The sequence below is a fragment of the Micromonospora sp. WMMD737 genome (genome assembly GCF_049179055.1).
GTDB lineage: Bacteria > Actinomycetota > Actinomycetes > Mycobacteriales > Micromonosporaceae > Micromonospora > Micromonospora reichwaldensis.
Genome location: NZ_JBMHMH010000001.1, coordinates 3317501 through 3375171, shown reverse-complemented (window position 1 = coordinate 3375171; position 57671 = coordinate 3317501). Strand labels below are relative to the sequence as shown.

44 protein-coding genes and 2 tRNA genes (1 of these 46 cut by a window edge) are annotated in these 57671 nt (G+C 73.6%); 32 read left to right on the top strand and 14 right to left on the bottom strand.

Translation table 11 applies throughout. The annotated features are described in order from the left end of the window. A protein-coding gene (locus ACN27A_RS14390) for an amidohydrolase family protein (protein WP_421453484.1) crosses the window boundary here: on the top strand, window positions 1-643 show its 3' portion. 386 nt of this gene lie to the left of the window's left edge; the window shows 643 of its 1029 coding nt (coding positions 387-1029); its start codon lies beyond the left edge, outside the window; the stop codon is at window positions 641-643. 106 nt (window positions 644-749) lie between these two features. On the opposite strand, the gene ACN27A_RS14385 is transcribed toward ACN27A_RS14390, so the two are convergent. Then, window positions 750-1688, bottom strand: coding sequence for an alpha/beta hydrolase (locus ACN27A_RS14385; protein ID WP_421453481.1), 939 nt, complete (start codon window positions 1686-1688; stop codon window positions 750-752). Between the two features lie 214 nt (window positions 1689-1902). On the opposite strand from ACN27A_RS14385, the gene ACN27A_RS14380 reads away from it, so the two are divergent. The 3 genes from ACN27A_RS14380 (at window position 1903) to ACN27A_RS14370 (ending at window position 4121) form a co-directional block, all read left to right on the top strand. Further along, a complete protein-coding gene (locus ACN27A_RS14380) occupies window positions 1903-3366 on the top strand; it encodes an amidase (protein ID WP_421453479.1) in 1464 nt (487 codons plus the stop codon). A 73-nt stretch (window positions 3367-3439) separates the two neighbouring features. After that, window positions 3440-3727, top strand: coding sequence for a hypothetical protein (locus ACN27A_RS14375; RefSeq protein WP_132239469.1), 288 nt, complete (start codon window positions 3440-3442; stop codon window positions 3725-3727). After that, window positions 3714-4121, top strand: coding sequence for a DUF5130 family protein (locus ACN27A_RS14370; RefSeq protein ID WP_132239293.1), 408 nt, complete (start codon window positions 3714-3716; stop codon window positions 4119-4121). The genes ACN27A_RS14375 and ACN27A_RS14370 overlap by 14 nt, the downstream gene beginning before the upstream one ends. Before the next feature lie 78 nt (window positions 4122-4199). Here ACN27A_RS14370 and pepN read toward each other — a convergent pair whose 3' ends face one another. Next, a complete protein-coding gene (pepN, locus tag ACN27A_RS14365) occupies window positions 4200-6752 on the bottom strand; it encodes an aminopeptidase N (protein WP_421453476.1) in 2553 nt (850 codons plus the stop codon). A 212-nt stretch (window positions 6753-6964) separates the two neighbouring features. Between pepN and ACN27A_RS14360 the strand changes: the two genes are divergently transcribed. The 4 genes from ACN27A_RS14360 (at window position 6965) to ACN27A_RS14345 (ending at window position 9976) form a co-directional block, all read left to right on the top strand. Next, on the top strand, window positions 6965-7588 hold the full coding sequence (locus ACN27A_RS14360) for a disulfide bond formation protein DsbA (protein WP_421453474.1): 624 nt from the start codon (window positions 6965-6967) through the stop codon (window positions 7586-7588). Between the two features lie 200 nt (window positions 7589-7788). After that, complete coding sequence (locus ACN27A_RS14355) at window positions 7789-8142, top strand: hypothetical protein (protein ID WP_421453471.1); 354 nt, start codon at window positions 7789-7791, stop codon at window positions 8140-8142. Window positions 8143-8235: 93 nt separating this feature from the next. Further along, complete coding sequence (locus ACN27A_RS14350; protein ID WP_421453469.1) at window positions 8236-9435, top strand: DUF1015 family protein; 1200 nt, start codon at window positions 8236-8238, stop codon at window positions 9433-9435. Between the two features lie 73 nt (window positions 9436-9508). Continuing rightward, window positions 9509-9976: a ribose-5-phosphate isomerase gene (locus ACN27A_RS14345; RefSeq protein ID WP_151457188.1), complete on the top strand. Its 468-nt coding sequence runs from the start codon at window positions 9509-9511 to the stop codon at window positions 9974-9976. Window positions 9977-10030: 54 nt separating this feature from the next. Here the strand turns inward: ACN27A_RS14345 and ACN27A_RS14340 are convergent, their stop codons facing one another. Continuing rightward, window positions 10031-10351: a hypothetical protein gene (locus tag ACN27A_RS14340; protein ID WP_393172066.1), complete on the bottom strand. Its 321-nt coding sequence runs from the start codon at window positions 10349-10351 to the stop codon at window positions 10031-10033. A 373-nt stretch (window positions 10352-10724) separates the two neighbouring features. On the opposite strand from ACN27A_RS14340, the gene ACN27A_RS14335 reads away from it, so the two are divergent. Further along, window positions 10725-11270 carry a hypothetical protein gene (locus tag ACN27A_RS14335; RefSeq protein ID WP_151457190.1) on the top strand — a complete coding sequence of 182 codons (546 nt, stop codon included), beginning with the start codon at window positions 10725-10727 and terminating at the stop codon, window positions 11268-11270. A gap of 145 nt (window positions 11271-11415) precedes the next feature. Here the strand turns inward: ACN27A_RS14335 and ACN27A_RS14330 are convergent, their stop codons facing one another. Beyond that, entirely contained in the window at window positions 11416-11682 is a 267-nt protein-coding gene (locus ACN27A_RS14330) for a hypothetical protein (RefSeq protein WP_421453465.1), read from the bottom strand. A 194-nt stretch (window positions 11683-11876) separates the two neighbouring features. On the opposite strand from ACN27A_RS14330, the gene ACN27A_RS14325 reads away from it, so the two are divergent. Beyond that, on the top strand, window positions 11877-12674 hold the full coding sequence (locus ACN27A_RS14325) for a S1 family peptidase (RefSeq protein ID WP_421453462.1): 798 nt from the start codon (window positions 11877-11879) through the stop codon (window positions 12672-12674). Between the two features lie 116 nt (window positions 12675-12790). On the opposite strand, the gene ACN27A_RS14320 is transcribed toward ACN27A_RS14325, so the two are convergent. Beyond that, complete coding sequence (locus tag ACN27A_RS14320; RefSeq protein ID WP_421458465.1) at window positions 12791-13231, bottom strand: winged helix-turn-helix transcriptional regulator; 441 nt, start codon at window positions 13229-13231, stop codon at window positions 12791-12793. A gap of 135 nt (window positions 13232-13366) precedes the next feature. On the opposite strand from ACN27A_RS14320, the gene ACN27A_RS14315 reads away from it, so the two are divergent. Continuing rightward, on the top strand, window positions 13367-14239 hold the full coding sequence (locus ACN27A_RS14315) for an aldo/keto reductase family oxidoreductase (protein ID WP_421453459.1): 873 nt from the start codon (window positions 13367-13369) through the stop codon (window positions 14237-14239). Window positions 14240-14505: 266 nt separating this feature from the next. Next, complete coding sequence (locus ACN27A_RS14310) at window positions 14506-15381, top strand: FG-GAP repeat domain-containing protein (RefSeq protein ID WP_421458463.1); 876 nt, start codon at window positions 14506-14508, stop codon at window positions 15379-15381. A gap of 268 nt (window positions 15382-15649) precedes the next feature. Here ACN27A_RS14310 and ACN27A_RS14305 read toward each other — a convergent pair whose 3' ends face one another. Further along, window positions 15650-28636: an SDR family NAD(P)-dependent oxidoreductase gene (locus tag ACN27A_RS14305; protein ID WP_421453457.1), complete on the bottom strand. Its 12987-nt coding sequence runs from the start codon at window positions 28634-28636 to the stop codon at window positions 15650-15652. Window positions 28637-29175: 539 nt separating this feature from the next. Between ACN27A_RS14305 and ACN27A_RS14300 the strand changes: the two genes are divergently transcribed. The 7 genes from ACN27A_RS14300 to ACN27A_RS14270 all read left to right on the top strand — a co-directional run bounded on the left by ACN27A_RS14300 (window position 29176) and on the right by ACN27A_RS14270 (window position 38709). Then, window positions 29176-29358 carry a hypothetical protein gene (locus ACN27A_RS14300; protein WP_421453454.1) on the top strand — a complete coding sequence of 61 codons (183 nt, stop codon included), beginning with the start codon at window positions 29176-29178 and terminating at the stop codon, window positions 29356-29358. A 37-nt stretch (window positions 29359-29395) separates the two neighbouring features. Beyond that, window positions 29396-30964: a fatty acid--CoA ligase gene (locus tag ACN27A_RS14295; protein ID WP_421453451.1), complete on the top strand. Its 1569-nt coding sequence runs from the start codon at window positions 29396-29398 to the stop codon at window positions 30962-30964. A gap of 448 nt (window positions 30965-31412) precedes the next feature. After that, window positions 31413-34538 (top strand): non-ribosomal peptide synthetase, encoded by a 3126-nt coding sequence (locus ACN27A_RS14290; RefSeq protein WP_421453448.1) that lies wholly within the window; start codon window positions 31413-31415, stop codon window positions 34536-34538. 44 nt (window positions 34539-34582) lie between these two features. After that, window positions 34583-35566, top strand: coding sequence for an aldo/keto reductase (locus ACN27A_RS14285; RefSeq protein ID WP_132239265.1), 984 nt, complete (start codon window positions 34583-34585; stop codon window positions 35564-35566). A gap of 58 nt (window positions 35567-35624) precedes the next feature. After that, window positions 35625-36362, top strand: a complete 738-nt coding sequence (locus ACN27A_RS14280; RefSeq protein ID WP_421453445.1) for a hypothetical protein — start codon at window positions 35625-35627, stop codon at window positions 36360-36362. Beyond that, complete coding sequence (locus tag ACN27A_RS14275) at window positions 36359-37216, top strand: family 3 encapsulin nanocompartment shell protein (protein WP_421453442.1); 858 nt, start codon at window positions 36359-36361, stop codon at window positions 37214-37216. The genes ACN27A_RS14280 and ACN27A_RS14275 overlap by 4 nt, the downstream gene beginning before the upstream one ends. A gap of 323 nt (window positions 37217-37539) precedes the next feature. Then, window positions 37540-38709, top strand: coding sequence for an MFS transporter (locus ACN27A_RS14270; RefSeq protein ID WP_357578326.1), 1170 nt, complete (start codon window positions 37540-37542; stop codon window positions 38707-38709). Between the two features lie 145 nt (window positions 38710-38854). Here the strand turns inward: ACN27A_RS14270 and ACN27A_RS14265 are convergent, their stop codons facing one another. The 4 genes from ACN27A_RS14265 to ACN27A_RS14250 all read right to left on the bottom strand — a co-directional run bounded on the left by ACN27A_RS14265 (window position 38855) and on the right by ACN27A_RS14250 (window position 45361). Then, window positions 38855-39952, bottom strand: a complete 1098-nt coding sequence (locus ACN27A_RS14265; RefSeq protein ID WP_421453439.1) for an NAD(P)/FAD-dependent oxidoreductase — start codon at window positions 39950-39952, stop codon at window positions 38855-38857. Window positions 39953-40115: 163 nt separating this feature from the next. Further along, window positions 40116-41339, bottom strand: a complete 1224-nt coding sequence (locus ACN27A_RS14260; RefSeq protein ID WP_421453436.1) for a S8 family peptidase — start codon at window positions 41337-41339, stop codon at window positions 40116-40118. Between the two features lie 118 nt (window positions 41340-41457). Next, window positions 41458-44388 (bottom strand): Hsp70 family protein, encoded by a 2931-nt coding sequence (locus ACN27A_RS14255; RefSeq protein WP_421453434.1) that lies wholly within the window; start codon window positions 44386-44388, stop codon window positions 41458-41460. Window positions 44389-44494: 106 nt separating this feature from the next. Further along, complete coding sequence (locus tag ACN27A_RS14250) at window positions 44495-45361, bottom strand: sigma-70 family RNA polymerase sigma factor (protein WP_421453431.1); 867 nt, start codon at window positions 45359-45361, stop codon at window positions 44495-44497. A 146-nt stretch (window positions 45362-45507) separates the two neighbouring features. On the opposite strand from ACN27A_RS14250, the gene ACN27A_RS14245 reads away from it, so the two are divergent. Continuing rightward, entirely contained in the window at window positions 45508-45972 is a 465-nt protein-coding gene (locus ACN27A_RS14245) for a carboxymuconolactone decarboxylase family protein (protein WP_393172040.1), read from the top strand. Between the two features lie 51 nt (window positions 45973-46023). Here ACN27A_RS14245 and ACN27A_RS14240 read toward each other — a convergent pair whose 3' ends face one another. Further along, window positions 46024-46443 carry an ASCH domain-containing protein gene (locus ACN27A_RS14240; protein WP_421453429.1) on the bottom strand — a complete coding sequence of 140 codons (420 nt, stop codon included), beginning with the start codon at window positions 46441-46443 and terminating at the stop codon, window positions 46024-46026. Window positions 46444-46542: 99 nt separating this feature from the next. On the opposite strand from ACN27A_RS14240, the gene ACN27A_RS14235 reads away from it, so the two are divergent. From ACN27A_RS14235 to ACN27A_RS14210, 6 genes are all read left to right on the top strand, one after another. Then, entirely contained in the window at window positions 46543-47778 is a 1236-nt protein-coding gene (locus tag ACN27A_RS14235; protein WP_421453427.1) for a hypothetical protein, read from the top strand. 56 nt (window positions 47779-47834) lie between these two features. After that, window positions 47835-48155: a hypothetical protein gene (locus ACN27A_RS14230; RefSeq protein WP_421453424.1), complete on the top strand. Its 321-nt coding sequence runs from the start codon at window positions 47835-47837 to the stop codon at window positions 48153-48155. Between the two features lie 30 nt (window positions 48156-48185). After that, entirely contained in the window at window positions 48186-48317 is a 132-nt protein-coding gene (locus tag ACN27A_RS14225; protein ID WP_421453422.1) for a hypothetical protein, read from the top strand. A gap of 65 nt (window positions 48318-48382) precedes the next feature. Continuing rightward, entirely contained in the window at window positions 48383-48898 is a 516-nt protein-coding gene (locus tag ACN27A_RS14220) for an LD-carboxypeptidase (RefSeq protein WP_421453420.1), read from the top strand. After that, entirely contained in the window at window positions 48892-49404 is a 513-nt protein-coding gene (locus ACN27A_RS14215; RefSeq protein WP_421453417.1) for a hypothetical protein, read from the top strand. The genes ACN27A_RS14220 and ACN27A_RS14215 overlap by 7 nt, the downstream gene beginning before the upstream one ends. A 1293-nt stretch (window positions 49405-50697) precedes the next feature. Next, a complete protein-coding gene (locus ACN27A_RS14210) occupies window positions 50698-50829 on the top strand; it encodes a hypothetical protein (protein ID WP_421453414.1) in 132 nt (43 codons plus the stop codon). Here ACN27A_RS14210 and ACN27A_RS14205 read toward each other — a convergent pair. Next, entirely contained in the window at window positions 50826-51527 is a 702-nt protein-coding gene (locus ACN27A_RS14205; RefSeq protein ID WP_421453411.1) for a hypothetical protein, read from the bottom strand. The two genes, ACN27A_RS14210 and ACN27A_RS14205, sit on opposite strands and share 4 nt — an antisense overlap. Before the next feature lie 115 nt (window positions 51528-51642). Further along, a tRNA-Gly gene (locus ACN27A_RS14200) sits at window positions 51643-51716 on the bottom strand. A 180-nt stretch (window positions 51717-51896) separates the two neighbouring features. Between ACN27A_RS14200 and ACN27A_RS14195 the strand changes: the two genes are divergently transcribed. The 6 genes from ACN27A_RS14195 (at window position 51897) to ACN27A_RS14170 (ending at window position 57398) form a co-directional block, all read left to right on the top strand. After that, window positions 51897-51970 (top strand) — tRNA-Pro (locus ACN27A_RS14195). A 136-nt stretch (window positions 51971-52106) separates the two neighbouring features. Continuing rightward, window positions 52107-53453, top strand: coding sequence for a trigger factor (gene tig, locus ACN27A_RS14190; RefSeq protein WP_132239241.1), 1347 nt, complete (start codon window positions 52107-52109; stop codon window positions 53451-53453). 169 nt (window positions 53454-53622) lie between these two features. Further along, the gene (locus ACN27A_RS14185; protein WP_421453408.1) at window positions 53623-54264 is read left to right on the top strand and encodes an ATP-dependent Clp protease proteolytic subunit; all 642 of its coding nucleotides are present in this window, start codon (window positions 53623-53625) and stop codon (window positions 54262-54264) included. A 10-nt stretch (window positions 54265-54274) separates the two neighbouring features. Continuing rightward, window positions 54275-54937 (top strand): ATP-dependent Clp protease proteolytic subunit, encoded by a 663-nt coding sequence (locus tag ACN27A_RS14180; protein WP_132239239.1) that lies wholly within the window; start codon window positions 54275-54277, stop codon window positions 54935-54937. Window positions 54938-55155: 218 nt separating this feature from the next. Further along, window positions 55156-56451, top strand: coding sequence for an ATP-dependent Clp protease ATP-binding subunit ClpX (gene clpX, locus ACN27A_RS14175; RefSeq protein ID WP_132239237.1), 1296 nt, complete (start codon window positions 55156-55158; stop codon window positions 56449-56451). A gap of 149 nt (window positions 56452-56600) precedes the next feature. Beyond that, a complete protein-coding gene (locus tag ACN27A_RS14170; protein WP_421453406.1) occupies window positions 56601-57398 on the top strand; it encodes a carbon-nitrogen hydrolase family protein in 798 nt (265 codons plus the stop codon). A 3-nt stretch (window positions 57399-57401) separates the two neighbouring features. Here ACN27A_RS14170 and ACN27A_RS14165 read toward each other — a convergent pair whose 3' ends face one another. Further along, entirely contained in the window at window positions 57402-57629 is a 228-nt protein-coding gene (locus tag ACN27A_RS14165; RefSeq protein ID WP_421453404.1) for a hypothetical protein, read from the bottom strand. Window positions 57630-57671: the final 42 nt, after the last annotated feature.

Genomic DNA, 57671 nt, shown 5'->3' with positions numbered 1-57671 from the left:
GCAGGATCCGGAGGCGGCCTGCGCCGAGTTGGACCGCTGCCTCGCGGCCGGGCACGCCGGGGTGGAGATCGGCAACCACGTCGGCGACCGCGACCTGGACGACGCCGGGATCGTGGAGTTCCTGACGCACTGCGCCGAGGTGGGCGCGCCGGTCTTCGTGCACCCGTGGGACATGCCGGGCGGCCCCCGGCTGGACCGGTGGATGGCCCGCTGGCTCGCCGGGATGCCCGCCGAGACGCACCTGTCGGTGCTGGCGCTGATCCTCGGCGGCGTCTTCGACCGGGTGCCCGACACGCTGCGGATCTGCTTCGCGCACGGCGGCGGCAGCTTCCCGTTCTGGCTGGGCCGCGCCGACAACGCCTGGCACCGCCGGGGCGACCTGGTACGCGGCGCCTCCACCGCCCCGCCCAGCTCGTACGTCGACCGGTTCTGCGTCGACTCGGTGGTCTTCTCCGCGCCCGCGCTGCGGCTGCTGGTCGACACGATGGGCGCCGAGCGGGTGCTCGTCGGCAGCGACTACCCGTACCCGCTGGGGGAGCGGCCGGTCGGCCGGGTGGTGCGCGAGGCGGACTTCCTCACCGGCGAGCAGCGCGACCTGCTGCTCGGCGGCAACGCGCTGCGCTTCCTCGGCACCCGCCCCTGAGCCGCGCCCGGGCGGCGCGGTCCCCGAGGGGCCCCGCGCCGCCCGGCGGGTGGAATCCGGAGCCGTCGCGGCCCCCAGTGCGCGCGACGGCTCCGGAGCATGGGGTTCAGGAGTGCGGGCAGGTGTCCCGGTACTCCTCGATCGCCGAGCCCCGCGGGGCCGGGCAGAGGAACTGCTCGTAGCGGGTGTCGTCGTCCACGAACCGCTTGAGCCAGGAGATGCTGTACTTCGCCACCGTCACGTTCGACGACGTGGGCGCGGAGTGGCTCGCCGCGTTCAGCTCCAGGTACGCCTTGTCCAGAGTGGCCGGCAGGCTGGTGTAGAACGGCTCCGAGTGCGACGAGACCGGGGCCACTGTGTCGTTCTCTGCCCCGATGACCAGGGTCGGTACGCGCACCGTGGACCAGCTCTTCTGGGTGTGCCAGCCGGTCAGCGGGATCGCCGCCTGCAACGCGGGCCGGGTGTTGGCCGCCGACAGGCTGCCTCCGCCGCCCATCGAGTGACCCATCACGGCGAGCCGGTTCCGGTCGATCCGGGTGCGGACGGTGCTGGTGTTGGTCAGGTAGTCCAGGGCGGCCAGCAACTGGGTGCCGCGGCTGGCCGGCTGGTCGTACACGGACCGGGTGTCGATGGTGATGACGACGAAGCCCTGCGAGGCCAGGCGGGGGCCGAGCCACGCGACCGACGTCTGGCGCGCGGTGAAGCCGGGGGAGATGGCGACCGCGCCGAAGGTGCCCTCGGCGGTGCTCGTCGGGTAGTAGATCGTCCCGCCGCCGAAGCCGCTGACGCTGCTGGCGCCCACAGTGGTCTGTGCGGTGGCGAACGGGCCCCGGGTGGCCTCGATGCTGGCCACGGTGGGCGCGGGGCCGCGCTCGTAGGGGTTGGCGGCGAGTGGCGCGGCCGTAGGCAGGTCCCGGGCGCTGGCGGGTGCGGCGGGTGCGGCGGCCAGGCTCGCGCCGACCAGGGCGAGGGCCAGCAGCGGACGGGTGGCGCGCGAGGACCAGCGGCGGCGGGGGACCGGGTGCAGAGCGGGTAGAGGTTGCACGGCGACGCTCCCTGCGGGGGTGGGGGTCGGTGGCGGCGTTGCGGGGGGACCACCGGGTGGACTGTGATCGCCATCGATCGGGTCCATCCTGCGTGCCGGGTGCCGGGGGCCGGTCATCCCGATGTGGTCATGTCCGGGGGGATATGGCGCTCGTCGCACCGGCGGCCGGCCGTGTCGTACGGCACAGTGGCGGCCGGGCGGGCAGGATGAGGGGATGGCCGAGCCGCACGACCTGACCGCGCTGGAGCAGGCCGCCGCGATCGCCGGCGGCGAGCTGTCCAGCGTCGAACTGGTCGAGCACCACCTGACCCGGGTCGACGCGCTCGGCGACACCGTCGGCGCGTTCGTCACGGTCACCGGCGAGCGGGCCCGCGCGGCGGCCCGCGCCGCCGACGCCGTCCCCGCCGACGAGCGCGGCCCGTTGCACGGCGTACCGACCGCGATCAAGGACCTGACCCTCACCGCCGGGGTGCGCACCACCTTCGGCTCGGCGGCGTTCGCCGACTTCGTGCCGCCCGTGGACGCCGACGTGGTCCGGTTCATGGCGGCGGCGGGGCTGGTGAGCCTGGGCAAGACCACCACCTCCGAGCTGGGCTGTTCGCTCTACTCGGAGGGGCTGGTCGCGCCGCCGGCCCGTAACCCGTGGGACCTGGCGTACACCGCCGGCGGCTCCAGCGGAGGGGCGGCGGCGGCCGTCGCGGCCGGGCTGGTGCCGGTCGCCCAGGGCTCCGACGGCGGCGGCTCGCTGCGCATCCCGGCGTCGCTGTGCGGCCTGGTCGGCTACAAGCCGAGCCGAGGGCTGGTCTCCGGGGGACCGGTCGGCTCCGGCGCCTTCGGCCTGCCCACCAACGGCCCGATCGGGCGTACGGTCGCCGACGTGGCGGCGCTGCTCGACGTGCTGGCCCGGCCGATGCCCGGCGAGCCCTACCTGGCGCCCGCCCCGCCCCCGGGCGGCTGGCTCGGCGCGGCCCGCGCGGCCGACCCGGGGCGGCTGCGCGTCGGGCGGTTCACCGCCCCGATGCTCGCCGACGAGCCGGTGCACCCCGACTGCCTCGCCGCCGTGGACCGGGCGGCGGCGCTGCTCACCGCCGCCGGCCACGAGGTGGTCGACGTCCCCGCGCCCCTCGGTCCCGCCGTGTGGCCGCTGTTCGAGATCGTCTGGTACGTGCTGGCGCTCGCGCCCGTGCCGCGCGGGCGGGAGAGCGCGCTGCTGCCGCTGACCCGCCACCTGCGGGCCCGGGGCGCGGAGATCTCCGCCGGCACCCTCACCGCCACGCTCGGCGAACTCCAGGCGCAGGTACGCCTCGGGGTGCGCCGCACCGCCGGCTGCGACCTGCTGCTCTGCCCGACCCTCGCCGCGCCGCAGGCGCCGCTGGGCTGGTTCGCCGAGGGGGGCGACCCGGCCGAGGACTTCGACCGGCAGCGCCGGTTCTCGCCGTACTGCGCCGTGTTCAACGTCACGGGTGATCCGTCCGTGTCCCTGCCGGTGGGCGTCACCGCCGAGGGGCTGCCCGTGGGGGTCCTGCTGACCGGCCGGTACGGCGACGACGCGAGGTTGATCGCCACGGCTGCGCAACTGGAGCACTCCAGTGGCGGATGGGATCGCCACCCCGCAATCTGGCGGGCCGTGGGCTCCGCTAACGTGAATGGCAGCGGTGTCGGGAGGTCGGCGCCATGATCGTCCACCCGACCCGGATCCTTGAGGTCTCTTCTTCCGCCTGGGGGCGTTGGGATTGTCTGTAACCGAGACGTTGCTGGTCTTCGTCGGCATCCCGGCGGCCGCGGTGCTGGTGATCGCCGGTCTGGCGTACGCCGGTAGCCGTGGCGGCGGCGGTGGCGGCGCCAAGCGCTACCGGCCGGGCCGGTCCTTCGACTTCACTCCGGTCTGGTTCCTGGGCCGGCCGGAGCAGCTGGCCGACTCGGCCGGCACCGCCCTGGCAGCGGGCGCGCAGGCGCCGGCGCTGACCAGCCGCAAGCAGGAGCAGGCCGGCATCGAGGCGCCGGCCGGTGGAACCGGAGGCGCAAGTGACCGTTGGTGAGAAGCAGGCCGGGACGGGGAATCCGCCCGAGGTGCTGGACGGGCCGTTCTCGACCCGCCAGCTGCTGCGCATCGACGAGGCCCTGCGCCTGGCGGACCAGGGCACCGGCCTGGTCTTCTCGGTCTTCGTCGGCGGCCTCGACGAGCCGATCCGGGAGCACGCGGAGCGGCTGCACCGCCAGCTCGCCGAGCCCGACCGGTCGGTCCTGATCGCGGTGTCGCCCAACCAGCGGCAGCTGGAGATCGTCACCGGCCGGCACGCCCGCAAGCGCATCCCCGACACCTACGCCCGGCTCGCCGCGCTGTCGATGGTGGCGGCGTTCGGCGGCGGCGACCTGGCCGGCGGCATCATCAACGGCCTCGACCAGCTCGCCAGCCACGCCGGCAAGGGCTGACCGACCCGAGCCCACCCGACGTCCAACGGTGAAGCCCGGTCCGCGCCGCGGACCGGGCTTCACCGTGTCGGGCGTACGTCAGGCGCTGCGGGCGTCCCGCTCGCGGGCCCGCAGGGCGCGGACGACGCCGTCGCGGCCCTCGCCCACCAGCCGGCGCAGCGGGGCCGAGTGGCCGTCGCCGGCCAGCCACGCGTCGGTGGCCGCCACGGTCTCGTCGTCCACCAGGTACGCCGGGTACGCGAGCTGCGCGAACTCCTGCGCCGGCTCGCTGTCCCGGCTGCCCCAGACCTGGTCCACCGTGGCGAAGTACGCGTCGCGGTAGGGCACCGTCAGCTCGACCTGCGCCGGGTGGATGAGGCCCTGCAACAGCGCCCGGTTGCGCCAGTTCGGCAGCGACTCCGGGCCGGTCAGCTCGGCCCACACGGCGGCCTTGTTCTCCGCCGTCGGCACCAGCGCGTGCGCGTACGCGGCCTCGCGCTCGCCACTGGCCGTGCGGTCCCCGGCCAGCTCGGCCTCGATCTCGGCGGGACCGGCTGCGCCGTTGGCGACCAGCGCCCCCAGCACGGCCCAGCGCAGCTCGGTGTCGATGGACAGGCCCGCCGGCACGTCGGTGCCGGCCAGCCAGCCCCGCAGGGTGGCCAGGTCCTCGGCCGAGCGGGCCGCCGTGGCGTACGCGCGGGCCCAGGTCAGCTGGAAGCCGCTGCCCGGTTCCGCCGCCGCCAGCGTCGTCCGCGCGGTGCGGGCCAGCTCCGCCCAGCCGGTCGGCGCCCAGGCCGGGTCGGCGTAGAACGTCAGCGCCGTCTTGGCCTGGCGCAGGGCGGCGTTGACCAGGTTGATGTCGGTCTCGGCGGGCAGCCCCGCCAGCACCAGCGCCACGTAGTCGCGGGCGGCCAACTCGGCGTCGCGGGTCATGTCCCAGGCGGCGGTCCAGCACAGCGCGCGGGCCAGCGACGACTCGAAGCCGGCGATGTGCTGCACCACGGTGGCCATCGACCGCTCGTCGAGGCGCAGCTTGGTGTAGGTGAGGTCGTCGTCGTTGAGCAGCAGCACGTCGGCGGCGGGCACGCCGCGCAGCGCGGTCAGCTCGGTCCGCTCGCCGGCGACGTCGATCTCGTGCCGCTCGCGGCGGACCAGCCGGCCGTCGGCCAGGTCGTAGAGGCCCACCCCGATCCGGTGGGTACGCAGCGTCGGGTGCGCGGTGGGCGCCTCCTGGAGCACGACCACCTGCTCGTAGGTGCCGTCCGCGCCGATCGTCAGCTCCGGCCGCAGCGTGTTGACCTGCGCCGTCTCCAGCCACTGGGCGGCGAACTTGCGCAGCTCCCGGCCGGAGGCCGTCTCCAGCTCGGAGAGCAGGTCGTCGAAGGTGGCGTTGCCCCAGGCGTGCTTGGCGAAGTAGGCCCGCAGGCCGGCCAGGAACGGCTCCTCACCGACGTACGCGACGAGCTGCTTGAGCACGCTCGCGCCCTTGGCGTAGGTGATGCCGTCGAAGTTGACCTCGACCGCCTCCAGGTCCGGCATCTCGCAGTAGACCGGGTGGGTGGAGGAGAGCTGGTCCTGCCGGTAGCCCCAGTTCTTGCGGATGGACAGGAACGTCGTCCAGGCCTCGGTGAAGCGGGTGGCGTGGGTGTTGCACCAGTGGCTGGCCCACTCGGCGAACGACTCGTTGAGCCACAGGTCGTTCCACCAGCGCATGGTGACCAGGTCACCGAACCACATGTGCGCCAGCTCGTGCAGGATCGTGTTGGCCCGCTGCTCGTACTCGTAGTCGGTCACCTGCGAGCGGAAGAGGTAGTGCGACTCGGCGTGCGTGACGCAGCCGAAGTTCTCCATGGCGCCGGCGTTGAAGTCGGGCACCCACAGCTGGTCGTACTTGGGCAGCGGGTAGCGCACGCCGAACTGCTCGTGGAAGAAGTCGAAGCCCTGCTTGGTGACCAGGAAGAGGTCGTCCGAGTCGAGGTGCGGCGCCATCGAGGCCCGGCAGAACGCGCCCAGGTCGATGCCGTCGTGGCTGTCCCGCACCTCGTGGTACGGCCCGGCGCAGAGGGCGGTGATGTAGGTGCTCATCCGCACCGAGGTGGTGAGGTGGACCGTCTTCAGCCCCTCGCCCGCCGCCTCCTCCCGCTCCACCGGCATGTTCGAGACCACCTTCCAGTGGTCCGGGACGGTGGCGTGCCAGGTGTAGACGCTCTTCAGGTCGGGCTGGTCGAAGCAGGCGAAGACCCGCTGGGCGTCGGCCGTCTCGAACTGGCTGTAGAGGTAGGTCTCGCCGTCGACCGGGTCGACGGTGCGGTGCAGGCCCTGTCCGCTGTTCGAGTACGCGAAGTCCGCCTCGACGACGAGCGTGTTCTCGCTGTCCAGTCCCGACAGGGTCAGGCCCTTCTCGGCCGACCAGTCGCCCAGGTCCACCGGGGTCCCGTTCAGCGTCGCGGACCGCACCGAGTCGGCGGCCAGCTCGATGAAGGTGCTCGCGCCGGGCTCCGCGCACCGGAACCGCACCTCGGTCCTCGAACGGAAGGTGCGAGCCTCGGCCGCCGCCCGTACGGCGGACGAGAGGTCCAGACTGATGTCGTATCCGGTCACGTCGAGCAGGCGGGCCCGCTCGGTGGCCTCGACCTGCGTCAGGTTGCGCACTCCCGGCACTTTTCGTCTCCATCCCGTTTCGCCGCACGCCTTGGTGGCGCCGTCATCGACCGCTCGTGACGGCCGGATTCGAGTCTTCCATGCACGAACACCCTGTGGTGGGCGAGGTCACGCTCTCATTCCGCTGTCGGTCGATACCCGCTGGGGTGAAGATCGCAGGAGGCGCCGGGAGGCCGGCGCACCCCGTTTCGAAGGGACCAGCCGTGAGCGAGCGTGCCGCCGTAGACATGTTCTTCGACCCCCTCTGCCCGTGGGCGTGGATCACCTCCCGTTGGCTGCTGGAGGTGGAACAGGTCCGGGACGTGGACGTCCGGTTCCGTGTGATGAGCCTCTCGGTGCTCAACGAGGGCCGGGACCTGCCGGAGCAGTACCAGGAGCTGATGCGGACCGGCTGGGGCCCGGTGCGGGTCTGCATCGCCGTCGAGCAGCGGTACGGCCAGGACGCCGTCCGGAAGCTCTACACCGCGCTCGGCACCCGGATCCACCTCGGTCAGGAGAAGCTGACGCGGGAGCTGTTGGTCGCCGCGCTGACCGACGTCGGGCTCGACCCGGCGCTGGCCGACGTCGCCGAGGGCACCGCCCACGACGAGGCGCTGCGGGCCAGCCACGAGGCCGGCATGCGTCCGGTCGGCACCGACGTCGGCACCCCGGTGATCCACGCGCCCGGCCCTGACGGCGGCACGGTCGCCTTCTTCGGCCCGGTGGTCACCCCGGCGCCGAAGGGGGAGGCCGCCGGCCGGCTCTGGGACGGCGTCCTGCTGGTCGCCGGCACCCCCGGCTTCTACGAGCTGAAGCGCTCCCGCGACCAGGACCCCATCTTCGACTGACCCGCTCCTCCGTCCGGCCCCACCGTGGGCACCTCCCGGACCGATCAGGGGGTTCGCGTCGTGAACCCCCTGGTCGGCGGTGGTGACGCGGGGCCCGGGGGAGGGCGGGGGCGTCACCGGGGCGGCGGCGGGATCGTTGGCCCGGGTGTCCGCCGCAGCGACCCGCAGGGCCGCACCCGCAGCTCGTGGAGGCAGTTCCGATGGCCAAGCACCGTGTGCCCGGTGACGACCCGTCGACCCGGGAGGGGGTGACCGAGCGCCCGGACACGGCGTACTGGTCGGTCGACGACTCCCGCTGGCCGGCGGTCCGTCCCGACCTTCCCGCCCACATGGTGGACCTGCTCGCCCCGCCGATCGTGGTCGGCGTCGCCCGCGTGCCGGCCACCTCCCGGCTCACCCCGCCGACCGAGCACCGGCCGGTACCGGCCGCGCCGGGCGGAACCCGGCGGATCGTGCCCGCGGGGCCGGGCGTGCCGGGCCGGCGACCGGCGGGCGGCCCCACGCCGGGCGGCCGGCACCGCCGGGCTGCGGGACAGTCCGACCGCACCGCCTGAATCCGGCGCTCCGCCCCGCTAGCTCTTTCATCTGGTGGACCCCGCGCGGGTCCCGCGCCGGCGGGACCCGCGCCGCCGGTAGCGTCTCCGCACATGACGGTCGTGCATCCGATCGCCCGGGCCTGGATCACCACTGGCGGCACCGGCGCGCAGAACTACGACGAGTTCGCCGACGACGCGGAGATCACCGCGATCATCGAGGCGAACCCGCACAGTGCCCTCGGCATCGAGATGCCGCACCGGGCGCCGGATAGCCTGGGCAGGTCCTTCCTCGACGCCCTGCCGGACGCGGTGACCCGGCTCGCCGAGGCCAAGGCCGACGGCAGCTACACGCCGGCCGAGCAGGTCGTGGTCCTCTACCGGATCAGCGCGCCGGGGGAGGAGAACGCGTACGGGCTCTTCGCCATGGTGGACACCGACCAGATCTCCACCCGCGCCGACGAGCCCGGGCTGGTCATCCGCAACGAGGACGTCTTCATCGCGAAGGTGCGGGAGCGGGTGGCGCTCGCCGAGGCCCTGGGGCACCTGCTGTCGCCCGTACTCCTGCTCCAGACCGGGCGCGGCGACGAGCTGCACGCCGCCCTCGCGGCGGCGACCGACGCGGCCGGCGCGCCGGCGGCGACCGACACCGACCAGGCCGGGCGCACCCACGCCATCTGGCTGCTCGGACCGGGCCCGCGCCAGGACGAGCTGACCGCCCTGGCGGGCGGCGGCGAGCTGGTCGTGGCCGACGGCAACCACCGCAGCCTGGCCGCGCAGACCGGCGGGCTGCCGCGCTTCCTGTCGGTCATCACGACCCCGGCGTCGGTGGCGATCCAGCCCTACAACCGGCTGGTGAGCGAGCTGACCACCACCGCCGACGACCTGCTCGGCCGGCTCCGCGCCGCCGGCGCGGAGATCAGCCCGATCGACGGCCCGGTCGAGGTCCCGGCGGCCGGCGGCACCGTGCACCTCCGCCTCGCCGGCCGGGGGTACGCGGTCACCCTGCCGCACGTCGGCGAGAACCGGCTGGAGAACCTGGACCACGCCCTGGTCGAGCGGCTGCTGCTGCGCGACGCGCTCGGGCTCGACCCGGGCGACAAGCGGATCACCTACGTCGGCGGCGACTACCCGGCGAGCTGGCTGACCGGCGAGGTCGACGCGGGCCGGGCCGAGCTGGCGGTGCTGGTCGCCCCGGTGACGGTGGACGACTTCGTCGCGGTCAACCTGGCGCGGGAGAAGATGCCGCGCAAGAGCACCTGGTTCACCCCGAAGGCCCGCGGCGGCCTGGTGGTCGCCGAGCTGTCCCGCTGACGCCTGTGACGAATCCGCCTCCGGGACGCCGCCCGCGCGTCGTCCCGGAGGCGCGCCTGACAGACTGCGCGGTATGCGCGTCTACCTGGGATCCGACCACGCCGGTTTCGAGTTGAAGGTGCACCTGGTCAACCACCTGACCAAGGAGGGGCACGACGTGGTCGACGTCGGCCCGCACGCCTTCGACCCGGACGACGACTACCCGGCCTTCTGCCTGCATACCGGTGACCGGGTGGTGGCTGACGAGGGCAGCCTCGGGGTGGTCATCGGCGGCTCGGGCAACGGCGAGCAGATCGCCGCGAACAAGGTGGCCGGCGTCCGGGCGGCCCTCGCCTGGAGCATCGACACCGCCCAGCTGGCCCGCGAGCACAACGACGCGAACATCGTCGCGGTCGGCGCCCGCCAGCACACGCTGGACGAGGCCACCGCCATCGTCGAGGCGTTCCTGACGACCCCGTTCTCGGGCAACGAGCGGCACGCCCGCCGGATCGCCCAGGTGGCCGACTACGAGAGCACCCGCCAGCTCCCCACGCTGCCCTGACCGCCTGGCCCCTGACCGCCTGGCCCCTGACCGCCTGACCGCCAGGGTCGGGGGTCAGCGGCGGGGGAGGTCCTCGCGGGGCGTCCAGTTGCGGCGGATGATCACCACGCGTTCCTCGGCCGCGGCCAGGTCCTCGTCCGTGGGGCGGGAGGCGTCGCGGGCCCGCATCGCGGCGGTCACGCTCACCTGGGAGGAGCCGGGGCCGACGAGACCACGCAGGCCGCGGTCGCCCTCGTCACCCGGGCCGCCCCGGCGGGCACGCGGCGGCTCGGGGCCGTCGTGCACCCCGGCGGTCGTCGCGTTGGGCCCCCCGGTCGCGCCCGCGTCACCGCTCGGGTGCCGTACCCGGCGTCGGCGTCGCTCCGTGTCACCCATCAGCCGACCGTACCGCCCCGGCCCGATCGGCGCTGGCTCGCGCGTCCGGCGCGGCTCGCGGGTCTGTCCCCTGCTCGCGGGTTCGGTGCCGGCGTGCGGGTCCGGCGCTGGCTCGGGGGGCGTCGGCTCGCGGGTCCGGTGCCGGTTCGCGGGTCCGTGTCGGTTCGCGGATTCGGCGCGCGTGGCGCGCGGAGTGGTCGGTGACCTCGGTCACGACGACCTGGTCGTCGGTGCACGCCGGGTCAGCCGGCGCCGCCGTGGCCAGCGGATCAGGGCCCGCGCCAGGGTGCGGGCTCGGCGACCGGTTTGCGGGCTGGCTACCCTCGGAACGGACGGCGGCCGGTGGTTGCCGTCGGTCCAGGGGAGGGACGAGATGGTCGACCAGACGCAGCCGTGGGCCGAGCGGACCGTCGAGGTGCCGCCGCAGCCCGGTGCCGGGGTGCCGCCGCAGCGCGACGCGTACCAGCGGGGGGTGGCCTCGGTCGGGCAGTCCCGTACGACGCGCACCGAGCCGTTCCCCGTCGTCGAGCACGAGCCGACGGGCACCGGGTGGCCGGACGCGCCGGCCCCGCGCCGGCCGCTGAGCTGGCACGTCGAGCAGTTGAAGCGTGGCGGCGAGTGGAGTGCGGCCGGCGCGCTCTTCGCCTTCGTCTGCTGGGGGATCTGGGCCATCTCGGGCGGCGGGAACCTGGGCGGCCCGTTCCTGATCTTCCTGCTGAGCCTGCTGGTGGCCGTCGGCCTCTTCGCGTTGGCTCGGCTGCTCGGCCGGGTGGTGCTGGAGCGGCAGCTGGGTCGGGTGCGGCGCAGCGCGCGCGGGGCGCACCTGGTGACGGCGGTCTTCCTGGCCGGTCTCGGGATCGCCTACCTCCAGCAGACCGAGTGGGTCGTGTCGGCCTGGAACTGGATCAGCAACAACTGACCGTACGCCCGGGCGGGCCGGCCTGCGCCGCCCGCCCGCGCGCCCGGTCGCGGCGTCTCGCGACCTCCGGTCGTTCCACCAGGTCGCCGGCTGCTTACCCGGCCGGCCGCGGTTCATCCGCGCCCGGCCGGAGCTGATCCGCAGCTCAGTGCTTCCCGCCGTGGCCCTCCGCGTCGGCCTTCGGGGAGGCCACCCGGGCCGCCGGGTCCTCGACGCCGGGCTCCCCGCCGTCCGGCGCCACCATTCCGTCGTAGTTGTAGACCGTGCCGTCCTCGCCGTGCTGCTTCGTGGTCCGGACGTAGCGGTGCATCATGCCGTCGATCTCCACCTCGAGCAGGGCGTCGCCGCCCGTGTCGATGGTGCTGCCGTCCCGGGGTCCGCCAACGAGGTGTGCCTTCTTGTTCGTGTCCATGCCTCAGGCCGTACCCGGGCGGTCCCGGCGCAAAACGGGCGATGCGCGTCCGGCACGCCGCATCCTGGTCGGCTGCGGTATGACCGACGCGGGATGTGTCGGGGCATTGCCATGCATCGATAGATATCCATAGGCTCCCGCCATCGGTTTCCGGCGCGCCGCCTCGGCCCGCCGCGAGGGTTCGGGAGGCTCCCATGGTCCGTTGGCGCACACTCGTCGGCCGGTTGGCCGCCGCGTTGGTGGCGGTCACCGCCGGCTCGTTCGTCCTGGCCGTTCCGGCCTCCGCCAAGCCCGGGCCCGAGGTGACCCCGTACGTCGTGGGCGGAACGCTGGCCGCGCAGGGCGAGTTCCCCTTCATGGTCCGGCTCTCCATGGGCTGCGGCGGCTCCCTCTACAGCCCGCGCCTGGTGCTGACGGCCGCGCACTGCGTCGGTAGGACCGGTACGAACACCAGCATCACCGCCACCCTCGGCGTCGTGGACCTCCAGTCGTCGAGCCGGATCCAGGTGCGCTCGAACTACGTCTACCGGGCCCCCGGCTACAACGGCAACGGCAAGGACTGGGCCCTGATCCGGCTGGCGACGCCGGTCACCACGCTCCCGACGCTGAAGATCGCCACCAGCACCGCGTACGACAACGGCACCTTCACGGTCGCCGGCTGGGGCGCCACCCGCGAGGGCGGCGCGCAGCAGCGCTACCTGCGCAAGGCCAGCGTGCCGTTCGTCAGCGACGCGACCTGCAACTCCTACTATGGCGGCCAGATCATCGCGAACGAGGAGATCTGCGCCGGCTACGCCAGCGGCGGCATCGACACCTGCCAGGGGGACTCGGGCGGCCCGATGTTCCGGCGCGACGCGAGCAACGCCTGGATCCAGGTCGGCATCGTGAGCTGGGGCAACGGCTGCGCTCGGCCCTCCTACCCCGGCGTCTACACCCAGGTGAGCACCTTCGCCCCGGCGATCGCCTCGGCGGCGGCGAGCCTCGGCGGCTGACCCGGAACCAACCCTCGGGGCCCGGCCGGCTCGTCCGGCCGGGCCCCCGCGCGTGCTCCGGTTGGCCCTGCCTGTGCGCCCGAACATCTAGCTGTTGGACGGTTGGAGGTGAGTCGTCAGGAGGTGCGAGAGTCGTGGTTCTCGCGGTTTGCGAGGACCTCGGCCATGTGTGTCTGCGCCCACCTTCTGAGCCCGCGCGTCGTGTGATGAAGCGAGAGGCCGAGGTCGGTCAGCTCGTAGGAGACGGAGACGGGGACGGTTGGCGTCACGGTACGGGTGAGCAGGCCATCGTGCTCCAGCGACCGTAGCGTCTGGGTCAGCATCTTCTGGCTGACCCCGGCCAGAAGACGAGAGATCTCGGAGTAACGCATCGCCTTCGGAGCGTCTGCGTGTGCTGCACCGGGCTGGCCAGGGTCGTTGTCGCCGCCCAGCGCGCACAGGATCAGGACGACCCACTTGTCCGAGATTCGGTCGAGCAGCTGCCGGCTGGGGCACCCTGCCAGGAACGCGTTGTACTCCACCTTGGCCTGCGCCCTCTTCTGGGCCGCCTTCATCATCGTCACTGATCGCACCTCTTACCGATGGGTGGGTTACGCACTCCAAAGTGCCTACTTCCCAACAGGAAGTTTCTCTCCAATGCTGATGCAGGGAGGCGGCAGGCGCCACCCCACGTTCGCACGAAAGGCGACAGGATGAGCACACCCTCCTTCTCTCTTCCCGGCGGCACCTGGACTCTGGGTGACCTGACCGTCACACGGTTCGGCTACGGCGCCATGCAACTGGCCGGCCCGTGGGTCATGGGGCCGCCCACCGATCGCGAGGGTGCCCTGGCCGTTCTGCGTGAAGCGGTCGACCTCGGTATCACCCACATCGACACCAGCGACGCCTACGGGCCGCGCGTCACCAACGAGTTGATCCGCGAGGCACTGCACCCCTATCCCGAGTCGCTGCACATCGTGACCAAGGTGGGCGCGACCCGCGACGAACAGGGTGGCTGGCCCACGGCCCGGCGACCCGAAGATCTGCGCCGCCAGGTCCACGACAACCTCACGTCCCTCCGGCTCGACGTACTCGACCTGGTCAACCTCCGGCTCGGCAACGCCGAAGGTCCCCGGCCCGGCTCGCTCGCCGACGCGTTCGCCACGCTCGTGGAACTCCAGCAGCAGGGCCTGGTCCGCCACCTCGGGGTCAGCAACGCCACCGAGGAGCAGGTCACCGAGGCGCAGAGCATCGCGCCGATCGTGTGCGTGCAGAACATGTACAACCTCGCCCACCGCCACGACGACAAGCTCATCGACCGGCTCGCCACCGAAGGCATCGCGTACGTGCCCTTCTTCCCCCTCGGGGGCTTTACCCCGCTTCAGTCCTCGGCTCTCTCGGCGGTCGCCGCTCGACGGGAGGCGACACAGATGTCCGTCGCGCTCGCCTGGCTGCTGCAGCGATCACCGAACATCCTGCTCATCCCCGGCACGTCATCGGCAGCGCACCTGCGCGAGAACATCGCCGGCGCGGGACTCGCTCTCTCGCATGAGGACCTGACCGAACTGGATGACATCGGCCGCTAATGCCCCGTGGCCGATCGGCCCACGACCGGCGGCTTCGGGCCACGACTGCACCCTGGATCGTGAAGAGCCCCTAATGCCCGTGATCGGCGACAGGGGCATGATGGGCGTCGATGGGCGTAGACGGCTTTGTCGTATGTCTATCTCGTATGTCGATCGCCGTCTTGCGGGTGGTGAGGGGTGCCGGTAGGGGTTACCACCCCCAGCCCCTGTTCGTAATGATCGGACTGTCGTGTTTCGGGGCGTACGGGAGGTAGTTCGTGGCACGCATGGGCGGGAATGGTCACTGCCGTTCGTTCAACGGGAACGGAAGGCTGGACATCATGGCCCGTGACGACGACACGGGTGAACTGCTGGTCTTCCCGCACAGCGGCAGCTTCCGGGGTAGCGAGACATACGACGAGCCCGTGCTGATCAGCACCGGCTTCCACCCGTACCGCCACCACGGAATGGTCCGTCCGATCGACGTCAACGGCAACGGCTACGCCGACGTCATCGGCGTCAGCATGAAACACATGAACGAGACCCACGGGATCTTCCTCTATCCGAACATGGGTGGGCTGAACGGTCTCGACACCCTCGGCGAGCCGATCCGCATCTCCGGCGCCCGCGACGACAAGAAGTGGGAGACCCTCGGGATCGCCGACGTGGACCTGGACGGCTGCGACGACATGTTCGGCCGCGAGCAGGACGCAGGCCACGTCGACGCGTTCTTCAACAAGCGCCAGGTCACCCAGAACGAGACGTACGACCGCACCGCGCACCGCCTGGTGACGATCGACGTCGAGGACTTCCCGCTGGCGATGGCCGACGTCACCGGCACCGGCCGGCCCGACCTGCTGGTCCGCCGCGCCAACGGCGACCTCGACCTGTACGAGTTCGCGCACGACACCTCCGGCGAGGGCCCCTGGTGGCGCGGCGAGGGCCAGTGGTTCACGCTCGGCAAGGGCTGGCAGGAGTTCGCGCACATCACGGTGACCGACATCGACCTCGACGGCCGCCCGGACCTGCTGGCCGTACGCGCCGACGGCACGCTCGTCGTGCACCTGCACAACGGCAAGTTCGACGCGGAACGCACCTCGGCCACGTTCTCCGCGCCCGAGGTGCTCGCGACGGGTTGGCAGAAGTACTCGATCGTGAGCTGACGTAGGCCGGCCGCTGGGGGCCGGACGGCCGGTGACGCCGGCTTGTGCCCGGTGGTGGTCATCCACGTACCAAATCAGCCCATCGGCCCCGGTTACGCCCGGGGCCGGTGGGCTTTTTCCGGTCCGGACGGGGTGGCCGTTCATGTCCGGGCGGATGCGGCCTCGGCGGGCGTCCCGTGCGTCCCGCGAACGGACCAGCCCTCCGTAACGAACCAGCCCTCCACCCCGTCGTGCGTCGGGGTGGAGGGCGGTCGTGGCTCGCCCGGGGTCAGGCGTTGTCGAGCTCGCTGTCCAGGATGTCGAACAGGTCGTCCGCCGTGACCGAGGCGAGGTCCGTGGCCTCGGCCGGGCTGGACTTGTCGCGCCACCTGGTCAGCAGCCGTTGCAGGGCCGCGGCGATGTCCGTCTCCGCCGTCTGCGTCGCGTCCACCAGCTCCAGCGTCGCCTCGACCCTGGCGATGCTGTCGACGAGGGTGCGCAGGTTGAGCTGCGCCTGGTTGCCGCCCAGCTCCCCGATCAGGTGCTCGACGAGCGCCGCGGGCGTGGGGTGGTCGAACGTCAACGTCGCCGGCATCCGCAGGCCGGTGGCCTGGTTGAGCCGGTTGCGCAGCTCCACCGCCGTCAGCGAGTCGAAGCCCAGCTGCTTGAACGCCTGGTCCGCCGCGATGGTCTCCACCGAGTCGTGGGCCAGCACGGCGGCCACGTTCGTGCGTACCAGGGTCAGCAGCACCTCGCGCTGCTCCGGCTCGGCGAGGCCGGCCAGCCGGCTGGACAGCGACGCCGCGCTGCCGGCCGAGGAGGCACGCCGGGGGCGGGTGAAGGAGCGCAGCGGTGCCGGCGCGGACGTGCTCGTGCGCAGGACACCCACGTCCAACCTGATCGGGACCAGGCACGGCTCGTCGGTCCGGCAGGCCGCGTCGAACAGCGCGAGCCCCTCCTCGACGGTGTGCGCCCGCACGCCGGTGCGCCCGATGCGGGCGAGGTCGGCCTCGGTGAGCCCACCGGTCATCGCGCCACCGCTGCGCCACAGGCCCCAGGCCAGCGAGGTCGCCGTGCGGCCGGACGCCCGACGCCGCGCGGCGAGCGCGTCCAGGAAGGCGTTCGCCGCCGCGTAGTTCGCCTGGCCGGCCGTGCCCAGCACCCCGGTCGCCGAGGAGAACAGCACGAACATCTCGACGTCGCCGGCCAGCTCGTGCAGGTTCAGCGCCGCGTCGACCTTCGCCCGCAGCACCGCGTCCACCCGTTCCGGCGTGAGCGACTCGACCGTGCCGTCGTCCAGCACGCCCGCGGCGTGCACGACGCCGACCAGGCCGGGCAGGGACGCCAGGAGTTCCGTAAGCGCGGTCCGGTCGGCGGCGTCGCAGGCGGCGACCGTGATCCTGGCGCCCAGCGACTCCAGCTCGGCCGTCAGCTCCGCAGCGCCCGGCGCGGCCGCGCCACGGCGGGACGTCAGCACGAGGTGCCGTGCACCGTGCGCGGTGACCAGGTGGCGGGCCAGTTCCGCGCCCAGGGCTCCGGTGCCGCCGGTGACGAGCACGGTGCCCGCCGGGTCGAACAGGCGGCGGTCCGAGCCGGCCGCGAACGTCGCGAGCCGCGGCACGGTCGGCACCCCGTCGCGGACGGCCACCTGTGGTTCCCCGGTCGCGACGGCCGCGCCGACGAGAGCCGGGTCGTCGGTGTCGACGAGGACGAAACGATCGGGATGCTCGGTCTGCGCCGAGCGGACCAGGCCCCAGACCGCCGCGCCCGCCGGGTTCGTGCCGTCGGTCGCACCCCGGGACACGAACACCAGCGGGGAGCGGTCGCCGGGCAGCCACTCCTGGACCGCCGCGAGCGCGTCGTGCACGGCGGCCCGTACCGCCTCGGCGTCCGTGCCGGTCCCGACCTGGAACATGTCGAAGGCGCCGGCGGGGGCCACGGGCGTGGGGACGGGCTGCCACTCCAACCGGTGCAGCCCGTCCGGACCGGCGGTGGAGCGCAGCTGCTCGATCGTCACCGGGCGCGCGACCAGGGACTCGACCGTGGCCACCGGCATGCCGGCGCCGTCGGCGAGCGCCAGGGCGTACGCGTCGCCGGCGGTGGGCGTGATCCGCACCCGCAGGGCCGTCGCCCCGGTGGTCAGCACCCGCACGCCGTGCCAGCTGAACGGCAGGCGCAGCGGACCGTCGGCCCCGGTGGCCAGGGAGATCGGGTGCAGGGCCGCGTCCAGCAGTGCCGGATGCAGTCCGAAGCGGCCCGCCGGCGCGTCGGCGGGGAGCGCGACCTCCGCGAGCAGTTCGTCGCCGCGCCGCCAGGCCGCCACCAGTCCCCGGAACGCGGGGCCGTAGTCGACGCCGAGGTCGGCGATGCGGTCGTACAGCTCCTCGACCGGGGCCGGCGCGGCGTCGGCGGGCGGCCACTCACCGGCCCAGCCGGCCTCGGGCTCCCCGGCGGCGTCGAGCAGGCCGCTCGCGTGCTGCGTCCACGGCTCGCCATCGGCCGCGTCCTCGCGCCGGGAGTGCACCCGCAGCGGCCGGCGTCCGGCCTCGTCGGGTTCCCCGACCTCCACCTGCACCCGTACCGCGCCGTCGGCCGGCAGCACCAGCGGCGCGTGCAGGGTCAGCTCCTCGATGCGGTCGAGGTCGACGTGCTCGGCGGCCCGCCGCGCGAGTTCGACGAACGCGGCACCCGGCAGCAGGACCGTGCCCAGGACGGCGTGGTCGGCGAGCCAGGGCTGTTCGCGCAGGGAGAGCCGGCCGGTGAGCACGCTCCGCTGGGAGTCGGCGAGCGCCAGCACCGCGCCGAGCAGCGGATGGTCCGCCGCCCCGAGCCCGAGCCCGGTGGCGTCCGCCGGCCCCTCGTCGGGGATCAGCCAGTAGCGCTGGTGCTGGAACGGGTACGTCGGCAGCTCCACCTCGCGGGCGCCCGCCCGGTACGCGCCGGCGTCGGGGCCGGCGCCGGCGGTGAAGAGTCGCCCGACGGCCCTGCCGAGGGTCGCGGTCTCGGGCTGTCCCCGGCGGGTGGTGGCGATGGTGGTGGCGTCGCCGGTGGCGGCGGCCGTGGCCAGGACGGTGTCGGGGCCGATCTCGAGGAAGGTGCCGACGTGGTGCGTGTCGGCGAGGGCCTCGACGGCCGCGTGGAAGCGGACGGTGTGGCGCAGTTGGGCCACCCAGTGGTCGGGGGTGGAGCGCAGCGGTCGGCCGTCGACGGTGGAGATGACGGGAACGGTGGGCTCCCGGTGGGTGATGGAGTCGGCGACGGCGCGGTAGTCGTCGAGGACGGGGTCCATCAGGTGGGAGTGGAAGGCGTGGGAGACGGTGAGCCGCTTCGTCCGGTGGCCCTGTGCGGCGAGTGCCCCGGCGGCCGCGAGGGTGGCGGCCTCGTCGCCGGAGAGGACGAGGTCGGTGCCGGTGTTGACGGCGGCGACGCCGACGGAGTCGGAGAGGTACGGGGCCACCTGTTCCTCGGTGGCCTGCACGGCGACCATGGCGCCTCCGGTGGGGAGGGCCTGCATGAGCGTGGCGCGGGCGGCGACGAGCCTCGCGGCGTCGGCGAGGTCCCACACGCCGGCGACGTGGGCGGCGGCGAGTTCGCCGATGGAGTGCCCGGCGAGGTGGTCGGGGCGGATGCCCCAGGATTCGAGGAGCCGGTAGAGGGCGACCTCGAAGGCGAACAGGGCGGGTTGGGTGTAGCCGGTCTGGTGCACCTCGTCGGTGTCGATGACCTTGCGCAGCGGTTGGTCGAGGTGCGCGTCGAGGGCGGCGCAGACCTCGTCGAACGCGGCGGCGAAGACGGGGTACGCGGCGGCGAGTTCGGCGCCCATGCCCAGCCGCTGCGCGCCCTGCCCCGTGAACAGGAACGCCAACCTGCCGGCCCCGGGGGTGCCGGTGACCAGGTTGGCGGCCTCCTGGCCGGCGGCCAGCGCGGCGAGGCCGTCGAGGAGTTCCCGCCGGTCGGTGCCGACGACGGCGGCCCGCTGCGTGAACCGGACCCGGGCGGCCAGGGAGCGCGCGACGTCGGCGTCCGGCAGTTCGGGGCGGGCCGCGAGGTGGTCGTGCAGGCGGCGGGCCTGCTCCCGCAGGGCCTGCTCCGAGCGGGCGGACAGCAGCCACGGCAGGGCCTGCGGCGGCGTGCCGGCGTCGGCGCTGTCGGCCTCGGCGGGGGGCTCCTCGATGATCACGTGCGCGTTCGTGCCGCTGACGCCGAACGAGGACACCCCGGCGCGGCGCGGGTGGCCGTTGCGCTGCCACTCGGCCGGCTCGGTCAGCAGCGCGACCGAGCCCGCCGACCAGTCGATCTTCGGCGACGGCTCGTCGACGTGCAGGGTGCGTGGCAGCAGCCCGTGCCGCAGGGCGAGGACCATCTTGATGACCCCGCCGACGCCGGCGGCGGCCTGGGCGTGGCCGATGTTGGACTTGAGCGAGCCCAACCAGAGCGGGCGTTCGCGGTCCTGGCCGTAGGTGGCGAGGATCGCCTGGGCCTCGATCGGGTCGCCCAGGGACGTGCCGGTGCCGTGCGCCTCGATGGCGTCCACCTGGTCGGCCGACAGCCCGGCGTTGGCCAGCGCCGACCGGATGACCCGCTGCTGCGAGGGCCCGTTGGGGGCGGTGAGGCCGTTGGAGGCGCCGTCCTGGTTGACGGCCGAGCCGCGTACGAGGGCCAGGACGCGGTGGCCGTTGCGGCGGGCGTCGGAGAGCCGCTCGACCACCAGCACGCCGACGCCCTCCGCCCAGCCCGTGCCGTCCGCGGCGGCGGCGAACGACTTGCACCGGCCGTCGCGGGCGAGACCCCGCTGCTTGGAGAACTCGACGTACAGGCTGGGCGTGGACATGACTGTCACGCCGCCGGTCAGCGCGAGGGAGCACTCGCCGGAGCGCAGCGCCTGCACGGCGAGGTGCAGCGCGACCAGCGACGACGAGCAGGCGGTGTCGACGGTGACCGCCGGCCCCTCCAGCCCGAACGTGTACGCCACCCGGCCCGAGGCGACGCTGCCCGCGGTTCCGGTGCCCAGGAACCCCTCGACACCGTCGGGTACGGCGCTCGCCCCGGCGGCGTAGTCGTGCGTCATGAGGCCGGTGAACACGCCGGTGGGTGAGCCGCGCAGCGCGTCCGGCCGGAGGCCGGCGTTCTCCAGCGCCGCCGAGCAGGTCTCCAGGAAGATCCGCTGCTGCGGGTCCATCGCCAGCGCCTCGCGGGGGCTGATGCCGAAGAACTCCGCGTCGAACCCGGCCGCGTCGAGCAGGAACCCGCCCCGGTCGACGTAGCTGGTGCCGGGGGTGTCCGGGTCGGGGTCGAACAGCGTGTCCAGCGACCAGCCGCGGTCGGTCGGGAAGCCGCTGATGCCCTCGCGGCCGTCGCGCAGCAGCTGCCACAGCTCGTCGGGTGAGCCGACGCCGCCGGGGTAGCGGCAGGCCATGCCGACGATCGCGATGGGCTCGTCGGTGGGGCGGGCGGCGACCGCCGCCACGACGGGGCGCGGTTCGTCCTCCCGGTCGCCCAGCTCGCCCCGCAGGTACTCGACGAGGGCCTCCGGGGTGGGGTAGTCGAAGGTCAGCGTCGCGGGCAGGCGCAGCCCCGTCGCGGTGTTGAGCCGGTTGCGCAGCTCGACGGCCATCAGCGAGTCGAAGCCGAGCTGGCGGAACGGTTCGGCCACGGAGACGGCGTCCGCGTCCGGCTGGGCGAGCACGGTCGCGACCTGCGTACGCACGATGTCGAGCAGCAGCCCGCGCTGCTCCTCCTCGCTGCGCCCGGCCAGCTCGCGGGCCAGCGCGGTGGCGCCCGGCCGGGTCGCGGCCTGCCGCCTGCGCGGCACCCTGGCCAGGCCGTGCAGCGGTGGCGCGGCGTTCGTGGCGGCGCGTACCGCGGCGACGTCGATGGTGACGGGCACCAGGTGCGCGAGGTCCGAGCGGCACGCGGCGTCGAACAGCGCGAGCCCTTCCTCGACGCTGTGCGGGAGGAGACCGCCGCGCGCGATGCGGGCCAGGTCGGCCTCGCCGAGCTGGCTGGTCAACGCGCTCTGCTCGGCCCACAGGCCCCAGGACAGCGAGGTGGCGGCCCGGCCCTCGGCCCGGCGTTGTGCGGCCAGGGCGTCGAGGAACGCGTTCGCCGCCGCGTAGTTCGCCTGCCCCGCGGTGCCGATGACGCTCGCGACGGAGGAGTAGAGCACGAACAGGTCGACGTCGCCGGCCAGCTCGTGCAGGTTGAGCGCGGCGTCGAGCTTGGGTCGCAGGACGGCGTCGAGGCGCTCGGGCGTGAGCGACTCCAGGATGCCGTCGTCGAGCACGCCCGCGGTGTGCACCACGCCCACCAGCGGCCGGGCGAGCCCGTCGAGCAGCGCCGACAGCGCCTCGCGGTCGGCGGTGTCGCACGCGACGACGTCGACCGTGGTGGCGCCGAGGGCGGTCAGCTCCTCGGCCAACGCGGCGGCGCCCGGCGCGTCCAGGCCCCGGCGGGAGGCGAGGACCAGGTGCTCCGCGCCGTGCCGGGTGACCAGGTGGCGGGCGAGCGCGGCGCCGAGCGTGCCGGTGCCACCGGTGATCAGCACGGCCCCCGTCGGGTCGAACAGCGCGCCGTCCGGGGTGGCGGCGGCGTGCCGGGCGAGCCGCGGCACGGTCAGCGCCCCGTCGCGGACGGCGAGCTGCGGCTCCCCGGTGGCGAGGGCTGCGGCGAGGGCGCGCTCCGACTTGTCGGTGCCGTCGGTCTCGACGAGGACGAAGCGGTCCGGGTGCTCGGTCTGGGCGGAGCGGACCATGCCCCAGGCCGCCGCGCCCGCGAGGTCGCCGCCGCGGGTGACCACGGCCAGCCGCGCGGTGCCGGCCGCGGCCCGCTGGAGCGTCGCCAGCGTGTCGTGGAGGGACCGTCGTACGGCGTCGGCGGTGTCGCCCGCCTCGACCCGGAACACCTCGACGTCGGGCGTGCCGGTGCCGGTCGGGGCGGCCACGGGCACCCAGTCCGTGCGGTACAGCGCAGCGGTGGGGCCGCTCGCGCCGGCCAGGCCGTCCGTCGTGACCGGCCGGACCGCGACCGCGTCGGCGCTCAGCACCGGGTTGCCGTCGTCGTCGGTGGTGCTCACCCGCAGGGTGTTCTCGCCGGCCGGGGTCAGCCGGACCCGCAGCGCCGAGGCCCCCCGGCGGTGCAGCCGCACTCCCCGCCAGGAGAAGGGCAGCCAGGCCCGGCCGGCCGGGTTCCCGCCGCCGTCGAGGTGCAGCACGAGCGGGTGCATGGCGGCGTCGAGCAGCGCCGGGTGTACGCCGTAGCGCACGGCGGCCGGCTCGTCCTCGGTGCGCAGGGTGGCCCGGGCGAACAGCTCGTCGCCGCGCCGCCACACCTCCTGGACGCCCTGGAAGGCGGGGCCGTAGCAGAATCCGCGCGCCAGCAGCCAGCCGTAGAAGTCGCCGACCTCGACGGGCTCCGCGCCGGGTGGCGGCCACTCGTCGACCACCGGGGCCGGCGCGGGCGCGTCGGCCAGCGTGCCCGAGGCGTGGCACGTCCACTCCGCGCCCGGCGGCTGCCCGGCCGGCTGGGAGTACACGCCGAACTCGCGGCGGCCCTGCTCGTCGGGTCGGCCGACCCACACCTGGAGGTTGACCCGCTGCTCCTCGGTCAGCGTCAGCGGGGCCTGGAGGGTGAGTTCCTCGATCGTGCCGCTGCCGGTGTGCTCGGCGGCGTGCGCGGCCAGTTCGAGGAACGCGGTGCCGGGCAGCAGGACGGTGTCGAGGACGGCGTGGTCGACCAGCCACGGCTGCTCACGTAGGGAGAGCCGCCCGGTGAGCACGAGCCGGTCGGTGTCGACGACGCCCAGCACCGCGCCGAGCAGCGGGTGGCGCGCCGCGGTGAGGCCGGCCGTGCCCACGTCGCCCCCGGCGGTGGGCCGCAGCCAGTACGACCTGCGCTGGAACGGGTACGTCGGCAGCGGCACCTCGCGGGCGCCGGGGAAGTAGGCGTCGGCGTCGGGGCTGGTTCCGACGGTGAAGAGGTGGCCGACGGCCCGGGCGAGGCTGTGCGTCTCGGGCTGCCCCCGGCGCATGGTGGCGATGCCGGTGGCGTCGCCGGTGGTGGTGGCGAGGACGGTGTCGGGGCCGATCTCGAGGAAGGTCTCGACGCGGCCGTCGGCGGTGAGGGCGGCGACGGCGTCGTGGAAGCGTACGGCCCGGCGGACCTGGGTGACCCAGTGCTCGGGCGTGGAGCGCAGCGGCTGCCCGTCGACAGTGGAGATCAGCCCGATGCGGGGTTCGTGGTGGGTGATGGACGCGGCGACGGCCCGGTAGTCGTCGAGCATCGGATCCATCAGGTGGGAGTGGGCGCCCAGCGGGATCGGCAGCCGCTTCGTCTTGTGACCGAGCGCGGCGAGCTGCTCGGCGGCGGCGAGGGTGGCGGCCTCGTCGCCGGAGATGACCAGGTCGGTGGGGGTGTTGATGGCGGCGATGCCGACCTGCCCGCTCAGGTACGGGGTGACCTGCTCCTCGGTGGCCTGCACGGCGACCATCACGCCGCCCAGCGGCAGGGCCGCCATGAGGGTGGCGCGGGCGGCGACGAGCTTCGCGGCGTCGGCGAGCGACCAGACGCCGGCCACGTACGCGGCGGAGAGCTCGCCGAGGGAGTGCCCCGCCACGAAGTCGGGGCGGATGCCCCACGACTCGACGAGCCGGTGCAGGGCGACCTCGAAGGCGAACAGGGCCGGCTGCGTGTACGCGAACCGGTGCAGGTCGTCGCTGCGGATGATCTCGCGTACCGGCTTGTCCAGGTGCCGGTCCAGCTCGGCGCAGGCCTCGTCGAAGGCGTTCGCGAAGACGGGGTACGCGGCGGCGAGTTCGGTGCCCATGCCGAGGTACTGGGCGCCCGTACCGGTGAACAGGAACGCCAGCCCGCCGGGGCGGGCGGTGCCGGTGAGCACGTCGGCGGTGCCCTGACCGGCGGCGAGGGCGGCGAGGCCGTCGAGCAGGTCCTGCCGGGTGGCGCCGGTGACCGCGGCCCGGTGGCCGAAGGCGACCCGGGTGGTGACGAGGGACCGGCCGACGTCGGCGACCGACAGCCCGGGCCGGTCGGCGAGGTGGTCGTGCAGCCGGCGGGCCTGCTCCCGTACCGCCTGCTCGGAGCGCGCCGACAGCAGCAACGGCAGCACCGGCGGCGCGGCCGGGGCGTCGGCGGCCGGGGCGTCGGCGGCCGGGGCGTCGGCGGCGGGCGGCTCCTCGATGATCACGTGCGCGTTCGTGCCGCTCATCCCGAACGACGAGACGGCGGCCCGGCGCGGCCGGTCGCCGGCGGGCCACGCGACCGGCTCGGTCAGCAGCGACACCGCCCCGGTCGACCAGTCCACCTTGCGGCTCGGCTCCGAGACGTGCAGGGTGCGCGGCAGCAGCCCGTTGCGCAGGGCGAGGACCATCTTGATCACGCCGCCGACGCCGGCGGCGGCCTGCGTGTGGCCGATGTTGGACTTGAGCGAGCCGAGCCGGAGCGGCTGTTCGCGGCCCTGGCCGTAGGTGGCGAGGATCGCCTGGGCCTCGATGGGGTCGCCCAGCGACGTGCCGGTGCCGTGCGCCTCCAGCGCGTCCACCTCGTCGGGTGCGAGGCCCGCGTTGGCGAGCGCGGCGCGGATGACCCGCTGCTGCGAGGGCCCGTTGGGGGCGGTGAGGCCGTTGGAGGCGCCGTCCTGGTTGACGGCCGAGCCGCGGACGACCGCCAGGACGCGGTGGCCGTTGCGGCGGGCGTCGGAGAGCCGCTCGACGACCAGCACGCCGACGCCCTCGCCCCAGCCGGTGCCGTCGGCGTCGTCGGAGAACGCCTTGCACCGCCCGTCGGGGGAGAGGCCGTTCTGCCGGGAGAACTCGGTGAAGGTCTCCGTGCCGGCCATCACGGTCACGCCGCCCGCCAGGGCCATGGAGCACTCGCCGGAGCGCAGCGCGCGTACGGCCAGGTGCAGGGCGACCAGCGACGCCGAGCAGGCGGTGTCGACGGTCATCGCCTGGCCCTCCAGGCCCAGGGCGTACGCGACCCGGCCGGACGCCACGCTGCTCGCGGTGCCGGTGATGAGGTGGCCGTCGACCCCGTCCTCCTCGCTGTGCCCGCCCCGGCCGTAGTTCTGCACGTGCAGGCCCGTGAAGACGGCGGTGTCGCTGCCGCGCATCGAGGTCGGCGGGATGCCGGCGTGCTCCAGCGCCTCCCACGCGGTCTCCAGGAACACCCGCTGCTGCGGGTCCATCGCCAGCGCCTCGCGGGGGCTGATGCCGAAGAACTCCGCGTCGAACTCGTCCGCGTCGTGCAGGAAGCCGCCGGCGGTCGCGTTGCACGTGCCCGGCCCGTCGCCCGCGAACAGCGCCGCGAGGTCCCAGCCGCGGTTGGTGGGGAAGTCGCCGATGACGTCGGTGCCGTCCGCGACCACCCGCCACAGGTCCTCCGGGGAGGCGATGCCGCCCGGGTAGCGGCAGGCCATGCCGACGATCGCGATCGGCTCGCTCTCCTCGTACGACCCGACAGTGGCCGGCGCCGCCTCGACCGTGCCCAGCCCCAGGGCGTCGAGCAGGTGGCCGGCGAGGATGTCCGGCGTCGGGTAGTCGAAGACCAGGCTCGCCGGCAGGCTGAGGCCGGTCGCGGCGCAGAGCCGGTTGCGCAACTGCACGGCGATGAGCGAGTCGTAGCCGAGCTGGCGGAACGGCGTCTCGCCGTCGATCGTCGCGGGCGCCTGGTCGCCCAGGACCTCGCCGGTCGCGGCCCGTACGAGTTCGCGCAGCAGGCCGGGCCGCTCGTCCGCCGGGGTCGCCAGCAGCCGTTCGGCCAGGGCGTTGCCGGCGCCGTCGGTGCCGGCGTCGGCGGCCAGCACGGGGCGCGCGGCGACGACGCAGGGTTCGCCCGCGGCCAGCGCGGCGTCGAGGAGGGCGCCACGTCGTGCCGCGGGGGGCCGGGCGAAGCCCGGCGCGCTCCACGCCACGGAGACGCCGGGCAGGCCGAGCGCCCGCCGGTGCCGCGCCAGCGCGTCGGCGGCGACGGTGGCGGCGATGTCGCCACCGTCGGTGAGCAGCACGAGGTCGGCCGGGGTGCGCCCGAGCGGCGCGGTGTGCAGCGCCAGCGTCTCGGTGACCGTGAGGTCCACCGCCGCGACGGTGGTGACCGGCCGGTCGCCGAGCACGGCCGCCAGCGTCTCCGGGTCGAACGGCACGTCCGGGTGCACGCAGACCTCGGCGCCGAACGCCGCCAGCTCCGCCGGGGCGCCCGCCGGCACGTCGTCCGGCCCCACCAGGACCAGTTCGCGTACGTCGTGGGCCGCCACGAGGTGGCGGGTGAGCGCCGCGTCGTACGACCGGGCGACGAGCACGACCGTGCCCCGCAGCGGTGCGCCGCCGGGCAGGGCGGGGACGTCCGCGTACCGGGGCACGAGCAGTTCGCCCTCGCGTACGGCCAGCACGTCCTCGCCGCAGGCCACGGCCGTGCGCAGCTCCTCGGCACCGACCCGGTCGGCGTCGACGAGCACGAGCCGGCCGGGGCGGCGGAGCTGGTGGGCCCGCGCGAGCGCCCAGGCGGCGGCCTGCCCGGGGGCCGCCGCGTCGTCGCCGTGCAGGCCGCCCCGGGTCAGTACGACCAGTCGCGAGTCCGCCGGGTGGTCCTCGTCGAGCACCGGCGCCAGCAGCTCGGACAGCGCGGTGTGGTCGGGGTAGGTGTCGACGGTGAGCTCGTCGTCGGTGAGGTCGACGGTCAGCTCGGGCGGGCCCACGACCGCCCAGGCGAGCCGACCGGGGTCCGACCCGGAGGCGGGCTCCGGTGCCGGCTCCCAGCGCAGCGCGTGCAGCCGGTCGGGCAGCGACGCGGCCACGCCGATCAGGCGGGCGGGCAGCTCGGGGAGCCGGTGCCGGGCGGGGCTGCCGAGGGCGGTGCGGGGGATCTCCCGCACCAGGTACGTCTCGACCGGTACGGCCGCGGCGGGCAGTTCCGCGCGGCACCGCGCGAGCAGGGCGGCGGCGTCCACGTCGGACCCGACGACGAACGCGACCGGACCGTCGGGCCCGGCGAGGGCTGCCGCGTCGGCCACCCCCGCCGCGGCGCGCAGCACCGCGTCGATCCGGTCCAGCCGGACCCGCTCGCCGTCGACCTCGACCGCGTCGGCCAGCCGGCCGGTGACCGTGAGGTACCCGGAGTCGTCGCGGCGGGCCAGGTCGCCGGTGCGGTACCAGCCGCCGCGCAGCGCCTCGGCCGTCTCGGCGGCGAGGTCGTGGTAGCCGCCGGCCATCACGTTCGGGCCGCTGACCCAGACCTCACCCTCCTGGCCGGGGCCCAGGTCGGCGCCCGATGCGGGGTCGACCACCCGCACGCTCAGGCCCGGCAGGGGCAGGCAGCGTCGTTCCGCGTCGCCGTCCGGCCAGCTCACCGCGATCAGGCCGGACGTCTCGGTGGTCACGTAGCCGGTGAGCAGCGGCGCGGCGAACGCGGCCTCGAAGGACCCGCGCAGCGCCGGGTCCACGGGGCCGACGGCCAGCGCGATCCGTACCCCCTGCGGGTCGGGGCCCGGCGCCTCCAGCAGGGCGCGGTGCGTCGCGCCGGCACCCACCAGCACGGTGCTGCCCTGCGCGGCGAGCGTGGCCCGCAGCTCGTCGGGGGAGAGGCCGCCGGCGAGGCGTACCGACGCCCCCGCCGCGGTGGCGGCGAGGAGCTGCCCGAAGCAGGCGTGCACGGGCAGCATCCACAGCACCCGGTCGTCCGCCGTCCACCCGAGCCCGGCCACGTAACTTGCCGCGGCGGCGGGCCACAGCGCGTTGCGCTGCGTGGACAGCACGCCCTTGCGGCGCCCGGTCGTTCCCGCCGTCCAGGTGAGGAACGCCAGGTCGTCGAGGCCGGCGTCGTCCTGGGGCGGCGACGCCGGATCCGTCGTCGCCAGCTCCTCGAACGAGTGCCCGTCGCCGTCGTGCCCGCCGTCGACGACGAGGACCGACACGGACACCCGCGCCGCGTTGGCCGCGTCGGTGATGACCGCGTCGGCGCCGGCGTCCTCGACCAGCCGGGCCAGCTCGGCGTCGTCCAGGGCCGGGTCCAGCGGCACCGCGATGCCGCCGGCCCGGACGACGGCGAGGACGCCCTCCACCGCCGTGACCCCGTCGAGCAGGACGACGACGCGGTCCGCCGGCCACACGCCGAGGTCGGTGAGGTGGCCGGCGAGCCGCGCCGTCCGTACCGCCAGCTCCGCGTGGGTCACGCTCCGCCGCGAATCGGCGTACGCGACCTGGTTGCCGGACCGGTCGGCGTTGGTCCGGAGCAGTTCGGGCAGGGGCCGGAGCAGATCGGTACGCGGCATGGTTCAACAACCTCTTGTCGGATAGCAGTGGTGATGCGGACCGTGGGTGGGGATGCGCTCAGGACCGTGACCGGAAGGGACACCAGGGCGGGCACCGGCGGCGTACGCCTGACCTTCAGCGACTCCCGGGAGGCGGCGGGCTCGATGTCCGGGAAGCGGGTGCACAGCTCCCGGCGGGCGATGGTGTCCCGTGGCGCTCGTGGACCGCGTACGGGCGCGCGAAGTGGTCGTCGTCCATCAGCTGCCGATGCCCGTGCACCGGGCACGTGTCCGCCATGTCGTCCTCGCTGTGATCGCTCGGAAGGAATCGCTGTCGGATGCGGTGCGCCGGGCGGGAGGGACCGCCCGCGCGCTCATGGTGCCCCCAGCCCGTCCACGCTCGGGTAACTGCCGGGACGACCGCCGTTGGTGCGGGTGACGCCTCCACTACCGGGTACGGGGGCCCGAATCGGGGCCGTGGCGAGTTCTTCCGCTGTTACCGGGTGGTGGACACGCGCTGATTACGTTCAGTTCGCACTCGTGCGCAAGGAGGAACGGCGATGACGGCGTCGCGGGCCAGGCACAGCGCGGCCGGTGGGCTGGCGAGCGCGGAGGGCGGGTTCGTCCAGAACGTCGACCTGCCCCAACGTCTCCCGGACGACGCCGGCGGAATCGCCGGGTGCGAGGTGCGGATGGCGCCGGTCAGCCCGCCCGGCATGCGTTCCCAGGCCGACGCGGCGTGAGCCGCCCCCACCCCGTACGTCCACTGAGGAGGACTTGGTGACCGTTCAGTTGCGCACGCTCGTCGACGTGGCACGCCGGCACGCCGCCCAGCAGCCGGAAGCCGTCGCGATCATCTGCGAGGGCCGGCGCGTGGACTACGCCACCCTGCACCGCGTCAGCAACCAGGTGGCACGCGGCCTCCAGGCGGCGGGCCTGCGCCCCGGGGACCGCGTCGCCTACCTCGGTAGGGAGTCCGAGCACTTCTACGACCTGCTCTTCGGTGCCGCGAAGATCGGCGTGGTGTTCGTGCCGATCAACTGGCGGCTGGCCGCCGGCGAGGTCGAGCACATCCTGCGCGACTCCGGCGCCGCCCTGCTCTTCGTCGACGCCGACTCGACGCCGGTCGCCGAGAAGCTGGCGCCGGAGCTGCCGATGCTGCGGCAGGTGGTCGCGCTGGACGCCGACGGCGTGGCCCGCGCCGGCTTCGCGGCCTGGGTGTCGGCGCAGCCGGACGCGAACGTGCTGGCCAAGGTCACGTCCGACACGCCGCTGGCGCAGATGTACACCAGCGGCACGACGGGGCTGCCGAAGGGCGTGGTGCTCGCGCACCGCAGCTTCTTCGCGGTACGCGACGGGCTCGCCTCGGAGAACCTGGACTGGCTCGACCTGCGCGAGAGCGACGTCAGCCTGCTCTGCAACGGCGGATTCCACATCGGCGGCCTGTCGTGGGCGGCGATGGGTTTCGCCGCGGGGGCCACGAACGTGCTGATGCGCGAGTTCAACACCGCGGGCGCAGTCGAGCTGATCAGATCGCTGCGCGTCACCACCATCCTCGCGGTGCCCTCGATGCTGCGCCTGCTGCTCGCGGAGCCCGGCGTCACCAAGGCGGACTTCGTCTCGCTGCGGAAGATCGTCTACGGCAGCGCGCCCATCTCGACGGCGCTGCTGGCCCGCTGCATCGAGGGCTTCGGCTGCGAGTTCGCCCAGATCTACGGCCTGACCGAGACCGGCAACTCCGCCGTCTGCCTGCCCCCGGCCGACCACACCCCGGACGGCGGCAAGATGCAGTCGGCGGGGCTGCCGTACCCGGGCTTCGAGGTCAAGATCGTGGACGACAAGGGCGACCCGCTGCCGGCCGGCGAGGTCGGCGAGGTCTGGCTGCGTTCGCCGGGCGTGATGGTGGAGTACTGGAACCTGCCGGAGGCCACGGCGAAGACGCTTGTCGACGGCTGGGTCGTCACCGGGGACGCCGGCCTGCTGGACGAGGACGGCTACCTGTACATCCGCGACCGGATCAAGGACATGATCATCGTCTCGGGGGAGAACGTCTACCCGGTCGAGGTCGAGAACGTCATCAGCCGGCACCCGCTGGTCGCCGAGTCCGCGGTCGTCGGGGTGCCGGACGAGCGCTGGGGCGAGGCCGTCTACGCGTTCGTGGTGCCGGTGGAGGGGCAGCAGCTCACCGAGCGCGACCTGGCGCTGCACCTGCGCGGCCAGCTCGCCGGTTTCAAGCAGCCGCTGCACTACGAGTTCATCGACCGGGTGCCGCGCAACCCCAGCGGGAAGATCCTGCGCCGCGAGCTTCGGGAGCGGTTCTGGCAGGGGCACGACCGCCGGGTGAGCTGATCGCGATGAGGGCGGTGGCCGGCGAGCGGGACACCCGCGACCCGCTGCACGGGCGCGACCGGCCCGCGCGTCGCCGGCTACCGTCCGTCATCGCTCCTGCTCGTCGCGTGGCGGGGGCGTCGGTCCGCCCCGCCGGTACGTCTCCGCGCGTGGCCGACAGTCCAGCGTGGAATCTCCGCGTACGCCGGCAGGTGGGCGAAGGATTGCCTGGTGGGGGGCCTGCCCGCCGGACGGGCGGCGCGCGGGGGGTGCGGTCGCCACTTCCAAGTGACGGGAATCGATGTAGCAGAAAGTTGCATATTCCCTCCCATCGATCGGCCCTCTAGTGTCCTTGACCAGCAGCCAGGGCATCGACCGGCGCCGATAACTACCCTTGCTGCGCGTCGGGTCGGATTCGTCCCGTCCGCAGCATGACGACAGGCCTGCGGGCACGGGGACAGGAGGCGTGATGAGGGCGGGCGACACCGGATCCACGGCGGCGGTTACCGTCTCCGACGGGCCCACCTGCCGGTGCACCGCCACCACTGCGGCGGCCGCCGGGAAGGCGTACGACGACCGGCCCTTCCTGGCCGTGCCCGGCATGGTCGAGGAGCGCGTCGACCGGCACCCGCACCGCCGGGCGGTGTCGTTCCGGGGCCGCTCGCTGACGTACCGCGAACTCGACGACCTGGCCAACGGCGTCGCCGCCGCCCTCACCGGGCGGGGCGTCCGGCGGGGCGACGTGGTGCCCGTCCTGATCGCCGACGGGCTCGAACTGCCCGTCGTCGACCTGGCGCTGATGAAGCTCGGCGCGGCCTTCGTGCCCGTCGATCCCGGCTGGCCGGCGGACCGGCTGCACGCCGCGCTGCGGGAGGTGCGGCCCCGGCTCGCGGTGGTACGCGGCACCGGCCCGCGTCCCGACACCGGCGACGTCCCCTGCCTGCCCGTCGACCTCGACGGGATCGTCCCGATCCGTCGCCGGCCCGGCGTGCCGATCGGCCCGGCCGACCTGATCTACGGCATCTTCACCTCCGGCACCACCGGCACCCCGAAGTGCGCACTGAACCGGCACGACGGCATCGCCAACCGGCTGCGGTTCATGACGCGGCACTTCGCGGCGACCGGCGACGAGGTGGTGCTCCAGAACAGCCGGCACACCTTTGACTCGTCGGTGTGGCAGATGTTCTGGCCGCTGACCACCGGTGGCCGCACCGTGGTGCCGGTCGAGGGCGGGTTCCTCGACGTCGAGCGGACCATCCGGACCATCGCCGACGAGACCGTCACGATGACCGACTTCGTGCCGAGCGTGCTCGGCGCGCTGGTGTCGGTCCTGGACCGGGACCCGGCGGCCCGGCGTGCCGTCGCCTCGCTGCGCAACGTGATCGTCGGCGGCGAGGAGATCGACCCCTGGGCGGTGCACCGGCTGGTCGAGTTGGTGCCGGGCGTGGCGGTCACCAACGGCTACGGCCCGACCGAGGCGTCGATCGGAATGATCTTCCACACCGTCGCCCGCGGCGACGGCGACGTCATCCCCATCGGCCGGCCCATCGACAACTGCCACGCCGCCGTCGTGGACGACGAGCTGCGCCCCCTGCCGCCGGGCGAGACCGGCGAGATCGTCATCGGCGGCGTGTGCCTGGGCGAGGGCTACCTCGGCGACCCGGCCCGCACCGCCGGAGTGTTCGTGCCCAACCCGCTGCCCGACATCCCGGGCGCCCGGCTCTACCGCACCGGCGACCTCGGCCGGATCGCCCCCGACGGCCGGCTGCACTTCGCCGGCCGCCGCGACCACCAGCTCAAGGTCAACGGCGTCCGGATCGAGGCCGGCGAGATCGAGACCGCCGCCACCCGGCTGCCCGGCGTACGGCTGGCGAAGGTCCTGCTGGCCCGCGAGCACCGGGGGAAGTCGCTGGCCCTCTTCCTCGCCGCCGACCCCGAGGTGACCGAGCCGCAGGTGCGGGCGCACCTGCGCGGGCTGCTGCCCCGCACCCACGTGCCCCGGCACGTCGTCGTGCGCGACGCGCTGCCGCTGACCGGCAACGGCAAGGTCGACCGGCAGGCGCTGGAGGCATGGCTGGACCGTACGCTCGCCGACCGGACCCGCCCGTCGGCCGCGCCCGCCGAGGCGCGGACGCTGGCCGAGCGGGTGCTGGGGGTCTTCCGGACGGTCCTCGGCCGGCCCGACCTCGACCCCGACACCGACTTCCTCGACGCCGGGGGCGACTCGCTCCAGGCCCTCGACGCGGTCACCGCCCTCGGCGCGGACCAGAGCGTGCGCGTCGGCGTGCAGGACCTGTTCACCCACCGCAGCGCCGCCCGGCTCGCCCGGGCGCTCGCCGTACGGCTGCGTACGGCCGACCCCACCGAGACCGAGGACGAGCTGGTGGAGCGGGACGCGAAGATCCCGGCCGACCTGCCCGTACGCCCCGTCGGCCGGCGCCGGGCGCCGCGTACGGTCCTGGTCACCGGGGCCACCGGCTTCGTCGGCGCGCGACTGGTGCACGAGCTGCTCGCCACCACCGACGTCCGGGTGCTCTGCCTGGCCCGCGCGGCCGACGACGCCGAGGCCACCGCCCGCGTCGTGGGCGCGCTGGCCGAGCGGGGCCTGTGGCGGCCCGGCCACGGCCCGCGCCTGCACGGGTACGCGGCCGACCTCGGCAGCCCGGCCCTCGGCCTGACCCCGCAGGCGTGGGACCGGCTGGCCCACGACTGCGACCTCGTGCTGCACGCCGGGGCGCTCGTCAACTTCCTGTTCGACTACCGGGCCCACCGCGCCGCGAACGTCCTCGGCACCGCCGAGCTGCTGCGGCTCTGCCTGACGGGACGGCCGAAGCCGCTGCACCACGTCTCCACCCTCGGCGTTCTCGACAGCGAGGCCGCCCGCCATCCGCAGCCGCTGCCCGAGACGTACGACCCGGCCCTCGCCGTCGCGCCGACGAGCGGCTACAGCCGGTCGAAGTGGGTGGCGGAGCGGTACGTCGACGACGCCCGGCGGCGCGGCGCGACCGTCACGGTGCTGCGCCTCGGCGAGGTGATGCCCGCGGCCGACGACGGCCACCCCAACCCCCGGGCCCTGACCCACCTGCTGCTGGCGGCCTGCCACCGGCTGGGGATGCGGCCCGACGCGCCCGTGCGCTCCGACTGGACGCCGGTGGACTGGGCCGCCCGGCGGATCGTCGCCACGGTCGTCGACCCGCGCCAGTGGGGCGGCACGCTGCACGTCCTGCACCCGGTGAGCGTCGACTTCACCGACCTGCCGCTGGGCGGCGCGGACGCCCTGCCCCGGGTGAGCTGCGCGCGGTTCCTGGCGGGGCTGCGCGAGGCGGCGGACGGGGGCGACCGCGACGCCGCCGTGCTGCTGGCCCTCTTCCCGCCCGGCGCGGGCGCCGACGAGGAGCGGCTGCGCGCGGTCTTCGCGAGGCTGCTCACCGACAACCCCCGGCTCTTCCGGCGCGACGGCTGCGCCGAGTTGGAACGCCGCCGGGGCTTCACCGACCACCGGCTCGGCCCGTCCGTCGGCGCCTACCGCGCCTGGCTGGGCGCGCACGAGGGGCGGGAGGCCGACCGGCTGCTGCTGCCGGCGGGACCAGGGTGAACGGTCGCGCGCGACGCGATTTCCGGCACGGATGAGGGAGTGGAATGCGATACCGCAGGATGGGTCGGCTCGGCTGGCAGGTCAGCGAGGTCGGATACGGGATGTGGGGCATCGGGGGCGGACCCGGCGGCTTCACCGGCTGGGACTACGACACCGCGCCGGCCTGCCTGGACGAGGCGGTGGAACGGGGCTGCAACTTCTTCGACACCGCCTGGGTCTACGGGCGGGGCGTCAGCGAGCAGCTCCTCGGCGGCCTGGTGCGCCGGCACCCGGACCGCCGGCTGTACCTGGCCACCAAGATCCCGCCGAAGAACCGCGAGTGGCCGCCGGGCCCCCAGGACACCCTGGACGACGTCTTCCCGGCCGAGCACATCCGCGAGTTCACCCACCGCAGCCTCGAGAACCTCGGCGTGGACCGGATCGACCTGCTCCAGTTCCACGTCTGGGAGGACCGGTGGGCCGCCGACGGCCGCTGGCAGGAGGCCGTCGCGGACCTCAAGCGGGAGGGCGTGGTCGACGGCGTCGGGATCAGCGTCAACCGGTGGGAGCCGACGAACTGCCACGCCGCCCTCGACACCGGCCTGATCGACGTCGTGCAGGTCATCTACAACATCTTCGACCAGGCACCGGAGGACGAGCTGTTCCCGCGCGCCCAGCGCGACGACATCGCGATCATCGCCCGCGTCCCGTTCGACGAGGGGACGCTGACCGGCACGCTGACCGCCGACAGCACCTGGCCGGAGGAGGACTGGCGCAGCACGTACTTCGGGCCGGAGAACCTGCTGCCCAGCGTGGAGCGCGCCGAGCGGCTGGCCGCCGACGTGCCGGCCGGGATGACCATGCCGGAGCTGGCGCTGCGGTTCATCCTGCACCACCCGGCGGTGAGCACGGTGATCCCCGGCATGCGCCGCGTCGAGCACGTCCGCGCCAACCTGGCCGTCAGCGACGGCGTACCGCTGGACGCCGGGGTGCTGGACACGCTGCGCGGCCACCGGTGGGACCGCAAGCCCACGTCGTGGTCGCAGTGATCGCGCCCCGCCGCGGCGCCGCCCCGGGGCGGCGGGAGACGCGGTACGGGAGGCCGGCATGCCGGTGATCGCCATGTGGGCGCATCCCCGGGCGCTCTCCACCGCGTTCCTGCGCATGATGATCGCCCGCGGCGACGTCACGGTCGTCCACGAGCCCCTGGTCACCCTCGTCGACGAGGGGCACGTCGAGCTGCCCACCGCCGACGGCGGCACCGTCACCGTGACCGACGCGGCCGAGGTCGTCGCGCACCTGACGGAGCTGGGCCGGGACCGGACCGTGTTCGTCAAGGACACGCTCGAGTACCGCTACCGGCACCTGTTCGACGACCCCGGGGCGGTCGCCGACGTCACGCACACGTTCATCGTCCGGGAACCGGCCCGCACGATCAGCTCGCACTACGCGATCAAGCCGACGGTGACCTGCCCGGAGATCGGCTTCGAGCACCAGTGGGAGCTGTTCGACCTGGTCAGCCGGACCGCGCACCGGCCGCCGGTGGTGATCCGGGCCGAGGACCTGCTGCGGCACCCCGCCGAGACGGTGTCGGCCTGGTGCGAGGCCGTGGGACTGCCGTTCCTGCCCGAGGCGCTGAACTGGGCGCCGGGGGAGCGCACCGAGTGGCGGCGTACGCGCAAGTGGCACCTCGACGTCGAACGCACCTCGGGCTTCTCGCCGGTCGAGAAGTCCTTCGAGACGACCGTCGCCAACAACGACACCCTGCGGTCGTACCACGACCACCACCAGCCCTTCTACGAGCGGCTGATCCGGCACGCCATCTCCATCGGGGAGGACTCATGACCATCACCACCGCGCCACCCGTGACCGCGCCGTCGACGCTGTCGCCCGGTGAGCTGTTCGCCCGCGCGTACGCCGACGATCCCGCCGGCGCCGAGGTGCGCTTCGACTACACCATCACGGACGCCTTCCAGCCGACCAAGGAACGCCCCCGGGTGACGGTGCGCAACCTGTTCCGCAAGCGGCCGGTCGGCATGGAGCCGGTCCGGTTCTGGTCCGAGGGTCGGCCCGACGCGGGCGAGGCCGCTGCCGTGCACGAGTCGGGCCTGCGCCGGGAGGCCGCCTTCCGGTTCGGCACCGCCTCCGCCGGGGTGCACCCGATCCGCGCCTGGGTGCGCATCCCCGAGGAACTCGCCGACGACCCGGAGGCGCTGGCCTCCTTCATCGACTACCGGCTGCTGGTCCGCCTCGCCACGGCCGAGAACCAGGCGCTGACCATCGGCGAGGGCGGCCTGCTGCGGCATCCGGAGATCGGGCGGCTGCCGTACCGGCACGACTGGCTCAGCGGCCTGCTCGCCGCCTGCGACGAGATCGAGCAGACCGGGGCCACCCCGCACGCGATGATCGTCAACCCGCGGGACTACTACACCCACCTGCTCGGCAAGGGCTCCTTCCTGACGGACCTGACCCGCAACGGCGTCCAGATCAGCCGTACGCGGATGGTGGCGCCGGGCGAGGCGGTGGTGGGTGACTTCGCGATGGCGGCCCGCCTGCTGGACGCGGGGCGGTCCGCGATCCGCGTCGACACCCCGCCGCCCGGCACCCTGTCCACCGACGGCCCGGCCGTCTGTGCCGAGATCCACGAGGGACTGGCCGTGCACCTGCCGACCCACTTCTTCCACGTCGTACCGGCCTGACCCGTCCCGCGCGGCTCCTTCCGCGGGCGACCGCCACGGCGGTCGCCCGCGGCGTGCTGTGGGCGCGGCTGGCCGTGCAGCCGAACCCACGCCCGCGCGGGACCGGCTCGACGGCCGGCACCGGCCGCGGCCCGCCCGCTGAGCGTCCGGTGGATCGTTCTGCTTCGATGCCGCTATCCTGAGCGCGAGGTGCCCGGCCGGCCTTCGGTCTGCCCGGTCGCTGGTCGATCCACTAAGGACTCGACCTGCGTCGGCAACCGCGACGCCGGACCACCTCGCCGCCCAGCAAGGCCTCACGGAGCACGGGCTAGGAGCGTCACCGCATGACCACGACCGGCGGGAAACTATCGTTCTACCGGCCCATCGTCCCGCTCTTCGCCGCGATCTTCCTGTGCCTGCTCGGCGTGGGCGCGTCCCTGGCGGTGCTGCCGTTCTACGTCCTCGACGAGCTGGGCGGCAACCGGGTCCAGGTGGGGGTGGTGATCGCCGCGATCGCGGTCTCCGCCGTGATCGCCCGGCCCATCGCCGGCCGGGTCGGCGACCGGCACGGGTACCGGACGGTGATGCTGGGCGGGGCGGTGGTGTGTGCCGCCGCCGGGGCGGCCTACCTGGTGGCCGGCAACGTCGGCGTGCTGGTCGGCGTCCGGGTCCTGCACGGGATCGGTGAGGCGGCCGTCTACACCGCCGGCGCGGCCTGGCTGGTGGCGCTGGCGCCGGCCGACCGGCGGGGCCGCGTCGTCGGCCTGTACGGCATCTACATGTGGCTGGGCATCACGCTGGGCGCCCTGCTCGGCGCGGTGCTGCTGCGTACCTCCGGTTATCCGGCGGTGTGGCTGTTCGCGGTCCTGGCGGCGGCCGTCGGGGCCGCGCTCGTCGCCACCCGGCCGCGGCCGCAGCAGGCGAGCCCGGCGGGCCGGGCCGGCATCCTGCCGCGCAGCGCGGTGGCGCCCGGCGTCGCGCTCTCCCTGGCCGGGTTCGGCTACGCCGCGCTGGCCGCGTTCGTGGCCCTGCACATGGCCGAGCGGGGCATCGAGAACGGCATCGTCGCGTTCAACGCGTTCGGCTTCACCTACGTGGGGGTCCGGCTCGTCGTGGGCGGGCTGCCCGACAAGCTCGGCGCCGGCCGGGTGGCCGTCGGGTCGGCCCTGGTGGAGGCGGTGGGGCTGCTCCTGGTCGCGGTCGCGCCGAACCTGCTGGTCGCGGTCCTCGGCGGGCTGGTGATCGGCGCCGGGCTCTCGCTGCTCTTCCCGGCGCTGGCCCTGTTGGTGATCAACCGCACGGACCCGGCCCACCAGGGGACGGCGCTCGGCGCGTTCACCTCGTTCTGGGACATCGGCCTGGTGGCGGGGGCGCCGCTGGCCGGCCTGGTCGCCAGCATGGCCGGCTACCCGGCGGTCTTCCAGGTGATGCTGCTGGCGGCGCTGCTGTCGGCGGCCCTCTCGGCGTGGACGATGCTGCCCCGCCGCTCCCCGTTGAACCAACACTCCGGCTGACCTCCCGCCCACCTCCACGCCCCGCTGATCATGAGGTTGGCGGCGAAGTCGATCTCCTCGGCTGCCGCCAACCTCATGATCGACCCGGGCGGGTGGGTGGGCGGGTGGGTGGGTGGGCGGGTGGGTAGCGGGTGGGCGGGGCGGGTCAGGGGAGGCGGGACGGCGACAGCGGGGTGGGGTCGACCGGGGGTGCGGCGTCGACCGCCAGCGCGGCGAGCAGGGCGCCCGCCGCCGGCGAGGTCTGGACGCCGTAGCCGCCGAGCCCGGCCATCCACAGGAAATCCGGCGCGTCGGGCGCCGGGCCGATCACGGGCACGTCGTCCGGGGCGGAGGTCCGCAGTCCGGCCCAGGGCTGGTGGACGCGGCGGATGTCCAGTGTGGTCGCCGCCTGCACCCGGTCGGCGCCGATCGCCACGTCGAGGTCGTCGGGGCGGGCGTCGCCCGGCGGCGCGGGAGTGGTGTCGCACGGGGAGACCAGCAGACGCCCCGACTCCGGCTTGAAGTAGAAGGTGCCGTCGACGTCGTTGACCATCGGCCAGTCCCTCGTAGCGACGCCGGCCGGCGCGTCCACCAGGAAGGCGGTGCGCCGCAGGGGCGTCAACCCCGCCGGTCGTACGCCGGCCGCCGCCGCGACCTCGTCGGCCCAGGCGCCCGCCGCGTTGACGACGACCCGGGCGCTGAACTCGCCGGCGTCCGTGCCCACCTGCCAGCCGTCGCCGCCGCGCCGCAGCCGGCGCACCCGCGCGCCGCACACGACCCGGCCGCCGGCCGCCCGGATGCCGCGCAGGTAGCCCTGGTGCAGCGCGGCGACGTCGAGGTCCCGCACGGCCGGCTTCACCATCGCCCGCCGGCACCACTGCGGCCGCACGACGGGGCAGTGCTGGGTCAGGTCGGCGACGTCGATCTCGCGGGCCGGCGGGTCCACCTCGGCCCCGTCGCGCAGCGCCGCCTCGAAGGCGTCCTCACTGCCCGGTGGGCAGAGGCTGAGCGTGCCGCGCGGGGTGAGCAGCGGATGCTCGGCGAACCCCGGCGGCGGCGCGGTGAGGAAGCCCCGGCTGGCCCGGGTCAGCGCGCGCACCGCCGGCCCGCCGTAGTACTCGGAGAACACGGCGGCCGAGCGGCCGGTGGAGTGCTGGCCGGGGACCTGCTCCATCTCCAGCAGCACCACGGTCCCGTACGCGGCGAGGTGGTGTCCGGCGCTGGCGCCCGCGATTCCGCCGCCGATGACCAGATAGTCGATCATCGATTGAACTTAGTCGGCGGGCCCTGCACGGACAAGGCCCGCCGAACATCGATCTTCCCGCCGCAGCCGCAGCCGCAGCCCTCACCCGCGCCCCCGCAGCCGGAGTTCACGGCCGCGGGGGCGCGGGTGAGCCGTGCGGTCCGCCGGTGCGGCGGGCCGCGTGTCAGGGGCCGCAGTAGAGCAGGCGGTTCGGCGTGCCGCTGACCACGCCCGTCACCACTCCGGTCGTCGCCCTGCCGACCAGGTACGCGGCCACCTGCGCGGGGCTCCAGGTCGGATTTGCCGAGAGGGCGAGCGCGGCGCAGCCGGTGACGTGCGCGGCGGCCATCGAGCTGCCGCTGATGGTGGTCACCGCCGCGTCGCCTGTGTGCCAGGTGGAGGTGATGTTGGCGCCGGGGGCGAAGAGGTCGATGCAGCTGCCGTGGTTGCCGCTCGGCATCCGGGCGTCGGTGCTGGTGGTGCCCGCCACGGTGAGCGCCGCCGCGACCCGCGCCGGGGAGTAGTTGCAGGCGTTGGCGTTCGAGCTGCCCGCCGTGACCGCGTAGGTCACCCCGGACGAGATCGACCGGTTCACCGCGGCGTCCAGCGCCGTGCTGGCGCCGCCGCCGAGCGCCAGGAGCGCCACCGCCGGCCGCACGGCGTTCGCGGTGACCCAGTCCACCCCGGCGATCACCTGGGAGAAGGTGCCGCTGCCGGCGCAGTTGAGCACCCGTACCGGCCGCAGCTGGATCTCCTTCGCCACCCCGTGCCGGGTGCCGCCGATGGTGCCGGCCAGGTGGGTGCCATGGCCGTTGCAGTCGTCCGCCGGGCCGCCGTCGACGAGGTCGACGCCGCCGCCGGCCCGGACGCCGAAGTCGCCGTGCGTGCTCCGGATGCCGGTGTCGATGACGTACGCGTGCACGTTGTGCGCGGTGTTCGGGTAGGCGTACCGGCCGTCGAGCGGCAGGTTGCGCTGGTCGATGCGGTCCAGGCCCCACGACGGCGGGTTGAGCTGCACGCCCGGCCCGACGAGGGTCACCACCCGGTCCCGCTCCACGTACGCGACGGCCGGGTCGGCGGCGAGCCGCCGGGCGGCCCGCTCCGGCAGGTGCGCCACGAATCCGTTGAGCGCGTGCCCGTAGACGCGGTCGACGGTGGCCCCGTAGCGGTCGGCCAGCCGCCCGGCGGCGTCCGCGACGGTGGCCCGCCGGTCGCCGGCGCGTCCGGTCGCGTCGTCCCTGAGCACGACGACGTATCCGTCGGTCACCGCGTTCGGGGCGTCGGCGTGCAGGATCTCGCCGGTGGCCGGGGCGGCCGCCGCGGGGGTGCCCATCGCGGCGACGACCGCAGCGGCGGCGAGTACGCCCACCGTCCGGGCCCGCCATCGCCGGGTACGGGGAATCGTCATCTGCCGGTCCTCCTCCTGTCGGCCCCGCGCCGGCTCGTGACCGGACGCGGAGCAGCCTGGCCGTTGAGAGGAGGCTATCGGCTATATAGATCCATCTGAATGCCTGTCGGAGTGTCGGCTACCCGGCGAACCGGTAGAGCACGAATCCGTACGGGGACTCCGCCCCGGCGTCCCCGCTCTGCCTGCCGGCACCGCAGGCGATCACGCTGGTGTTCCACGAGCACGTGTCGCTGCGTACGTCCGCCAGCTGGCCCAGCTCGGCCACCTCACCCGAGCCCACCGACAGCCCGGCGACGCTGCGGTCGTCCTCGACCGAGCTGGGCGGGTCGGCGAGGAGCAGCAGGTTGCCCCCGTCGAGCCGGACCGCCACCCCGCGACGGTCGGCGAGCACGGCGCGACCGTCGGGGCCGAACAGCGTGCCGGCCGACTCCGGGGTGGTCCGCCGGGCGAGCAGGTGCTCGCCGAGCGGCACCAGCATTGTTGCTCCCGGCGCCTTCCAACTGGTCCACTTTTCCTCGGTCGCGGCCACCACCTCGGCGGTCTCGTCGTCGCCGCCGGTCACCTCCAGCAGGCACGCCCGCCGCTCGCCGCAGGACACCAGCGCCTCCGGGCGACGCTTGTCGTCCCTGGCCGTGTACAGCACCTTCGGCTGGGCGTCGCTCGTCAGGTCGTACGCGAGCAGCTGGTAACCGGCGTCGTCGCGGGCCACGTAGAGGCGGTCCTCGTGCGCCACCACCAGGTCGTCGTGATCGGCCACCCCGGCGCGGGTGCGGACCACCCGGCCGCTGCCCATGTCGACCAGTCGGACCGACCGGTCCGCGCCCACCTGCACGATCCGGTCGACCTCGCCGCGCCAGGGATCGCGCGGGGAGCCGTCGAGAAAGGCCGGGCCGCCCAGGGCCTTGTCGGTGGTGACCGGGTGGACGCTGGTGCGGGTGTTGTCGTACTCGTCGCGCGGGCTGGGCTGCGACCAGACCTCCCCGCCGTCGCCGAGACGCAGCCCGACGAGCCGCTTCCCGGCGTGGTCCACCTGCACCGCGACGCCGTCGCCGAAGATCACGTCGTCGTTGCCCAGGATCGCCCGGCGCCACCGCTGGTCGCCGGAGGCGCCGCCGAGCAGCACGAGGTCCCGGGGGGTGTCGTCGCCGATGGCGTCGGCGAAGACCGCGACCGCGCCGGGCAGGGCGACGATCCCCTTCCACCGCTCGGAGGACACCGCGGTCTGCTTGCGCCACTTCACCGCGCCGGTGCCGGCGTCGACCGCCACCACCTCCAGCCGCCCGTCGCCGAGCGGATAGCCGAGATAGGCCCGCTGCCCGAGGACCGCGGTGAACATGTCCGCCGGTCGTTCCGTGCCGGCGGGCACCCGGGTCAGCTGGTCGACGGTCCGGAACTCCAGGGCGGGGTAGCGGTCCCGGGTCAGGTACAGCGCCGCCGCCGTCGCCACGCCGGCGAGCGCGAGCACGGCGGCGAGCGAGACCCACAGCGCCCGGCGTCGGGGGAGCGCCGGCCCACTCCGGCCGCCGCCGGGCGACGGCGACACCGGCGTGCCGGAGACGGGTAAGCCCGGCCACGCCCCCGCAGGACCACCATGGGGTACGCCCGGCGGTGCGTAGGCTGCCGCGCCGCCCGCCGGTGCGTAGGGTGCCGCGCCGCCCGCCGGTGCGAACGGGTCGGCCGGTGCCGTTGTGGCGGGCACGGTCGGGGCGGTCGACGGCCCGGCGACCATGGTCGGCGTCAGCCCGACGGGCAGGGCCGGCGTGACGCCCTCCGGTCCGGCGACGGCGGTCGGCGTGGGGACCGGGGCCTGTGGTGCCGGCGCGGCGGAATCGGGCGGTGGTGCTCCGGCCGGCTGCGCCGCAGCGGGGGGTGGCGCCGGTGCGGCGAAGGCGTCGGCGGCCCGGGCGCGCCGGGGCAGGGGCAGGTCGGTCAGCGCCCCCTCGGCCACCGGCAGCTCCGGCTGCTCCAGCACGGTCGGGGCGATGCCCAGTTCGGCGTGCAGCAGCCGGGCCACCATCGGCATCCGGGTGGCGCCACCGACCAGGAACAGGCCGGAGAGCTGCTGCGGGTCGAGGCCGGCCGCGCCGATCACGTCGCGGGTCACCGCCACCGCCCGGCCCAGCAGCGGCCCGGCCACCCGCTCCAGGTCGGCCCGGGTGAGCGTGACCGCCGCCTCCACCCCCGGCACGGCCACCGGCGCCGCCGGCACCCGCGACAGCATCTCCTTCGCGCCCCGGACGTTCTCCCAGAGCTCGTGCCGCTCCCGCCACTGCGTCGCGGACTCCGGGCGGGTCAGCCGCTCCCAGCGCGCCGGATGCGCCTCGGCCACCAGTTCGCCGAGCCGACCCAGCAGGGCGGCGTCCACGTCCAGGCCGCCGAGGTCGTCCGCGCCGCCCGCGGTGACGACCGTGAACCCGGAGTCGCCCCACGGGTCGGCGCCCTCGTTGCGCAGCACCGCGACGTCCAGCGTCCCCGCACCGAAGTCGAAGACCGCGATCGTCCCGCCCACCGGCACCGGGCGGCGCAGCACCTGCGTGTAGTAGCGGGCGGCGGCCACCGGCTCCCGCAGCAGCCGGGTGCCCGGCGGCGTGGGACCGGAGAGCGTGTGCTCGGCCGCCGACGGCCAGCCCGCCGTCGCCAGGGCGTCGGCCAGCACCTGGCGGCGGGCGGCGTCCCAGGTCGCCGGGCACGTCAGCACCGCCGGGGGCAGGAACCCGACCGCCTCGACGGCCGCCCGGGCCACCGCGTGCAGCGTCGCGGCCAGCAGTTCGGCCGGCGGATACCGGCGGTCACCCAACACGACCGCGGGCTCGTCGATGCGCCGCTTCGGGTTGGGCTCGTACCGGCCCGGATCGGTGCGGGCCAGCCGCTGGGCGTCCCGGCCGGCGTGCAGCAGCCCGTCCGCGTCGGCGTACACGCCGGAGGGGATGATCGGCTGGCCGTCCACGAGCAGTGCTCGGGTGTGCCCGTCGGGTCGGCGCAGCACGGCGACGGTGTGGGACGTGCCGAGGTCGACGCCGAGGGCGTACCCCTCGTGCTGGCCTGCCATCTGCCGTTACCTCCGCGGGACGAGGGGATGCCCGGCCCCGAATCGTACGCAGCAGCCGCACCAGCGCCGATCGCGCCCTGACGTGCGACTCAGGGGGCGCGGACCGTCACCCGACGACCAGGTCCAGGCCGGCGATCTGCTCGGGGTCGGCGACCACCTCGATGCCGAGGATCCGGTCGGTGACCACGAAGCTGAGCACCAGGCGGGTACGGCCGTCGACGAGCACCACCGCCCCCGGTGCGCCGTCCACGAACGCCGGGAGCGCCCCCTGCGCCTTGCCGGAGAAGAAGCTGGCGACCGTGGCCGAGCCGCGTGCCTCGCCGGCCCCGCCCATCCGCACGGCCGCCGCGTCGGAGCGCAGGACGACGTGCGGGTCGAGCAGGGTGAGCAGGTCGTCGAAGCGCCCCTCGCGGGACGCGGCGAGGAACGCCTCGACGGTCCCACGCTGCCGGGCCCGGTCGGCCTCCGGCGCCGGCGACCCGCCCTGCACGCGCCGGCGGGCCCGGCTGGCGATCTGCCGTACGGCGGCCGGGCTGCGGTCGACCACGGGCGCGAGCTCGTCGAAGGAGACCGCGAACATGTCGTGCAGCACGAACACGAGCCGCTCGGTGGGGCCGAGGGTCCGCAGCACCACGTCCAGCGCGCGCCCGACCGACTCCGTGAGCATCGCCTCCCGCTCGGGGTCGGCCTCGCCGTCTCCGGGCGTGGTCGACTCGTCGGCGGTCACGTCGGCGGGCCGCTCGTGCCGCGCGGCGCTGGAGCCCAGCCGGTCGAGGCAGACCCGCCCGACGGTGGTGGTGAGCCAGCCCGGCAGGTTCTCGATGCCGTCGACGTCGGCGCGGCTGAGCCGCAGCCAGGTGTCCTGGACCGCGTCGTCGGCCTCGGCCCGGGAGCCGAGCATCCGCTGGGCCACGGAGCGCAGCCGTTGGCGCTGCTCCTCGAAGCGCTCGGCGAGCAGGTCGGTGTCGCTCACGGCATCGCCATCCCGGTCGGCCTCCGGCCTTCGTGTGGCCCGGGTCACATCTGTCACGTCGCCCCTCCGGCTGTCGACAGCAGGGTGACGAAGAAGGAAGCGCTGCGGCGGGGGCGTCGGCAGCGTAACAGGAAGGACGGCACACGATGTCCGTACAGGCCCGTATGCAGAACCCCGCGACCCTGCTTCCCGATGCGGTGAAGGCGATCAATCTGCTCTACAAGGCGGCCCACTCGGCCGGGGTCCCGGGGAGCACCCTGGAGCTGGTCCACCTGCGGGCCAGCCAGATCAACGGGTGCAGCGCCTGCCTCGATTCCGGTGCCCGCAACGCCCGGAAGGCGGGGGAGACCGAGGAGCGGCTGTTCGCACTGGCCGCCTGGCGGGAGACGCCGTACTTCACCGACGCCGAGCGGGCCGCGCTCGCGCTCGCCGAGTCCGCGACCCGGCTCGCCGACCGGGCCGACCCCGTGCCCGACGAGGTGTGGGACGAGGCCGCCCGGCACTTCGAGGAGAAGGAACTGGCGGCGCTGGTGCTCTGGCTCGCCACGACCAACTTCTTCAACCGGTTGAACGCCACCACCCGCCAGCCCGCCCCGCAGAACTGGGGCTGAGCGGGCGACCGACCCGGGCGTACGGCGGGTGCCGCCGCACGCCCGGGTCGCTCAGACGGTGTGCACCAGCCGGAAGCGTTCGAGCAGCACCTCCGTGTCGTCGTCGACGGTGAAGCCCGGGTCGCCAAGCTCCGCGCGCACCTCCGCGCTGTGCCAGAACGTCTCGTGCCCGGCCCGCCACTGCGCCACCGACTCGTACCCTTCACCCTCGTCGAGGGCGTGTTGCAGGTCGACGTCGCCGAGCCGGACCACGCGTACCTCGGTCACCTCGATCACCGCGACCCGCCGGCCCGCCGAGTCGACCACCGCCGAGCGCTCACCCACCTCGGGCATCGGCTCGTCCGTCCGCTCGTAGCCGAGCACGAGGCTGGAGGTGGAGGTCTTCGCGCCGGACAGGATCGCGGCCACCAGCTGGTCCCGCAGCGGCCCGGGGAAGGCGAACTCCGCGGTGGGAAGATCATCAAGTTCCACGTCCGAAGGGTACGCGCCGGCGCCGCTCGGGGCGGTCGGGTTTCGTCGCCGACGGCGTCATCCACCGATGCCTCGCCTCGGCTCCGGTCTAATGGACCCATGTGCACGCGCCGAGCGTCGACCGTCGCGACCCTCCTCGCCGCGGCGGCCACCGCCATCGTCGCCGCCCAGACACCCGGCTGGCTCGCCGCGCAGCGCGACGCGGCCCCCGCCGACGCCGTCCCCAGCCGCGTACGGGACCCGTGGCTGTGGCAGGCGACCGTGGGGCAGCACCCGGTCGGCCCGGCCTCGGTGCTCTTCTTCACCGCGCACACCCGCTATCTCGAGTCCACCGGGGTCGTCGTCGGTCGGGCCGGCGGCTACCGGCTGTTGCCGATCAGCGTGGGGGAGACGCACGGGATGCTCTCGCCCGACGGCAGGTGGTACCTGCGTGCCGGTACCGGCAGCCTCGTCGACCTGCGGACGGGCGACGAACGGCCCGCGCACCGGCCGGGCCTGCGCCCGCTGGCCTGGTCGCAGCACGGCAGGCAGGTCCTGTTCACCAGGGACAACGACGACACCGTGATCACGTACGGGCCGGACAACCAGCAGCTCAACGACCCGTCGAAGCCCGACGACGTGCTCACCGTCGACCCCTGGAACGGGGCGGAGCGGGTGCTGCCGGTCGGCACGTTCGCCAGCCACAGCGCGGCGGCCTGGTCGCCCGACGGGTCCCTGCTGGCCGTGGCGGGCCGGGTCGACCCGGCCGCGGAGGCTTCCGAGCGGGAACGGCTGGTGGTGGTCGACCCCGTCGGGGGCGGGGTGCGGTGGCAGGTCGAGCTGGGCGAGCAGCGGCAGCTGGCCGGCCGGGGCGCCTGGAGCCCCGACGGCCGGCGGATCGCCGTGCTGGCATACGACGGCTGCGCCACCAACCGGTGCGCCGACACCGCCGAGATGCTCCGGCGCTCCTGGCGCATCGAGTATCTCGACGCGGCCACCGGCCGCCCGGTCGGCGACGCCACCCCTGTTCCCGGCTCAGCAGTGGAGCTGGTCGCCTGGCGGAACGGCGAACCGGTGGTGGAACGCCAGTCGCAGGAGCCGGACCACGCGAAGCGGCACACCGTTCTCGCGGCGGTTCCCGCCCAGGGTCGGGAGCAGGTGCTGCTGACCGCCCCGGAGGGCGTCAGCGACGTCGAGGTGCCCGGGGACCTGCTGGTCCGGGCCGCGTACGGTGGCCCGGAGCCGCGTCCGTCTCCGTTCGCCGCGCCGCCGTGGTGGTACGCCACGCTCGCCGTACCGCTGCCGCTGTTCGTCCTTGCGCTGGTTCGTCGACGCCGAGGTTCTCGGCACTCGTGACCTCAGGGAGCTCTGGGCCCGTCGACAGCCGGCTGGAGGTTTGCCACCATCGGCGGGTGCTCGGAAGGGAAAGGCCGGTGGTGGTTGCCGTCTGCGGATCTCCCGGAGCCGGAAAGACCACGGTCGCCATCGCATCGGCGCGCCGCCTCGGGCTACCGCTGCTGACCCGGGACGAGTTGAAGACCGGTCTCGGGCTGTCCTCCGCTTCCGTCACCCAGGGTGGCGACGTCCAGCTCGATTCCGATTTGTCGCACACGTTGCTCGATGCGCTGATCACGTGTGGCGCACGGGTGCTCGCGGTGCACGTCGTGGCCGACGAGGCAGTGATCCGCGATCGCCTCCGTGCCAGAGCGGTCAGCGGCGCCGCTGTCGATTAACAGCTCGAAGCCCAGTTCCAGCGAGGCGACATGCAGCGGTCGATCTTCGAGCCGCCGGACGGAGTCGACGCCGTCGTGGAAGTGGACACCTCAGACGAGGGGGATCCGGTCATCGAACCCATCGAGGAAGCGGTCCTCACCCTGCTCCGGTCGTCGCCCTGACCGTACGTTCCGGTCCAGGCGGTAAGTGCGTAGCGTGTCGTTGCGCGTGTTGGGACACTGCGCCGGTGACCGGATCTGCACTGCCTCAACTGCTTCGGCCTCGTGCCCTGAAGCCGGGGGATCTCGTCGTCATCGCATCGCTCTCCGGGCCGCTCCATGCCGCTTACGAGCCCGACCTCGAGCAGGCGATGGTCGTGCTCGAGCGGATGGGATTTCGCGTGCGTCGGGCTCCGCTACTCGAAGCAGGGCGCCACCACTGGTGGAGCGCGGCTGCGCCGGCGGAGATCGCCAGGGAATTCAATGCCCTTCTGCGTGATCCTGAGGTGCGCGCCATCATCGCGCATGACGGTGGTCAGACGGCGCTCGGCTATCTCGACCTGATCGACGTTGAGGCGATCGTTGCCGATCCAAGCCGATCCTCGGCTACAGCGACATCTCGCTGCTGCATCTGGTGCTCTACGCACGCACGGGACTGGTCGGGTTCCATGTCGACTTGGCCACGCCTGGACTCGGCGGGGCATGGCAGGTTGCGTCCGCAGCGCGCCGAGCGGAACTTGAAAGGCTTTGCTCGACGTTGCTGACCAGTACGGAGGCCATCGGTGCGCTGCCGACCACCCCCTCGTGGGAGTGCTGGCGTGCCGGTCGTGCCGAAGGCCGGCTGATCGGCGGGGTGATCAATCGGATTGTGCTGGCGCAGGCGACGCCTTACGCGCTGCCGCTCGAGTGGTTCGACGGTGCGGTGCTGTTCTGGGAGGAAATGGGCGGCCACGCGTCGTACGTGTGGAGCTATCTGCAGGTGCTGCGGCACTGCGGCATCCTCGACCGGATCTCCGGCATGGTCGTGGGCGTCCCGTACGCGATCGACGGGCTCGATGCGCCCGACGCGTCCCCCACCCTGCCCGAGATGGTCCTCGACGTCCTCGGTGAACGTGACATCCCGGTCCTGGGCAACGTCGAGTTCGGACACGCCGGCCCGAATCTGCCGATGCCGGTCGGCATCCACGTCAGCCTCGACGCCCAGCAGCGGACGTTGTCACTGCTCGAACCGGCGGTGCGGCCGCATGCGACAACGGGACCGCTCGGCTGAGCGACACGGATCGGTCTGGGTCACCGCCGAGTCGGCAGAGGTCACGGACGGCCGGGGAACGAACCATCGCCCACCGGCACCAGGACCGGCCTCGACGGCACGGCCGGCGCTACTGGCCCGCCGATGGCACGCGAAATCAAAGAGAGCTGAGACGAGAGCGGCCCAGGCTCGGCGAGAACGCCGCTGACCTGGTGCCGGTACTGCTGGAGCGGGCGACGAGAATCGAACTCGCACCGTCAGTAGGAAAGATCGTTTCCGGCTGTCCCGGTCTGCCTGTTATGCCTGGTCGGCGGCGGGGTACCGCTGCCCGCTGGTGACCGCCTACGGCACCGTCTTATGGCCCGTGGCTGGCACGGCTCGCCTGGGCGCGGTCGTCGGGCGTCGTACGGCAAGCCGCCCCGGCCTTCGGGCCGGGGCGGCTTGCCGTGGCGCCGGGTTGTCGCGCGCCTGAACCACGTACTTTAGTGGCAAACCGCGAAGCGGCGCGGCAGCGATTGCCGGGACCACGACGGCGGACGACCACCTACGCAATCGGCACGGCCATTTTCGTACTGCCTGCTGGTCGGAACCGGCTACCCTCCCAGCCGTGCGTGATGATCTATTCGTGCTTACCTGGCAGCAGCGACGGCAGGCCCGCACCGCTTGGCGTCGGGTGAGTGCCCAGCAGCGACGTGAGGCCGTACTGCGAGCGAAGGAGGGACAGTCAGCGCCGGATCCCAAGGTATCCGAAGCCGCCCGCAAGTACGGGGAGTATCTGCTGCATAAGAGCCGTTCGAACCGCCTACCGCGATGGCTGCAGCCTGCGGCGGGCGCGTTGGTAGCCGTCGTCGGAGTTCTTCTGGTCGCAGGTGTTGTCTCCTTCCCTGGCAGCCAGAGGGTCGGCGTGCTGTGGACCTTAGGAGGTCTCGTCGTCTTCCTTCTTGGACTGTTGAGCTGGTCTCAGCGCAAGTGGGGCCATCTACTCATTGCGGCGAACCCAGAGGAGTAGCGCGGCCGGGCAGTCTGGCACGCCGCCAACAACTCAGCCCGGCGCTCCTCAAGGCCATCGAGCGATTCCGGAGGGCACGCCGGTCTACGAGCGGCACCGCCGGACTGTCTCGGAGGCGGGGCCGGTGGACCTGGTCGCCACATTCGTGCCGGTGGACATCGCGGCCGGCACCGACATCACCAAGACGGACCCGATCGCGGCCTACTGAACCTCATCGCGCGTCAGAAGGGCCTACGAGCCGACCACGCACCCGAGCGGATGACGGCGTGCCGAGTGGACGAGGCCGAGGCTGAGGAGCGTTGGACATGGCGGCCGACGAGTCGGTGATGAGCATCGTCATCACCGTTCACCAGGCACCCGGCGACCCGATCATGACGTCGGTGCTGGTGATGCCCGGCAGCCGCCACGAGATCGAGGACACGTACGCGCTGTCCTAGCTGGAGCGGATCTGAGAGGTCGGGCAGTCGTAGATGCCTTGGGAGACCGGTTGCCAGGCGCCTTGGTCCTCGCGCGCGCTCAGTCGGTCCGCCTCACGGGCGGCGCGCACCAGTTGTTCGGTTGTGCGGGGGACAGCGGCCAGGAACACCGCGCCAACGTGGTGACAGAACATTGGACCGTAGTCGAGAGGCTGCAGCGGTTCGCCCGCGAGCGTGGCCAGGTCCTCCTTGCTCCAGCCCAGCGGCCCGGCCACCGCCTGTAGCTGCGTGAGTCGGTGCCATGCCCCGCCCAGCAGGCCCCTGATGGTGCTCATCGACAGACCGACGAATGGGAACTCCCGTACCCCGAAGCCGCGGTTACGCATAAGACCGTGCAGGACGGCCGGAAACGGCTCCGGGTCCGCCGGATCGCGAGCCGGCCGAGGCTCGGGCGCCGCGCCCTCATCCGGCATGGCGAGCAGAAACTCACGCAGGGCCGCCAGCTGTGGGTGGTTGCAGTACGTCACGCGGTAGACGAACGCGCGCATGATGCCCTTGTCGCGGTCCGGCGGCAGCAGGTGCCCCGGCACCGGATGGCCCGCGACCACGAGGACGTCGGCCACGGGCAGGCCGAGTTCGGCGGCGAGCGACTCTAGCTGCGGCGCGTCGTAGCCCCGGCCGTTGTGCAGGAGATCGCGCAGAACCTCGGTCCGCTTCATGGCGGTCACCGTACGGCGGCGCTACTGGCACGCCAGTGGCACGCAAGATCAAAGAGGGCTGAAACGAGAGCGGCCCAGGCTCGGCGGCAACGCCGCTGACCTGGGCCGGTCCTGCTGGAGCGGGCGACGAGAATCGAACTCGCACCGTCAGTTTGGAAGACTGAAGCTCTGCCATTGAGCTACGCCCGCGTGCGCCCCGCCATCGCAGGGCGCGCCGACAGCGTACCGAATGACCCGCGTGCTCCGCGCGGCCGTATCCCCGGCGGGGTGGTGTCGGAGCGTCGGATGTCCGGTTGGTCCCCCTTCGGCGCGTTGAGGGACGCCCCGGGACTTCCGGCGGGCCGCGACCGCATAGACTGCTCGTCGCCACGGGGTGTGGCGCAGCTTGGTAGCGCACTCGCTTTGGGAGCGAGGGGCCGTGGGTTCAAATCCCGCCACCCCGACTGTCGTCCGCGGCCGGTCGCCGGGGTCGCCCTCTGTGCGGTCCCCGGCCGCTGCCGGTGCCTCCGGCCGGCTCGCCTACACTCGATGGGCTTATCACGCCCAGACTAAAACCGAGATCCGTCAAGGAGTACGCCTGTGAAGAGCACCGTCGAGACTCTGAGCCCGACGCGCGTGCGGCTCGCCATCGAGGTGCCGTTCGTCGAGCTCGAGCCGAGCCTCAGGAAGGCGTACCGGGAGATCGGGCAGCAGGTCCAGGTGCCCGGCTTCCGCAAGGGCAAGATTCCTGCGGCCGTGATCGACCAGCGGGTCGGCCGGGGCACCGTCCTCAACGAGGCGGTGCAGGAGGCCATCCCGCAGAACATCCTCGCCGCCGTCCGCGAGCACGACCTGAAGACGCTCGGCCGCCCCGAGGTCGAGATCACCGAGTTCAACGACGGTGACTCGCTGAACTTCACCGCCGAGGTCGACGTCCGCCCGGAGATCACCCTGCCGGACCCGGCCACCATCGAGGTGACCGTCGACGAGCTCCAGATCGACGACAGCGAGATCGACGAGCAGGTGAAGAACCTGCGCGAGCGGTTCGCCACCCTGAAGACCGTCGAGCGGGCCGCCCAGGAGGGCGACTACGTCCAGATCGACCTGAACGCGACCGTCGACGGCGAGGACGTGCCGGGCGGCTCCGCCAGCAACATCTCCCACGAGGTCGGCAGCAAGCAGCTCCTCCCGGGCCTGGACGAGGCCGTCGTCGGCCTGGCCGCCGGCGAGGACACCAGCTTCACCACCCAGCTCGTCGGCGGCGACTTCGCCGGCCGCGACGCCGAGGTGGCGGTGACCGTCCGCACGGTCAAGGAGAAGGAGCTGCCGGAGCTCAACGACGAGTTCGCCCAGATGGCGAGCGAGTTCGACACCATCGAGGAGCTGCGCGGCGACCTGCGGGAGCGGGTCACCCGGGGCAAGCGGGTCGAGCAGATCTACGCGGCCCGCGACAAGGCGCTGGAGCAGATGGTGGCCGCCGCCGAGGTGCCGGCGCCGGAGGGCATCGTCCGCGAGGAGGTCGAGAGCCGCAAGCAGGCGATGGTCGACCAGCTCGAGCGGATCGGCGCCTCCCTGGAGGAATACCTCGCGGCCGAGGAGAAGACCGAGGAGCAGATCGACGCCGAGCTGACCGAGGCGGCGACCGAGGGCGTCAAGGTCCAGCTGCTGCTGGACACCCTGGCCGACGCCGAGGACGTACAGGTCTCCGACGACGAGTTCGGCCACGAGATCGTGCACCGGGCCCAGCGCGCCGGGATGGCTCCGCAGCAGTACTACGACCAGCTGGTCCGCTCGGGCGCGGCCGGCGCCGTCTTCGGTGACGTGCGGCGGGGCAAGGCCCTGGCCTCGGTCATGGAGCGCATCAAGATCAAGGACTCGGCGGGCAACGAGGTCACCCTCGACGCGCTGCGCGCCGAGAACGAGGCCGAGCACAACCACGAGCACTGACAGTGCGGGGAGGCCGCCGTCCGCCGCCTGCGGTGGACGGCGGCCGATTCCCTTTTCGGGTACGCCTCGGCGGTACTGCGCTGATAGCGAACACTGCCCGGACCGGCGCTCTGCCATCCGGCTGAGCGGTTAGTGTCGGGTAGGACGGTACGGAGAGCGAAGGGCTGCCATGACCGACATGCACATCCAAGCGAAGCCGCACCGGGCGATCGATGCCCGCGGTGGCGACACCATTGGCAACCTCGACGACTCGGTCTACAACCGGTTGCTCAAGGAACGCATCATCTTCCTGGGCAGCGAGGTGACCGACCAGGTCGCCAACCGCATCTGCGCGCAGCTCCTGCTGCTCGCCGCGGAGGACCCGGACCGCGACATCAACCTCTGGATCAACTCGCCGGGCGGTTCGGTCTACTCCGGCATGGCGATCTACGACACCATGCAGTTCATCGACAACGACGTCTCGACCGTGGCGATGGGCATGGCGGCGTCGATGGGTCAGCTGCTGCTCTGCGCCGGCACCAAGGGCAAGCGCTACGCCCTGCCGCACGCGCGGATCATGATGCACCAGCCCTCCGGCGGTCTGGGCGGCACCGCGTCCGACATCGCCATCCAGGCGGAGCAGATGCTCTACACCAAGCGGATGTTCCAGGAGCGGGTCGCGCACCACACCGGCCAGAGCCAGGCGCAGATCGAGGCGGACTCCGACCGCGACCGCTGGTTCACCGCCCAGGAGGCCCTGGACTACGGCTTCATCGACAAGGTGATCATCGGGGCCGCCCAGGTTCCGGATGGCGCCGGGACCCTGAGCTGAGGAGCTGACGATGACCGACCTGAGCCTGCCGCCCCAGTTCGCGGCCGTGCACAACCGCTACGTCCTGCCGTCGTTCGTCGAGCGCACGTCGTACGGGGTCAAGGAGTCCAACCCCTACAACAAGCTCTTCGAGGACCGGATCATCTTCCTCGGCGTCCAGGTCGACGACGCGTCGGCCAACGACGTGATGGCGCAGCTGCTGACGCTCGAGGGCACCGACCCGGACCGCGACATCATCATGTACATCAACTCGCCCGGCGGTTCGTTCACCGCCATGACGGCGATCTACGACACCATGCAGTACGTCCGGCCGGACATCTCGACGGTCTGCCTCGGCCAGGCGGCCAGCGCGGCGGCCGTGCTGCTGGCCGCCGGCACCCCGGGCAAGCGGATGGCGCTGCCGAACTCGCGGATCATCATCCACCAGCCGGCCACCGAGGGCGGCTACGGGCAGGGCTCGGACATCGAGATCCAGGCCCGGGAGATCCTGCGGATGCGCACGCAGCTCGAGGACATGCTCTCGCGGCACTGCAACCAGCCGATCGAGAAGGTCCGCAAGGACATCGACCGTGACAAGATCATGACGGCCGAGGAGTCCAAGGAGTACGGGCTGGTGGACACCATCCTCACCAGCCGCAAGAAGGGCCTGCTGGCGGCCAACGCCGCCAGCTGAACAGCTCGGGTCGCGGTCGGCCGGGAGTCCGCTCCCGGCCGACCGTCTGACACACCCGTTTTGGGGGTCGGAGAAACCCCCGCCAGCGGGTAACGTCGGGTCTGTGCCGCTCCACCGGTACGCCGGCGGGGTGGACGAGCGGGGTGAAACGAGGCGGACGCTTCCACGTCCGCAGGCGAGGGCCGGGTCTCCGGCCGACGAGTGCAGGGAGAACGTAGGTGGCACGGATCGGTGACGGCGGCGACCTACTGAAATGCTCGTTCTGCGGTAAGTCGCAGAAGCAGGTCAAGAAGCTCATCGCGGGCCCCGGGGTCTACATCTGCGACGAGTGCATCGATCTCTGCAACGAGATCATCGAGGAGGAGCTGGCCGAGTCCGGCGAGGTGAAGTGGGAAGAGCTTCCCAAGCCGATGGAGATCTGCCAGTTCCTCGACACCTACGTCGTCGGGCAGGACCAGGCCAAGAAGGCGCTCGCCGTCGCGGTCTACAACCACTACAAGCGGATCCAGGCCGAGGCGGCCGGCGCGCCGGGCTCCGGCAGTGACGCCGTCGAGCTGGCCAAGTCCAACATCCTGCTGCTCGGCCCGACGGGGTGCGGCAAGACCCACCTGGCGCAGACCCTGGCGCGGATGCTGAACGTGCCGTTCGCCATCGCCGACGCCACCGCGCTCACGGAGGCCGGCTACGTCGGCGAGGACGTGGAGAACATCCTCCTCAAGCTGATCCAGGCCGCCGACTACGACATCAAGCGCGCCGAGACCGGCATCATCTACATCGACGAGGTCGACAAGATCGCCCGTAAGTCGGAGAACCCGTCGATCACGCGGGACGTCTCCGGCGAGGGCGTCCAGCAGGCGCTGTTGAAGATGCTGGAAGGCACGGTGGCCAACGTGCCGCCGCAGGGCGGGCGCAAGCACCCCCACCAGGAGTTCATCCAGATCGACACCACGAACGTGCTGTTCATCTGTGGTGGTGCCTTCGCCGGGCTCGACCAGATCATCGAGGCCCGCACCGGCCACGGCGGCACGGGCTTCGGCGCCCGGCTCCGGTCGGTCTCCGAGCGGTCGACCGACGACATCTTCAGCCAGGTCATGCCGGAGGACATGCTGAAGTTCGGCCTGATCCCCGAGTTCATCGGCCGGCTCCCGGTGATCACCAACGTGCGCAGCCTCGACCGCACCGCCCTGGTGCGCATCCTCACCGAGCCGCGCAACGCCCTGGTCCGGCAATACCAGCGCCTCTTCGAGCTCGACGGCGTCGAGCTGGAGTTCGAGCCGCCGGCCCTGGAGGCGATCGCCGACCAGGCGATGCTGCGCGGCACGGGCGCCCGCGGCCTGCGCGCGATCATGGAAGAGGTCCTGCTCTCCGTGATGTACGAGGTGCCGAGCAACCCCGACGCCGCCCGGGTGCTGATCACCCGCGAGGTGGTGCTCGAGAACGTCAACCCGACGATCGTTCCCCGCGAGTTCACCGGCCGGCGTGCCCGGCGGGACCGCGAGGAGAAGTCGGCCTGATCCACCGCCGCCGCGCCCGACCGCTCCGGTCGGGCGCGGTGTCGTGTCCGGCCCGACCGACGCCGGAGGCTCGATCCACCCGTGGCCCGGGAGCCCCGCCACCGCTTCGACGCTGTCGCCGCGCCCCCTCCGGTCGTACGCTGATCCCCATGCGCGTCGCCGTCTGTCAGCTGAACTCGCGGGAAGACCGTAAGGCGAACCTCGCGGCTGCGGAGGACCTGCTGGAACGCGCGGCGGCAGCCGGCGCGGACCTGGCGCTCCTGCCGGAGTTCGTCGACTACCTCGGCCCCGCTGCGGGGCTCCCCGAACCGGAGCCGGTCGACGGCGAGGTCGGCCAGTTCTTCGCCGGCGTCGCCCGGCGGCTGGGCATGTGGCTGATCGCCGGATCGATCCACGAGCGCGGGCCGGATCCGGCCCGCACCTGGAACACCTCCCTGGTCTTCGACCGCTCCGGCACGCTCGCCGCCAGCTACCGCAAGATCCATCTGTACGACGTGGAGATCCCCGGCCGGGTCTCTTACCTGGAGTCGGCCACCGTTGCCCCGGGCGACCAGCCGGTGGTCGTCGACGTCGAGGGCCTTCGCGTCGGCCTGTCGATCTGCTACGACCTGCGGTTCCCGGAGCTGTACCGGCAGCTCGTGGTCGAGGGCGGCGCCCAGCTGCTCGTGGTGCCGGCGGCCTTCATGGTCCACACCGGGCGGGACCACTGGGAGGTGCTGCTACGCGCGCGGGCGATCGAGAACCAGTGTTTCGTCGCCGCGGCGGGACAGGTCGGCGACCACGAGCCGAGCCGGACCTGTTACGGACGCAGCATGGTGGTCGACCCGTGGGGGACGGTGCTCACCCAGGTGCCCGACGGCCCGGGCCTGGCCGTCGCCGACCTCGATCTCGACCGGCTGCGGACGATCCGCGCCGAGCTGCCGAGCCTCGCGAACCGCCGCCTCTGACGCTCACCCCTGAAGCAGTACGCCCAGCACGGCGAAGCCGGCGATCGCGGCGGCCGTGACCAGGAGTGCCGTCGTCATGCGGGACCGACCACGGCGGGCCAGCCGAGCTACCGAGACCAGGACGACGAAGACCACGAAGGCGCCGATGACCAGCTGCCAGAACGGCAGCAGCAGTCCCGTCAGCGCGTCCTCGGCGAGCACGGTCACCCGGGTGCGCGAGAGGTCAGCCATGACAGACACTCTGGCACGCCGGGACCGCCTTTGGACCCACGT

Bases quoted from the DNA above. Each gene is read 5' to 3' on its own strand.
- ACN27A_RS14285 (WP_132239265.1), top strand. From the start codon at position 34,583: ATGCGATACCGCAGGATGGGTCGGCTCGGCTGGCAGGTCAGCGAGGTC.
- ACN27A_RS14345 (WP_151457188.1), top strand. From the start codon at position 9,509: ATGCGCGTCTACCTGGGATCCGACCACGCCGGTTTCGAGTTGAAGGTG.
- ACN27A_RS14235 (WP_421453427.1), top strand. From the start codon at position 46,543: ATGTGCACGCGCCGAGCGTCGACCGTCGCGACCCTCCTCGCCGCGGCG.
- ACN27A_RS14315 (WP_421453459.1), top strand. From the start codon at position 13,367: ATGAGCACACCCTCCTTCTCTCTTCCCGGCGGCACCTGGACTCTGGGT.
- ACN27A_RS14180 (WP_132239239.1), top strand. From the start codon at position 54,275: ATGACCGACCTGAGCCTGCCGCCCCAGTTCGCGGCCGTGCACAACCGC.
- ACN27A_RS14305 (WP_421453457.1), bottom strand. From the start codon at position 28,636: ATGCCGCGTACCGATCTGCTCCGGCCCCTGCCCGAACTGCTCCGGACC.
- ACN27A_RS14275 (WP_421453442.1), top strand. From the start codon at position 36,359: ATGACCATCACCACCGCGCCACCCGTGACCGCGCCGTCGACGCTGTCG.
- ACN27A_RS14330 (WP_421453465.1), bottom strand. From the start codon at position 11,682: ATGGACACGAACAAGAAGGCACACCTCGTTGGCGGACCCCGGGACGGC.
- ACN27A_RS14335 (WP_151457190.1), top strand. From the start codon at position 10,725: ATGGTCGACCAGACGCAGCCGTGGGCCGAGCGGACCGTCGAGGTGCCG.
- ACN27A_RS14225 (WP_421453422.1), top strand. From the start codon at position 48,186: ATGCAGCGGTCGATCTTCGAGCCGCCGGACGGAGTCGACGCCGTCGTG.
- ACN27A_RS14210 (WP_421453414.1), top strand. From the start codon at position 50,698: ATGGCGGCCGACGAGTCGGTGATGAGCATCGTCATCACCGTTCACCAG.
- ACN27A_RS14325 (WP_421453462.1), top strand. From the start codon at position 11,877: ATGGTCCGTTGGCGCACACTCGTCGGCCGGTTGGCCGCCGCGTTGGTG.
- ACN27A_RS14205 (WP_421453411.1), bottom strand. From the start codon at position 51,527: ATGAAGCGGACCGAGGTTCTGCGCGATCTCCTGCACAACGGCCGGGGC.
- ACN27A_RS14290 (WP_421453448.1), top strand. From the start codon at position 31,413: ATGAGGGCGGGCGACACCGGATCCACGGCGGCGGTTACCGTCTCCGAC.
- ACN27A_RS14265 (WP_421453439.1), bottom strand. From the start codon at position 39,952: ATGATCGACTATCTGGTCATCGGCGGCGGAATCGCGGGCGCCAGCGCC.
- ACN27A_RS14185 (WP_421453408.1), top strand. From the start codon at position 53,623: ATGACCGACATGCACATCCAAGCGAAGCCGCACCGGGCGATCGATGCC.
- ACN27A_RS14270 (WP_357578326.1), top strand. From the start codon at position 37,540: ATGACCACGACCGGCGGGAAACTATCGTTCTACCGGCCCATCGTCCCG.
- ACN27A_RS14280 (WP_421453445.1), top strand. From the start codon at position 35,625: ATGCCGGTGATCGCCATGTGGGCGCATCCCCGGGCGCTCTCCACCGCG.
- ACN27A_RS14355 (WP_421453471.1), top strand. From the start codon at position 7,789: ATGGCCAAGCACCGTGTGCCCGGTGACGACCCGTCGACCCGGGAGGGG.
- ACN27A_RS14255 (WP_421453434.1), bottom strand. From the start codon at position 44,388: ATGGCAGGCCAGCACGAGGGGTACGCCCTCGGCGTCGACCTCGGCACG.
- ACN27A_RS14380 (WP_421453479.1), top strand. From the start codon at position 1,903: ATGGCCGAGCCGCACGACCTGACCGCGCTGGAGCAGGCCGCCGCGATC.
- ACN27A_RS14320 (WP_421458465.1), bottom strand. From the start codon at position 13,231: ATGATGAAGGCGGCCCAGAAGAGGGCGCAGGCCAAGGTGGAGTACAAC.
- ACN27A_RS14340 (WP_393172066.1), bottom strand. From the start codon at position 10,351: ATGGGTGACACGGAGCGACGCCGACGCCGGGTACGGCACCCGAGCGGT.
- ACN27A_RS14300 (WP_421453454.1), top strand. From the start codon at position 29,176: ATGACGGCGTCGCGGGCCAGGCACAGCGCGGCCGGTGGGCTGGCGAGC.
- ACN27A_RS14350 (WP_421453469.1), top strand. From the start codon at position 8,236: ATGACGGTCGTGCATCCGATCGCCCGGGCCTGGATCACCACTGGCGGC.
- ACN27A_RS14260 (WP_421453436.1), bottom strand. From the start codon at position 41,339: ATGACGATTCCCCGTACCCGGCGATGGCGGGCCCGGACGGTGGGCGTA.
- ACN27A_RS14310 (WP_421458463.1), top strand. From the start codon at position 14,506: ATGGGCGGGAATGGTCACTGCCGTTCGTTCAACGGGAACGGAAGGCTG.
- ACN27A_RS14165 (WP_421453404.1), bottom strand. From the start codon at position 57,629: ATGGCTGACCTCTCGCGCACCCGGGTGACCGTGCTCGCCGAGGACGCG.
- ACN27A_RS14245 (WP_393172040.1), top strand. From the start codon at position 45,508: ATGTCCGTACAGGCCCGTATGCAGAACCCCGCGACCCTGCTTCCCGAT.
- ACN27A_RS14170 (WP_421453406.1), top strand. From the start codon at position 56,601: ATGCGCGTCGCCGTCTGTCAGCTGAACTCGCGGGAAGACCGTAAGGCG.